A 57671-nucleotide genomic window follows, 5' to 3' on the forward strand; every position below is an offset into this window, starting at 1 on the left:
AATACGAATGATTATTTAGGTAAAGGTTTATCCGGAGCTAAATTAATCATTAAAAAACCTGCAAAAGCAACTTTTGTAGCTGAGAAGAATATCATTGTTGGAAACGTTTGTTTATTTGGTGCAATCGAGGGAGAGGCTTATATCAATGGTATAGCCGGAGAGCGATTTGCAGTACGTAATTCTGGAGCGATTGCTGTAGTGGAAGGTGTTGGAGATCACGGTTGTGAGTACATGACCGGAGGTAAAGTTGTAGTATTGGGTAGCACTGGTCGTAACTTTGCTGCGGGTATGAGTGGTGGTATCGCTTATATCTATGATCCTGAACACAAGTTTAAAAACGGATTGTGTAATACGGAAACTATCGAATTTGAAACGGTTGAAGGCGATGATGCTGACGACTTGAAAAATTTGATCCAAAGACACGTTCTGTACACGAACAGTACAAGAGGAACAGCATTATTAAATGACTGGGCAGGAAGCTTGGATAATTTTGTAAAAGTAATGCCTACAGAGTACAAAAAAGCGTTGAAACGTCTGGAAACAGAAGAACAAATGGTAGAAGAATTAACAGCATAATACAATGGGAAAAGTAACAGGTTTTAAAGAATTCGAAAGACAAGACGAATCATATATAGAAGTTAAAGAACGTGTAACGAATTATAATGAATTTACGATTCCTTTGAGTGAAGCTGAAATTACTACTCAGGGTTCTCGTTGCATGGATTGTGGTATTCCTTTTTGTCACAGTGGTTGTCCTCTTGGGAATTTGATCCCGGATTTCAATCACATGGTATACCAGGAAGAATGGCAAAAAGCCTCATGGATTTTGCATTCAACCAATAACTTTCCTGAATTTACAGGACGTTTGTGTCCGGCACCATGCGAAAAAGCATGTGTATTAGGACTTATTGAAGAGCCAATCGCTATTGAAAATATAGAGAAAAATATTGTGGAGCGTGCTTTCAAAGAAGGATGGATCAAGCCACAGCCGCCAAAAGTAAGAACTGGTAAAACAGTTGCGGTGGTAGGATCAGGTCCTGCAGGTTTAGCAGCAGCTCAGCAATTAAACAGAGCAGGTCACACTGTTACTGTTTTTGAAAGAGACAATGCAATTGGAGGTTTATTACGTTATGGAATTCCAAATTTCAAATTAGAAAAAGGAATTATTGACAGACGTGTAGCTATTTTAGAGGCAGAAGGAATTACCTTTAAAGTAAATACAAATGTTGGTGTAAACTATTCAGTTGAAGATTTAAAAGCATTCGATTCTATTGTACTTTGTGGAGGTGCTACAGAAAGAAGAGGTTTGCCTACTCCTGGAGCTGATGCTGATGGTGTAGTTCAGGCAATGGATTTCTTAACGCAGCAGACTAAAGTGGTTTTTGGAGAAACAATCGAAAATCAGGTATTGGCGACCGGAAAAGATGTAATCGTAATTGGTGGTGGAGATACAGGTTCTGACTGTGTGGGAACATCAAACCGTCACGGTGCAAAATCGGTAACGAATTTTGAGATTATGCCAAAACCACCGGTTGGCAGAAGTGCTTCAACTCCTTGGCCTTACTGGCCATTGCAGTTAAAAACATCTACTTCACACAAAGAAGGTTGCGAAAGAGACTGGTTAATCAATACAAAAGAATTTATCAAAGATGCAAATGGCAAATTAATAGCCTTGAAAACCGTAAAAGTAGAGTGGAAAATGGTTCCTGGGCAGCGTCCGGAATTGATTGAAGTTGAAGGTTCTGAACAAGTATGGCCTTGCGACTTAGCTTTACTGGCACTTGGTTTTACAGGCCCGGAAAAAACTTTAAGCAGTCAGTTAGGATTGGAAGTTGATTTTAGAAGCAACTATAAAGCAAATAATTATCAAACAAACGTGCCTAATATATTTACTGCGGGAGATATGCGAAGAGGACAATCTTTGATTGTTTGGGCAATTTCTGAAGGTAGAGAAGCTGCTCGTCAGGTTGATATCTACTTAATGGGTAAATCTGATTTACCTACTAAAGAAGGAGGAGATTTACCTGGAGTATAATAATTATATCAATAAAATTATAAACGGCTGTCTATATTGACAGCCGTTTTGCTTTTTTTATATATAATTTATAATAAATTTTGAAAATGTTTAAGATTTAAACAAAATCTATGTAAAGTTTAAAAAACAAACAATTTGTTATAATTTGTTATTTTTCTACAATTTATTTGTAGTGTATTAAAAGTGTAATACATTTGTTCAAAATAGTTTAATAATGCAAGCAAAAGATTTACTGCAGTTAGCAGACCAATTTGGAAGTCCATTGTATGTTTACGATGCCGAAAAAATCCAATCTCAGTACAACAGATTAACGAAAGCTTTCTCTAAGGTAGAAAACTTAAGAGTTAATTATGCCATGAAGGCATTGTCTAACATTGCGATTCTTCAGTTATTAAAGAACATGGGGTCTGGCTTAGATACGGTATCGATTCAGGAAGTTCAGTTAGGACTTCATGCTGGCTATGATCCTGACAAAATTTTCTTTACACCAAATGGCGTTTCTCTTGAAGAAATCGAAGAAGTTGCCGCAATGGGTGTACAAATTAATATTGATAATTTATCAATTTTAGAGCAATTCGGGACAAAACATCCGCATATTCCGGTATGTATCCGTATCAATCCGCACGTAATGGCGGGTGGAAATGCTAATATTTCTGTTGGACACATTGATAGTAAATTCGGAATTTCGGTACATCAGATTCCGCATATATTACGAATTGTCGAAAATACAAAAATGAGTATTGTTGGGATTCACATGCACACGGGATCTGATATTTTAGATATCGAAGTATTCTTGTATGCTGCTGAAATCTTGTTTGATACAGCTAAACATTTCAAAGATTTACAATTCTTAGATTTCGGAAGCGGATTCAAAGTACCTTACAAAAAAGACGATATAGAAACAGACATCGAAGAATTAGGTAAAAAATTATCTAAAAGATTCAACGCTTTCTGTTCAGAATACGGTAGAGATTTAACATTGATTTTTGAACCGGGAAAATTCCTGGTGAGCGAAGCAGGTCATTTCTTAGTAAAAGTAAACGTAGTAAAACAAACAACATCGACAGTATTTGCCGGAGTTGACAGTGGTTTCAACCATTTGATTCGTCCAATGTTATACGGATCATCACACCATATCGAAAACATCTCCAACCCGAAAGGAAAAGAGCGTTTTTACTCAGTGGTAGGATACATTTGCGAAACCGATACTTTTGCAAACAACCGCAGAATCCCTGAAATTACCGAAGGTGATATTTTAGCGTTCAGAAACGCAGGAGCATATTGCTTCTCAATGTCATCCAACTATAATTCAAGATACAAACCAGCTGAGGTTTTATGGAAAGACGGTCAGGGAATCCTGATTCGCCAACATGAAACTTTCGAAGATTTGCTTAAAAATCAAATTCCGTTGCCAGTAGAAGCAACAGTTTAAAAATAAAAAAAAAGAGAATGTCAATGTTGAAAGTCCCGTTTCTTATGAAGCGGGATTTTTTTGTTTTTAGATTTTTAGATTGTTGGATTTTTAGATTATTCGAAAAACAATTGTCAGGCTGAGCGGAGTCGAAGCTTCAGCCCAATCTTGTCATCCTGACGGAGGAAGGATCTCCGCAAGTAGCTCCGCAGCGAGAATCAATCTTTGTCGAGTTTCTTGCTAAGATTTCTCCTTACGTCGAAATGACAAGATTGTGGATAATAGCGACTTTTAATTAAAAGGAAAAATGATAATAAATATTATATTTGAAACAATAAACTAATCCAACTTATTTAGTCTAAAATCTGAAAACAAAAGGCTGATATTTATAAAGTGCGCTTACATTAATTTTTAATTTACCTTCATGAATACCTTCGAAACAGTTTACAATTTTTCATCTGGAGATGGGTTTTCAAGATTTGCCGTATTACTTTTTCCGATCGGCTTTTTTTTATTTTCCAAGCTTAGAATTACACCTAAAATTGAAGAAAAAGAAACGGAAGATTTTTTTTTAGATAATCTGGAAAGTGAAAAGAGTATTGCATTTATAATAAAATACTTTTTATTAATTTTATTTGTAATGTTATTAATATTGTTTAGTATTAAATATTGCAAAACATACTTTTTATACAAAGACTCTAAAATCATAACACAAGGATTTGTAAATAATTTTCATCCAATGCCATCGGGTGGTCACGATAGCGAAAGATTTACGGTTAATGGAGTGGAATTCAAGTTTTCTGATTTTGACATTTCCGATTTTGGATATAATAATGCAAAATCACACGGAGGAGCTATCGACGAAAATAAATATGTGAGAATTAGTTATATTAAAGTCAAAGGTTCAAATCAAATTTTAAAACTGGAAGTGAGAAAATAAAAAATATGAAATCAAATATTATAATCATTGTTGTAATCTTAACGCTAGTTTTTGCATGCACCAAAAAGGAAGAGACCAAAGCTAATGTTACATCTGAAAACTCCGGAACTGTTTTTAGGGAAAAATTGTTTAATCAAAAATTAATGGATAGTTTAGAGAATCGTGCCCTATTTAATGGTGATACGCTAGCATATAATGAATTAAAAGGGATTTATTATATTGGTGAACAAAAAGTTACAGGATTGCTTTATTATTCATTAATTATGTCTAATAAATATAATTATAAAAGAGCTTCCTTTGATGTATATGATATTCTAACAAATGATAAAAAAGTTTTGGATGATAAAACAAAAAAAATGGCAAATGATTATTTAGAAAAAAGTAAGTAATGTGAGTAAAAATGCTAAAGTCCTGTTTCCGAAAGGTGAATGGGATTTTTTTTCGCATGTCCCTCAGGGGGTGCTTTTAACTACATTTTTTATTAGTGAAAAGTAATTAGTTTTTTATAGGTATTTTTTTATATTTTTAGAAAAAAATAAAGGCCAAAAAAGGATCATCCTAAGGCTTTATTTGCTGTAAAGACAAAAAATAAAATTATAAAATGGAAATTTTTAAAGAAATTAGTTTAGAAGAAGCTATTAAATTGATAGAGACAGGCGAGTCTGTACTGAATGATGAAATTATTGATGAGTTAAAAGCTTTTTATGAAGTTGCAGGTAAAATTATTTTGTATTCAGGAGAAACTAATTTAGAAAACTTGCTGGTAGGGAATGATATTGTTCTTGTTAATGGTAATCTGAATGTTGCAGAAATAATTGAAGATTGTGAAAAAGTAGATTCGTCACTTTTGATAGTTTTAGGAAATGTAAATTGTAAAAGTTTAATTACGCTTTCAAGTATGTCAATCAGTGGTGATCTAAATGTTGAAAATGTGATTTTAGGAGATTCTCTTTGTGACTATGTTTTAAATGTTGGCGGAAATATTGTGACCAAAACAATTTTGGATTATGGGCATTGTATTATCTCGGAGAAGACAATTACTGCAACGGATGTTTTTTCATTTAATGCAGTTGAGGATCAAGACGGAAGTATCGAACCAAATTTGGAACGTGAGGATTTAGTAGATGAGATTATCGATTTTGATGAAGATGAAAAAATGGAAAACTTAAGCAAAACCGTAGCTTACATAAAAAGAGGCGGCCAAATTTTCAGAATATCCTAAATTGGAAAAAAGTTATTTTGAATATAAAAAATCAATTTCATGAAAAACGGCTTCTTTGCTTTACTATGTTGTTTTCAATTTTCATTCTCGCAAAATACGGAACATCTGGATAAAGTTTTAAAACAACTTAAGTTTAAAAAAAGCGAAATAGATCTGGAACATTTTGCTCAAAAAGTATTGCCGTATGATAAACAGAAAAGTGTATTGGTGATTCCTAAATTTGCTTCTGAAGTTTCGGACGATTACTTTGTATTAGATGCTTATGTTATTGTGATTGACAATGTGACCGGAAAAATAATCTCTAAATTTGTTGAACCAAATGCATGGACATCAGACGCTATAAGGTTAACGGATATTTCAGTTGATACTGGTTTGTATCTTTTAAATAAAACTACAAGAGCATTTGGAGTCAGGGTGTCTTATACAGGAAGCAGCAGACCCAATCCTTTTAGTGAAACTAATTTGTCATTATATATTATGGATAAAAGTTCCGTGAAACCAGTACTCAAAAATTATACAATCTCACAGTCTCGTGGAGAATGGGATACTAATTGTGCAGGAGAATTTGAGGACAGCAATTCAACTTTTGAGATTGATAAAATGCAAAACCATAATTTTAATGCTATTATAGTAAAAACTAAAAATGTTGCTACTGTAAATACACCTACAACTGATGATTGTGTTGCTAAAGAAACTATTACAAAAAATACTTCAAAATTAATTTTTAATGGCAAGGAATATAAAGAAATGAGATAGCCGAGGAGGATTCTGAAATTATTTTTAATATACCCCATTTTAAACCTGTTATTAAAAATTAATTTTCTGATTCAGCATTTAGCTACTATTTAGTCAGGAAATAAAGGCGAAGTAAAATAGAATTCTCAATGCAAACTAAAACAATGCTAAATGGTTTACTTGTAAATTAAAGGTTTTGTATAAAAGGAACCCCATTTACTCAAATAAAATATTATTTTAGCTTGTATAAATCAATAGCTGTTAAGCTGTAATAATTCAAAAAAATAAACCCCAAAGCCATGAAAATTACGATTTCCCTGTCAGTATTATTTTTGCTGTTTACTACTCATTCATTCAGTCAGACTATTGCTGATTTAAAACTGAAAAACAAAGAAATTCCCAAAGGATACTCTTTAAGCGATGGAAACAACTGTGTTTCTGTTCAGGCATGCACTTTTTACAACGATATTGAAACGTACAGCAATATTGTGGGAAAGGTAAAAAGCAAAGCAATGCAAAGTTTTAAAAGCAGACCCGATACCGGTTCTATTATGTATTTTGAATTTGAGCATGTATTTAAAGGAGAGCGTTTTCTGCAAGGATTGTTATGGGGAAAAGCCGGTCAGCCCACAGATGAACATCCGGAAGAATATGTTGTAAAAGGAAAATTTCTCATCATTTGGAGTTTTCATCCCGACAGCCCGGTCAGAGAAAAATCAGAAGCAAAAATTGAGGGGATTTTGCCGTAAGTAGTATTTTCAGTTCATGAACTTTATCATTAAGCACAAAAAAATGAAAGCACATATTCGAATCCTAATTTATTCAGTTCTATTTCTTTTATATCTCATCTCAACTTCATTATTATTACTGTTGAGTGAAAAATTAGGAGTTACTGCATATATAACTTTAGGCTGCGGTTTTACTGCTCTTAATATAGTTTATTCTTTTATTGTTTTAAAATGGATTCCTTTATTAAATGTAGCCTGTTCTATTGTAATTGCTTTTTTGTCATTGTTCCTGGCTTTAAGGTTTGGGGAATTAGAGTTGTTTCCGAATAATGATCCTTATGGTATTATAACTTCAATAATAGCTAATGCTGTTTTTTCAATTGTTTTTTGGGAAGCAGTATTTCAATTAAAAAAGAAAACGTCTGTATCGAAAGCATTATTATAAAAAAATGAAAATAATAATTACAATAATTTTAGGTGTATTTATTTGTTTTGGATGTGAACGAAATCCAAAACAAATAAATAACAACAATAAAAGCAATACCACGATAAATACTGAAAACAATATTAAAGTCTCAAAAAAAAATAGTAATAACGAAAAGAGAAGCATAGAACAACTTAACCTGATTCCTATTGATACAGTAGACTCAAAAAGTGAAAACATTTATAAGAAATACGGTATCGAATTTAGTGGCAATTGTTATACTTGTGATTTGGCAGAAATTGCTATAACGGAGCAGACATTAAAATTAACCAATGTGTGTGATGTAAATCTAAATCGGGAATTTGAAATTATAAAAATCACAAATGCTAAAAGTGAAATTGAAATTAAAACCCAACAAAGTGACTTTATATTTACAGAAATTGACAAAACACCCATTTACGAATTGAAAATTACCGGGAAAGAGATTAATGCCGAAAACTTACGGATTTCTAAATATTATACGCTGAAGAAATTACTGAAGAAGTTTGAACAACATGATTGTGGGGATTTTGAAGGATAAAAATGAATATTGCTAAATGGTGGATTATATTTAGTACAGTTTAATCGTTGTTTTTCGAAGAAAATAATAAGTGAGTTTTTTTATCTTTTGAAAACAAGATCTCTAACTTAGCCCCGATCGAGCCGGTATCCTTTTACGGCGGGGTTCGCCGTAAAAGATTTAGGCGAGAGCGAGACAGGAGGTTATTCTGAAAATGAATGATGCTGCTCATTAAAATAAAAAATTGAAAGGCATAGTTGTTGAAAGTTAAAAAAGATATATTTACACCTTCAAAATGATACTTATGCAAAAAAATACTCTACTGGTTTCTATCTTATTTTTAGTTTTTTCATGTGGCGTAAAAACAACCCAATCGCTTATTAGTGACGGTAATTATGATGAGGCTATTAATCGTGCTGTTGAGGCATTAAAATCTAACAAAGATTCTAAAGGAAAACAAGATTATGTTTACTTACTTGAAGAAGCTTTTGCAAAAGCAAAAGACAGGGATTTGAGGAATCTTGAAATGATGGAAAAAGAAAAAAATCCTGCCAGTCTTGAGCTTATCTATAATACTTATTTACAGCTTAATAATCGTCAGGAAAAAATTAGACCCATATTACCGCTTAAGTTATTGAAGCATGGAAAAAATGCTCAATTTCTTTTTGATAACTACTCAGATCAGATTGTAAACAGTAAAAATGCATTATCTAAATATTTATATGAAAATGCACAAGCGCTCTTAAAATCTTCTAATAAACTTAATTACAGAAAAGCGTATGATGATTTAGTTTATATCGAAAGCATAAATCCGAATTATAAAAATGCAAAAAAATTAATGGATGATGCTCAATTCAAAGGAACTGATTTTGTAAATGTTTACGCTACCAACGAAACAAATATGGTGATTCCGACGCAATTACAAAATGATTTATTAGATCTCAGCACTTATGGACTTAACGATAAATGGACAGTTTATCACAATGTCAGACAAAAAAAAGTGAGTTACGATTACGGTCTGATTTTAAATTTCAGGGAAATTCACATCTCACCGGAGCAGATTAAAGAAAAGGAATTCGTTCAGGAAAAAGAAATTAAGGATGGTGTTAAAACGCTATTAGATAGTAGAGGCAGACCTGTTAAAGATAGTTTGGGGCGTCCGATAAAAGTAGATAATTTTAAAAAGATTAAAATCAGAATTTTCGAATTCAGACAATATAAAGCATGTCAGGTGACTGCTAAGGTAGAGTATGTTGATTTTAAAACCAATCAGTTATTACAATCATTTCCTTTGGCAAGTGAATCTGTTTTTGAAAACGTTTATTCGACTTATCGTGGTGACAGAAACGCATGTGATGAAAAATACTTAAGTAACTTCAATAACCGTGCAGTACCTTTTCCTAACAATGAGGAAATGGTTTTTGATACCGGTCAGGACCTTAAAGCTAAATTTAAAAACATTATTGTCCGAAACAAGTTCAGATAAATTAGAAATCTTTATAATCCCATTTGCCACAAATAAATGGGATTTTTTTTGAATAATAAAAAAGGATCAAAAAAAATAATTCAACTTTTATTGATGTTGTAATTAAGCACGAAAAATTATCAGATTTAGAAATGATTATAGAAATGGGCTTAAAAGAAGGCTTTACAATTGCAATGGAAGGGCTGGACGAAATTTTTACTTTGGAATAAAAGTTTTAAAATTATAGTAACACGAAAAAAATGCGCATTTTATTTGCGCATTTTTTATAAGAATATTAAAGTTTATTTTGATTATTTACCTTTAGAGAATCACGGTATGATATTACATCCGGCAGTTTCAAATTCTTTTTGATTTTTCACCCTCAAACGCAATAATAAAATTAGAATTAACATTTTTTTGTTTTTTCAAAATTACGACAATAGGTTCTCTATGGTTTTTAGCTGTAGGCAAAAATCTGTGTGATGATTTCTGTTTAGGTGGAGATTAAAAAATATAATTGGAAAAATATAGGTTTAACAAATACGAATAATTTAGATACATAATAATGTTTAGAAATTCTTAACGCATTTTTAACAATTTTCATACTACATAATTTACTTTCAATTGTTAACTTAAGGATATCTAAACCCCGACAATGATTACAAAAAAAATTGATGCGTTTATTATTCTTTTCCTTATATGCCTAACTTCATTTTCTCAGGAAAGATTTACTTTAAGTGGTACCATTACCGATTTTAGTAATAATGAAACTCTTATAGGGGTTCATATCTATATTCCAGCTTTGAAAGTTGGAACTTATACTAACAAATATGGATTTTATTCACTTACACTTCCTACTGGAGAACATCAATTGAGAATAAACCATTTTGGATATCAGGAAGTTGAAAAAACAATATTATTAGAGGAAAATACAAAAGACAATTTAGCCTTAAACGAAAACAGTGAAGAGCTTCAGGAAGTTCTAATTAAGGAGGTGAGATATAAAACCAATATTAAATCACCTGAAATGAGCGTTAATAAACTGTCTATTTCTGACATCAAAAAAATGCCTGTAGTTTTGGGTGAAGTTGATGTTTTAAAATCTATTTTACTATTGCCGGGAGTAACAAATGCAGGAGAGGGTGCTTCAGGTTTTAATGTCAGGGGAGGCGGTGCCGATCAGAATTTAATTTTATTAGATGAAGCGACTATATTTAATTCTTCCCATGTTTTTGGATTTTTTTCTGTTTTTAATCCGGACGCTGTTAAAAATCTGAAGTTATACAAAGGAGGGATTCCGGCCCGATATGGAGGGAGGGTTTCTTCGGTTTTGGATATTTATCAGAAAGATGGAAATAGTAAAGAGTTTCATGTAAATGGCGGAGTTGGACTAATTTCAAGCCGTATTCTTGCAGAAGGCCCGATAGTAAAAAACAAAGGTTCTTTTTTGATAGGAGGAAGAGCATCTTATGCACATTTGTTTCTAAAATTATCAGAGGATCAAAAAGGCAACGCTGCCTATTTTTATGATCTAAATACCAAATTGAGTTATAAACTAAGCGAGAATAACAGTTTGTTTTTATCAGGTTATTTTGGGCGTGACGTTTTTAAACTGAATGAAATTTTCATGAATACTTATGGTAACTCTATATTGAACTTACGTTGGAGTCACTTATATTCCGATAAATTATTTGCAAATTTATCGTTGATCTACAGTGATTATTATTATGGACTTGATTTAAATTTTGTAGGTTTCAAATGGAATTCCGGCATTAAAAACTATACTGTTAAATACGATTTTGAAAACTTTATTTCAGATAAATTCAAATTAACTTATGGTTTAAACGGAATCTATTACGAATTTAACCCTGGAATAATTAAGTCCTTAAGTGATGAATTTACAATCAATCCTGAGCAATTAGATAAAAAATATGCACTTGCAATATCCCCTTATATTGGTTCAGAAAGTCAGCTTTCAAAAAGAATTACAGTTTACTGTGGCTTAAGATTTAGTATGTTTTATCGTCTGGGAGCTTCGACAATTAATTTGTATGAAAACAATAATGCAGTTGTCTTCAATTCGGATATGCAGATTTATGAAAAAGGGACACCAATAAGTACTGAATACTACAAAAAGAACAAGGTTATTGAAAGTTATAACAACCTTGAGCTCCGGTTTTCAATTTCTTTTCAGCTGAATGATGATGCCGCATTAAAAGCGAATTACAACAGAATGGCACAATATCTCCAGTTAGTTTCCAATACTTCATCTCCGACACCTCTTGATGTCTGGATGCCAAGCGACAATTATATCAAGCCTCAAATTGCAGATCAGGTTGCTGTAGGTTATTTTAGAAATTTTAATGGCGGGGCTTATTCACTTGAAACAGAGATTTATTATAAAAAAGTTAAAAACAGGCTGGATTATATCGATGGAGCTAATCTGATTGGAAATGATGCAATTGAACAAGTAATTTTAAATGGAAGAATGCGGGCCTATGGCTTAGAAATCATGTTTAAGAAGAATGAAGGCAAACTTAACGGCTGGATTTCTTACACACTTTCAAAATCAGAACAACAAACTCCCGGCAGAACTCCCGAAGAAACAGGAATCAATAATGGTCAATGGTATAATTCTGCTTATGATAAATTACATAATGTAGCTATTACGTCTGCTTATAATTTAAATGCAAAATGGACATTTGGAGCTAATTTTGTTTTACAGTCCGGCCAGCCAGTTAGCTACCCAAACAGTCAGTATGAATATTTAGGAATAACTGTTCCCAGTTATGGATTGCGAAATGAAAACCGATTACCTGCTTATCATCATTTAGATGTTTCGGCTACATTGACACCCACAAATAATAAAAACAGAAAATGGAAAGGCGAATGGGTTTTTAGTATATATAATTTGTATAACAGACAAAATGCTGCTTCAATTAATTTCCGTCAAAATGCAGATACTGGTTATAATGAAGCAGTAAGAACATCTATCTTCGGAATTGTACCAGCGGTTAGTTATAATTTTAAGTTTTAAAATCATTTTCTGTAAAAAGAAAAAATATAAAGTATGAAAAAAGTAATTTTGTTTTTGGTGTTTTTTATGTCTGTATTCTTTACAAGCTGTGAAGAAGTAGTTGAGGTTGATTTAGATACTGCTTCTCCAAAATTAGTAATAGAAGCAGCTATCAATTGGAGAAAAGGAACTTCCGGAGCCCAGCAAACTATTAAGCTGACAACTACAACAGGTTATTTTCAAGATGAGATTCCAATAGTTTCAGGAGCAGTTGTTTATGTTAAAAATAATGCTAACCAGCAATTTAATTTTACAGAAGTACCAAATTCCGGAAGATATGTCTGTAATAATTTTAGGCCGGTAATTAGCGAGACCTATACCTTGACAGTAATTGCTAAAGGGGATACTTATACAGCTAGTGAAACGCTAAAATCTGTAACTCCAATAACAACTGTTACACAATATGATGCAGGTGCTCTTGCCGGTATTGTAGTTAGAGCTTTTTATAATGACCCGGCAGATGTAGATAATTATTATTTATACAAATATGTATATTCAAATAAAATTACCTCGACTTATTATGCTGATGAAGATAAGTTTTATCAGGGTAACGAATTTTTTAGTGTTTCTGATGACGAGGATTTGAAAGCCGGAGACGAAATTGAAATAACACATTATGGAATTTCAAAGCAATATTACAATTACATGAATATATTAGTAAGCATTGCAGGTAGTAATGTTGGAGGGCCTTTTCAAACTCCGCCCGCAACAGTGAGAGGTAATATTATCAATACAACCGATAAAAGTAATTTTCCGTTAGGTTATTTTTCACTTAGTGAAATAGTTTCAAGAAAATATACTGTTAAATAAGTTAGTTAAAAATGGAAGCAAGAATTGAAATACTAACTGAGAAAAAACTCATTGGTAAACACATCACAATGTCATTTGTCGAAAATAAAACATTTCAGTTATGGAGCAGTTTTATGCCGGATCGAAAAGAAATCAAGACTTCAATTGATTCTAATTTGTATTCGATTGAAGTTTTCTCAGCTGGATATTTTAATAATTTTGATGCTAAAAGAACTTTTAAGAAATGGGCAGCCATGGAAGTTTTGGATTTTAATGAAATTCCATCAGGTATGGAAACTTTGATAATTCCGGACGGACTATATGCCGTTTTCGTTCATGAAGGTCCTGCAATAGAAGGGGATAAGACTTATCGTTTCATTTTTACACAATGGATGCCGGCTTCCGGTTTCAAAGTTGATGACAGACCTCATTTTGCTGTAATGTCTGAAAATTATCAAAGAGATAATCCAAATTCAGAAGAAATCTGGATCCCTATAAAAAAATAAAGTTTAAAGTTATGCTGATAGAAGTGCTAAGATTACTTTTTAATCGTGATCTCAATAAATTAAAAGCCGAAATTGAATTATATGAAACCGATAGTCAGCTTTGGCTAATCGATAAAAATATTTCTAATTCTGCAGGGAATCTTTGCCTGCATTTAATTGGAAATCTAAATACTTACATAGGAGCCGAACTGGGAAAAACGGGTTATGTTAGAGATCGTCCGTTAGAATTTTCCTTAAAAAATGTTTCAAAAGAAGAATTGATCAGTAAAATTGACCAGACTATCTTAGTTATAAATAATGCTCTTGATTCCGTAAACGAAGCCGATTTAGAAAGTATTTATACGCAAATTGTTTTCGAGAAAGAAATGACAACTGGTTTCTTTTTGGTACACCTTTCTACACATTTAGCCTATCATTTAGGACAAATTAATTATCATCGACGGTTAATTATTTAAGACTACAGATTATAAAACTTAAAATTACATTCTCAAAAATCAGAATCTAAAATTGTTAATCAACATTCAAAAATCTCTTTCTTTTGTACATTTGCATTTCATTCAAAAATAATAATCCAGCATGTCATCACATCATATTGTTCGCGACGATCAGGAACCCGCATTAATTATCGCCAACGGAGCTGCTTGCAATGCTGAATTATTAGGGCAACTGCTCGAATGGTCCCCGCTCGTTATTGTACTCGATTCGGCCATTGAACGTGTTGTAGATTTAGGTATAAAAGTAGATGTGCTTTTGGGAGATTTCGATCGTGGTTTTGATCCTGAAATCTACAAAACTTCACAATTTCCAATAGAAATTGTTCATACACCTGACCAAAACAAGACCGATTTAGAGAAAGCTTTTGATTACCTGATCGATAGAAAAATCCCGGCTGTAAATGTGGTCTGGGCCACCGGAAAACGTGCAGATCATACCATTACAAACCTAACCAATATTGTTCGTTACCGTGATTTGCTTAAAATTGTAATTCTGGACGATCATTCTAAAATATTTCTATTGCCAAATAAATTTGAAAAATGGTACACAGAAAAAACACCAATTTCCTTGATTCCTATTGGTGTTGTGAGCGGTATTTATTCAACTAATTTAGAGTATTCGCTACAAAATGACACTCTGACAATGGGGTATAGAACAGGAAGCAGCAATTCAGTTGCAAAAGACGGGATTGTTACGATTACCCACAAAAACGGTGATTTATTGCTGATGGAATGCATGGATTAGTCATTGAATTTTGAAATTGACATTGTCGTTTGAATTTGATGAATCTATTTACTTTGTATCTTTGCCACTTAGAACTATTGAAAAAATAAAATGCGAATTGATATTATTACGATTTTGCCGGAATTATTAAAGAGCCCTTTTGAGGCTTCGATTATGAAACGTGCCATAGACAAAGGTCTGGTTGAAGTTTATTTTCATAATTTACGTGACTATACAACCAATAAACAGAAAAGCGTAGATGATTATCCTTTTGGAGGAGGAGCCGGAATGGTAATGACTGTTCAGCCCATTGACGCCTGTATCACGCATTTGAAAAGTGAGCGTGAATATGATGAAATTATCTATATGTCGCCTGACGGTGAAACTTTGAACCAGAAAATGGCTAATACAATGTCGATGTATGAAAATATTATTATTCTATGCGGGCATTATAAAGGCGTTGACCAACGTGTTCGGGATCACTTTATAACCAAAGAAATTTCAATTGGTGACTATGTTTTATCAGGGGGAGAATTGGGAGCCTTGGTTTTATCCGATGCTTTGATCAGATTGATTCCTGGTGTTTTAAGTGATGAAACTTCAGCATTAACAGACAGTTTTCAGGATAATTTACTTTCAGGACCTATATATACAAGGCCTGCAGATTATAAAGGATGGAAAGTTCCTGATGTTTTAACCAGTGGACATTTTGCCAAAATTGACAAATGGCGTGAGGATATGGCGTACGAACATACAAAAAACAGACGCCCGGATTTATTAGAATAGTCTTAAAGTTTTTAAAGTCGAAAGTCATAAAATAGACAATATAGCATCTTCATTTTTAGATCAATAAGACTTTATGGCTTTCAATTTTATGGCTTAAAAAATAATTTACAATTTACAATTTATAATTCATAATTATTTTCTACATTTGCACCCGAATTAGACCAACCTCTGGCGAGATCCGTGAATGTTGTTCTAATATAAAAACAATAATTTAAATTATCATGGCAGATTTATTAAAATTCGTTCAGGACGAATTCGTTGCTAGAAAAGATTTCCCTGTTTTTGGAGCTGGAGATACTATCACAGTTTTCTACGAAATTAAAGAGGGTGAAAAAACAAGAACTCAGTTTTTTAAAGGAGTTGTTATTCAAAGAAGAGGTTCTGGTAACACAGAAACTTTTACTATTCGTAAAATGTCTGGTGCTGTTGGTGTAGAGCGTATCTTCCCGGTAAACTTGCCAGCTTTGCAAAAAATTGAAATCAACAAGAAAGGTGCTGTACGTAGAGCTAGAATTTTCTACTTCAGAGAACTTACTGGTAAAAAAGCTAAGATTAGAGATAAAAGAAGATAATCATTTATCTATTTGTTATAAAAAACTCGTTTCAAGTAAGTTGAAACGAGTTTTTTTTTTGGAACTTATTTTTTAAATATAAAAACTATAATTTTTTGCAGCAAAAATCATTGATTTAATAATTTAAAGACTTCGAAATGGCAATCTGTTAATTTCAGGATTTCTCTGGAAAACTAAACCGTTTTCGCACTGTTTTTACTATATTTGCTCCGCTCATTTTGAGCCGACTATACCTTGAAAATTGCTGATTCCGGCAATACGATTATAAAAAAAAAAAAAATGACACAGAATTCAAAAATTTTTTACACCTTAACTGATGAGGCGCCATTGTTAGCGACTTATTCTTTACTGCCTATTGTTCAGGCTTTTACTGCTACTGCTGGTATTGCTATTGAAACTAGAGATATTTCGCTGGCAGGTAGAATTTTATCTAATTTTCCTGAATCATTAACAGATGCTCAAAAAACAGGAGATGCTTTAGCTGAACTTGGTCAATTGGCGACTCAGCCTGAGGCTAACATTATCAAATTGCCAAACGTTTCTGCATCTGTTCCGCAATTAAAAGCGGCTATTGCAGAATTGCAGTCTCATGGATATAATGTGCCAAATTTTCCGGAAGATCCTCAAAATGATGCTGAAAAGGAAGTTAAAGCAAAATATGCTAAAGTATTGGGTTCTGCTGTAAACCCGGTTTTGCGTGAAGGAAACTCTGATCGTAGAGCTCCAAGAGCAGTTAAAAACTTTGCAAAGGCAAATCCACATTCAATGGGGGCATGGTCTGCTGACTCAAAAACTAAAGTTGCTTCCATGACAGGCGGTGATTTTTACGGAAGTGAAAAATCTCTTACTGTTGCTGAAGCTAATGATGTAAAAATTGAATTCGTTTCAAAAGATGGTACAACTACTGTTCTTAAAGCAAGCACTCCGCTAAAAGCAGGTGAAATAATTGACAGCTCTGTTTTAAGTGTAAATAAATTAAAAGCTTTTGCTACTGAAGCTATTGCTGAAGCTAAAAAAGAAGGTGTTTTGCTTTCTGTACACTTAAAAGCTACAATGATGAAAGTTTCAGATCCAATTATCTTTGGCGCTATCGTTGAAGTTTATTTTGCGGATCTTTTTAAAAAATATGAATCTTTATTCGCTGAATTAAATGTTGATACCAGAAATGGTTTAGGTGATATCTATGCAAAAATTGCAGGAAGACCTGAACAAGCTGAAGTTGAAACTGCAATTAATCAGGCAATTGAAAACGGACCAGCTTTGGCAATGGTTAATTCTGATAAAGGAATTACAAACTTACATGTTCCGTCAGACGTAATTGTTGATGCTTCTATGCCGGCAATGATTCGTACATCTGGACAAATGTGGAACAAAGAAGGAAAAGCACAAGACACAATCGCTGTTATCCCGGACCGTTGTTATGCAGGAGTTTATACAGCTACAATTGATTTCTGTAAAAAACACGGGGCTTTTGATCCAAAAACGATGGGAAGTGTTCCTAATGTAGGTTTAATGGCTCAAAAAGCTGAAGAATATGGTTCTCACGACAAAACTTTCCAAATTGCTGCAGATGGAGTTGTTCGTGTTGTAGATAATAAAGGAAATGTTTTAATGGAGCAAAACGTTGAAACAAATGATATCTTTAGAATGTGTCAGGCAAAAGATGCTCCTATTCAGGACTGGGTTAAACTAGCCGTAAACAGAGCTCGTTTATCTGATACTCCTGCTGTTTTCTGGTTAGACGAAAACAGAGCGCATGACAGAGAATTGATAGTTAAAGTTGAAAAATATTTAAAAGATTACGATACGACAAACTTAGATATCCGTATTTTAAACCCGATTGCTGCAACTGAATTTACATTAGACAGAATCATCAAAGGTTTAGATACAATTTCTGTAACTGGAAATGTTTTACGTGATTACTTAACAGATTTATTTCCAATTTTAGAATTAGGTACTTCTGCAAAAATGTTGTCTATCGTTCCTTTAATGAATGGTGGAGGATTGTTTGAAACCGGCGCCGGAGGATCTGCTCCTAAACACGTTGAGCAATTTACAGAAGAAGGATACTTACGTTGGGATTCACTTGGAGAGTTTTTAGCTCTTGGGGCTTCATTAGAACACTTAGGACAAACTTTAGATAATTCTAAAGCTATCGTTTTATCTGAAACTTTAGACCAGGCTAATGATAAATTCCTGGCAAATGATAAATCTCCAGCTCGTAAAGTAGGTCAGATTGACAACCGTGGATCTCACTTCTATTTAGCATTCTACTGGGCTCAGGCTTTGGCTGCTCAGACAAAAGATACTGAATTAAAATCGATCTTCACTCCAATTGCTGCTGAATTTGAAGCTAACGAAGCTAAAATCGATGCAGAATTAATTGGTGCTCAGGGAAAACCTCAGGATATTGGCGGTTACTATCAGCCAACTCCTGAATTAGTGAGTAAGGCAATGCGTCCAAGCGAAACTTTTAATGCTATTATCGCTAAAATTGCATAATTTAAAAGAGCAATTTTTATTTTATACAAGAAAAGACAATCAGAGATGGTTGTCTTTTTTTTATGTCTACTGTGGATTAAATAAGTTTATCTGCTTTAAAATACATATATAAGTAAGCGAACATTCATTTATATTCAATATATTTGTGCTTATTAAAACAGAAAAATGCGAACAAGAGATCCAAATAAAGAAGATGCTGTAAAACAAAAAGCTATTGAAATGCTCGTAAAATATGGCATTGAAGGCTTTGGGATGAATCGATTGGCAAAAGAAAGCGGTGTTTCTGTAGCGACATTATACATTTACTATTCGGATAAAGAAGATTTGATAAAGAAAATTGGGACAGAAATTGGACAAACCTTTTTTAGTGAAATGGTAAAAGATTTCTCCTCAACCATGTCTTTTAAGGAAGGTCTGCGTAAACAGTGGGAAAACAGGGCGCGTTTTGCTTTAAAAAATCCTTTAAAAGTTGCTTGTTGGGAAGCTTTAAGCCATTCTAGTTATCGGGATGATATTTTAGAAGAAAGCCTTGCGAATTTTAAAAAAACAATGTGGAGTTTTATTGAAAATGCATTAGAAAGAAAGGAACTGCTGCCGATTTCTATTGAAGTATTCTGGAGTGTGGCTTATGGTCCTCTATATGCTTTACTTCGTTTTGAAAATGAAGGGAAAAGTTTTGGAGATACACCTTTTAAACTCACAGAAGAAAAAATGGATGAAGCATTTGAATTAGTAATAAAAGCACTGACACCTTAATAATCTCCAAATATGAAAAATATACAAAACATATTAGTATTTGCAACCAATATTAGAACGGTTAATGACAAACAACTAATGAGTTGTACACTCAATGAAAATTCTGAAATTCATCAATGGAATATAGATCAGGAAGATATTGATTGCGTTTTACGAGTTGTAAGTGAAACATTATCAGAAGAACAAATAATCAATATTGTTAACAGACATAATTTCAATTGTAGACCATTAGACTAAACTAAAAATGAAAGAACAAAACCAGTCAGTGCCTTTTACCAGTTATCAAAAATTTGCAGTTTTTATACTGGCAATTACTCAGTTTACAGTAATTCTCGATTTTATGGTAATGTCACCGTTAGGAGATATACTTATGAAAGATCTGGATATAAAACCTGCACGTTTTGGCTTAGTGGTTTCTGCTTATGCTTTCAGTGCAGGAATTTCTGGACTTCTTACAGCAGGTTTTGCGGATAAATTCGACCGAAAAAAATTATTGCTATTCTTTTATATTGGTTTTATTGTAGGCACAATTCTATGTGGAATTGTCACTTCTTATGCTTTGCTTGTAGCAGCCAGAATCGTTACGGGTTTATTTGGAGGTGTTATTGGTTCAATCTCTATGGCAATTGTTGCAGATTTATTTACGCTTCAACAACGTGGACGTGTTATGGGGTTTATACAGATGGGTTTTGGGGCAAGTCAAATTTTAGGAATCCCAATTGGATTATATCTTGCTAATGAATGGGGCTGGCATGCTCCGTTTTTATGGGTTGCAGGTATGGCAGCAATCGTGGTAACTCTGATTGGAATTAAATTACAGCCAATAAATAAACATCTTTTGATTCAAAAAGATAAATCAGCTTTTACGCATTTAATTCATACCCTTACCAAAAAGAACTATAGAATCGGATTTACTGCTACTGCCTTACTCTCTGTTGGTGGTTTTATGCTAATGCCTTTTGGTAGTGCTTTTGCCATCAATAATTTGCATATTACACAATATGAGTTACCTATTTTATTCATGATTGCCGGATTATCTACATTAGTAATTATGCCTATTATAGGAAAATTAAGTGACAGTATAGACAAATTCAAAATATTTGCCTTCGCATCTATCTGGACAATCGTTACTGTTGCTCTTTATACCAATCTTAGTGTTACACCACTTTGGTTAGTAGCTATTTTTAATGTATTGATGATGGGTGGAGTAATGAGTCGTATGATACCTTCAACGGCTTTGGTTACTGCGATACCTGTTGTAGAAGACAGAGGTGCTTTTATGAGTATCAATTCTTCTTTACAACAAATAGCAGGAGGAATTGCGGCAGTCTTCGCAGGAATGATTGTTGTTCAAAAAGATAAATTAAGCCCACTGGAACATTATGACACTTTAGGTTTCATCATTATCGGAATTTCGATTTTATCCATACTGCTTATGTTTCGTGTGAGTAAACTGATTAAAAAGAACGCACAAGAAAATGCAGAAAATTTTCCTGTGATTCATGAAGTTTAAGTTTTAATAAAACCGCTTAACATTTAATTGTTTATAAAAAAGACAGCTATTTTTAGACTGTCTTTTTTATAATTGAAATTGTATTGTCTATCCCAGCCAGCCATCACGGTCCAAACTTCGATATTGAATTGCTTCAGCAATGTGCGATGAGACTATTTGAGGGGCAGTATCTAAATCTGCAATGGTTCTGGCAACTTTCAAAATCCGGTCATAAGCTCGTGCTGAAAGATTCAAACGTTCCATGGCAGTCTTCAATAACTCTTTTGATTGTGTGTCAAGAGCGCAATACTCCCGAATTAATTTACTGCTCATCTGTGCATTATAATGAATGTTAGCCATTTTTTCAAATCGGATGGACTGTAATTCACGTGCTGCCGTAACTCTTTCCCTAATGGAAACACTACTTTCTGCTTTTTTGTCATCGGATAATTTTTCGAACGGTACGGGTGTAACTTCAATATGAATATCAATTCGGTCTAGTAAAGGACCTGAAATTTTACTCATATACCGTTGCATTTCATGTGGAGAGGAAGTATTTGGCATTGACGGGTCGTTAAAAAAACCGCTCGGACTCGGATTCATACTTGCCACCAGCATAAAAGAGGAAGGGTAGGTAACTGTAAATTTAGCTCTTGAAATCGTAACTTCTCTGTCTTCCAAAGGCTGACGCATCACCTCTAAAACATCTCTTTTAAATTCCGGCAATTCATCTAAAAATAAAACTCCGTTATGTGCCATTGAGATTTCTCCAGGCTGGGGATAGCTTCCACCGCCTACAAGGGCAACATTAGAAATAGTATGATGAGGACTTCGAAATGGTCTTTGATTCATTAACCCAACTTCTTTTAATTTACCTGCAACACTATGAATCTTTGTAGTTTCTAACGCTTCTCTTAAGGTCATTGGAGGTAAAATACTAGGTAAACGCTTTGCTAACATTGTTTTTCCTGCACCGGGTGGACCAATCAAAATGATGTTATGTCCTCCGGCCGCAGCAATTTCCATACAGCGTTTTATACTTTCCTGTCCGCGAACATCAGAAAAATCAAACTCAGGAAAATCTAAGGTCTTATGAAATTCTGCACGGGTATCAATAATTGTGGGTTCTAAAGTTCCTTTTCCTTCAAAGAAATCAATGACTTCCTGAACATTTTCAACTCCGTAAACATCTAGTCCGGCAACTATCGCCGCTTCTTTCACATTTTGTTTTGGAAGAAAAAATCCTTTATAGCCTTCTTCTTTAGCTTTAATAGCAATGGAGAGCGCCCCATTTATGGATTGTAAACCTCCATCCAATGAAAGTTCTCCCATAATAATGTAGCGGTCAATTTCAGGTGCTTTTATCTGTTCTGAAGCTATTAAAATTCCAATTGCAAGAGTCAAATCATAAGCAGAGCCTTCCTTGCGCAAGTCAGCAGGAGCCATATTTATGGTTATTTTTTTGCCTGGCAGGTTATATCCGTTATTTTTAAGAGCTGCAGCTATACGATAACTACTTTCTTTTATGGCATTATCAGGTAAACCTACTAAGTGGTAACCAATTCCTTTATCTATATTCACTTCTACTGTTATGGTAGTAGCTTCGACTCCAAAAACAGCGCTTCCAAAAACTTTAATCAGCATACTTTAATATCTTAATTTGTAAATATTTATTTACTTCAGCAAATAAACAAATATTTTAATAATTAAAGTATTACAATTAAAAATTTTTGTTTTAAATTTATTCAAATTGTAAGCCAATCTGATTTTTTACTTCTTCAACGATGCTGCTTAAATCTAAACTATTTTGATGCGACCAAAGGTTACTTTCAATTTGATTGTTTTTAATGCAGACATGACATTCAATTGCTTCATGTGCATACCCTTTTCCAATATTTGAAATTCTGAATTTTTCTTCCTCTTCATTTTCAATAATGGAGTATCCTTCTGTCATGAACCATGGAGAATCAATGTCAATTCTTCCTTGAGTACCGCTAATGGTAGCTTTCATATCAGAAGCAGAAACTAAACCGGCGTGTAAAACTGACTGAGCAGACTGATATTGTAAAATCATAGTAGTCTGTAAATCGACTCCAGTTGTATGATAAGTTGATTTTGCTAAAATTTCTTCTGGAATTCCGAGTATAACATAGGAAAGGAATAATGGATAAACGCCAATGTCATAAAGAGCTCCGCCGCCTAATTTTTTCTCTGTCAGTCGGACTCCTAACTCACTGTTATAATAAGCAAAATCAGCCTTAAGATATTTAACCGATCCAATTTTACCACTTTCTACTTTTGACAGCAGTTCCCGAATTGATGGAATAAATCGAGTCCAAAAAGCTTCCATAAAAAATTTATTGTATTTTTTTGAAGCTTCAATCATTAGAACAGCGTCATGATAGGATAACGATAAAGGCTTTTCGCATAAAACGTGTTTCCCGTTTTGCATTGCCCGAATTGATAATTCGGCATGAGAGTTATGAGGAGTTGCGATATAAATAATATCCACCTGATCGTCTGAGAAAAGTTCATCGTAGGAACCATAAAACTTATCGCAATCATGATTTTTTGCAAATTCATTTGCTTTCGTAATATCTCTCGAGGCTACAGCAATTAATTCAGCTTCCTCTATTAATTTTAAATCAGTTGCAAACTGATTGGCTATATTTCCTAAGCCAATAATTCCCCATCTTATTTTGTTTCTTTTTTTCATATTATTTTGAAAATGATTTAAATTTTAGTCAGATATAAAAGTCTTCTACTTTAAAGGTAAGATTCTGTTCAAATAGAAAAAATTAAACTTGTAGGAATACATATATTTTATATTTTTATAACAAATTATATCTTATACATGAAAAAAAATATATTACTGCTTTTGTTTAGTTTGTTTTTAACAAAAACATTTGCCCAAGATTACTTTCCTGTTAATGAAAGTGTGCATAATAAAAACAATAATTATATAGCTTTTATTAATGCTTCTATTTATGTTACACCTACACAAAAAATTGAAAAAGGGACTTTCCTTATTCAGGATGGTAAAGTAATTGCCGTAGGAAATAATGTGAAAATTCCAAAAAATGCGATTACAATCAATCTCGAGGGCAAGACTATTTATCCTTCATTTATTGATATTTATACTAGTTTTGGAATTGAAAAACCGAGAAGAAATTTAACTCCGGGAAGAGAAGAACTGTCATATGATACTAAAAAAACCGGACATTACTGGAATGAGAGTATACTATCAGAACTAAACGGATATGAAACTTTTAAATACGATCAGCCAAAAGCCGAAGAACTTTTAAAAGCAGGTTTTGGAGTTGTAGGAACTCATATACATGACGGGGTTGCCCAAGGAACAGGGCTTTTGGTTGCTTTAAATAATACAGACGGCAAAAATCAAATCATTTCGAATAAAATAACAAATCACTTTTCTTTTAACAGAAGTGCCTTAACAAATCAGGCTTATCCTAGTTCTTTAATGGGATCTATGGCCTTGCTTCGTCAAATGTATTTTGATTTGGACTGGTACAAAAAAGGAAATTCAGACACGAAAGATTTATCATTGGAAGCTCTAAATGCAAACGAAAAACTGATACAGATTTTTGCGTCAGAAGACAAATTAAATAGCTTAAGAGCTTCTAAAATTGCAAAAGAATTTGGCTTAAACTATATTTTAAAAGGGAGTGGAAATGAATTTGAAAGAATTGAAGAAATCAAAAAAACCAATTCAAAATTCATTATTCCGATCAATTTTCCTGAAGCTTATGATGTATCGAATCCCTATTTATCCAATCAGATAGAATTGGCAGATATGCGTTTTTGGAATCAGGCTCCAACCAATCTAAAAGTGCTTTCTGATAACGGTATTTTATTTGCATTAACAACTGATAAATTGAAAAAAACAGAAGATTTTAGGACCAATCTTCTAAAAGCAATCAAATATGGCTTTGATAAAACAAAAGCTTTGGAGGCATTGACTACTGTTCCGGCAGTACTTTTAGGAAAAAGTAACGAAATTGGAAGTTTGAAAACAGGGAGTTTTGCCAATTTTATAATTACTTCGGGAGAAATTTTTGATGAAAAAACCATTTTATACGAAAACTGGGTTCAGGGTAATAAATATATAATTAACGATGTAAATTTAAAAGATATTCGTGGCAACTACAATCTGACAATTGGAAATGAAACTTTAAAATGGAAAATTGACGGAACGGCAGAAGCACCAAAATCTGAAATTATTACTAGCGATGCTAAAAAAGTAAAAAATACTTTTTCTGTTTCAAAAAACTGGATTTCACTTTTGATAAAATCAAATGATACTATAAAATCAAATTTCAGCCGTTTAACAGGATTTGTAGAAAATACTAATAATTTCTCTGGAAAAGCTGAATTGTATAATGGCAATCAGGTAAATTGGACAGTTGTAAAAACCTCTCCTTTTGTTGCTGTAAAAGATACTGTCAAGCCTGAGAAACCCAATCCAATTATACCTACAACTTTTCCGAATGTTGCTTTTGGAAATACCGAAGAATTAACTGCACAAACTTTATTGTTTAAAAATGCAACCGTTTGGACAAACGAAAAAGACGGAATTTTAACTGAAGCGGATGTTTTGATTAAGAACGGAAAAATTGTTTCGATCGGAAAAAATCTTACGGATGCTTCCGCAACAATTATTGATGCAAAAGGAAAACATCTTACCAGCGGAATTATTGATGAGCATTCTCATATTGCTATTTCAAAAGGTGTAAATGAAATTGGTCATAATTCGACTGCTGAAGTTACTATCGAAGATGTAGTAAATTCTGAAGATATTAATATTTACAGGGATTTAGCAGGAGGTGTAACTATATCACAATTATTACATGGTTCAGCGAATCCGATTGGCGGACGCTCCGCTATTGTAAAATGGAAATGGGGACAATCTCCTGATGAAATGCTTTATAAGAACCAGCCTAAATTTATCAAGTTTGCGTTAGGGGAAAACGTTAAGCAATCCAATTGGGGAAATATCAATCCAACCCGTTTTCCACAGACCAGAATGGGAGTTGAACAAGTTTTTACAGACTATTTTCAACGTGCGAGAGAATATGATGAAAGCTGGAAAAGATTCAATGCGAATCCTAAAAAAGAGAAAGCGCCAAGAGTCGATCTGGAGCTACAGACCTTAGCTGAAATTCTGAACAAAAAACGTTTCATAACCTGTCACTCGTATGTAGAGTCAGAAATATTGATGCTGATGAATGTTGCAGATAAATTCAACTTTAACGTTAATACTTTTACCCACATTCTCGAAGGATATAAAGTTGCTGATAAGATGAAAGAACATGGTGTCGGGGCTTCAACTTTCTCAGACTGGTGGGCTTATAAATTTGAAGTAAATGATGCTATTCCCTTCAACGGACCTATTATGCATAATGAAGGATTAGTGGTTGCCTATAATTCAGATGATGCAGAAATGTCAAGAAGACTAAATCAGGAAGCTGCAAAAGCTGTAAAATACGGAAACATTCCTGAAGAAGAAGCCTGGAAATTTGTAACTCTTAATCCTGCAAAACTATTACATATTGATGATAAAGTAGGAAGTATTAAAGTTGGCAAAGATGCTGATTTAGTGCTTTGGAGTGATAATCCTTTATCTGTTTACGCTAAAGCAGAAAAAACAATTATCGAAGGGGTGGTTTATTACGATATCGAAAAAGATCTTGAGAAGCAAGCGGCCATTACAAGAGAAAGAAATCAGTTGATTGGGCAAATGCTACAGGAAAAAAATAAAGGTATGAGTACGCAGGATCCAACAAAAAAAGAGAAAAAAGAATATCACTGTGACACTTTGGAGCAATACTAAAGAGTTTAAAAAGATTTTCAAATAAAAAATTAATAATAATTATGATACTTAAAAACGGATATATATTGCTGTTAGCTTTTTTTTCAATAATAGAAACCAAAGCACAGCAAGTTCCAGCACCTAAACAGACAAAGTCGGTCCTGATACTGAATGCGACAGCACATCTGGGAAACGGGACGACAATCGAAAACAGCGCCATTGGTTTTAAGGATGGTAAACTCACATTAGTTGCTGATGCTTCAACAATCAGACTTGCAGATAATGCTTATGAAAGCATTATAGATGCAACTGGAAAACACGTATATCCGGGATTCATAGCTCCAAATTCTACATTAGGATTAGTAGAAATTGATGCGGTAAAATCATCTGATGATCAGGAAGAAATTGGAAGTGTAAATCCAAATGTACGAAGTATCATTGCCTATAATTCAACTTCAAAAGTTACTGAGACTGTTCGTCCAAATGGAATTTTGATTGCTCAGATAGTGCCTCGTGGAGGAAGGATTTCAGGAACATCTTCAATCGTTCAGCTTGATGCCTGGACGTGGCAGGATGCTTTGATAAAAGAAAACGATGGTATTCATTTGAATTTCCCTTCAGGATTCAAAAGAACCGGCAGTTGGTTTGAGCCGGGTATAATTGAACCTAACAAAGATTACTCAACTCAGGTAAATGAAATTAATACTTTTTTTATTAACTCTAAAGCCTATTTAGGAGACTCATCAAAAGAAAGAAATTTAATTTTCGAATCAACTAAAGGTCTTTTTGATGGTACTCAGACTTTGTTTATCCATGCTGATGAAGAAAAGCAAATTATTGATGCTATCCAGTCAGCTAAAGATAACGGAATAAAGAAAATAGTCATTGTGGGAGGTTTTGAAGCTTACAAAACAGCTGATTTATTACAAAAAAATAATATTGGAGTACTTTTAAGACGTGTACATGATATGCCTACAAGTGATGAGCAGGATATCAGACTGCCTTTTAAAGTGGCCAAAATTTTAACTGATAAAGGTATTGTTGTAGGTCTTGAAAACAGCGGAGACAATGAACGCATGAATACACGTAATTTACCGTTTTTGGCAGGAACTTGTGTTGCTTATGGCTTAGATAAGGAAAAAGCATTACAGCTAATAACTTTTAATACTGCTAAATTACTAGGTATTGATGCATTTTGCGGATCTTTAGAAACAGGAAAAGATGCCACATTATTTATTTCAGAAGGTGATGCACTGGATATGAGAACGAATAAATTAACTACTGCTTTTATTCAGGGAAGAGCAATTAGTTTAGAAACGCATCAGACAAAATTGTATAAAAAGTATAAAGAAAAATACAATCAAAAATAATATCATTTTCTTTTAAGAGAGCACCAATTGTAATAATCATTTGGTGCTTTTTTTTATTATAATCTAATTGAATTTAGAAAAACACTCATAAAATAGTCGTGGATTCGTTTAAAATCGAAATTAGTACTATTTTTTTGTAGTAATATATAGCGTTAAAAAGTTTTTGTTATTATGACTGTATTAATTAATCATAAATTTTAAGTATGTTTTAACAAATAGGTGTAAAACAAAGGGGGGTAAAATGAAAAATTAACAAAAATTAAGCATTGAGTACTATTTTTAATGGGGGTATTGAATGATTTTATATTTTTATCAAAATTTTTAAAACTAAATAACTATGCGAAAAATTATTTTAAGTGTGATACTGATCACAATTCTGTTACTATCTATTTTTTCTATTTCATTTGTTACTGAATCAAAAACACTAGGTGCACACGTTGTTGAACTAAAAATGGACACAGGTGATACTGCATGGATGATTGTTGCAACTGCTCTTGTGTTGTTAATGACTCCAGGATTAGGCTTCTTCTACGGAGGTATGGTAGGTAAGAAAAATGTAATTAGTACTATGTTACAGAGTTTCATGGCAATGGTAATTGTTACGATTCTATGGGTAGTTATTGCATTCGGATTATGCTTTGGACCATCAATAGGCGGATTTATAGGAGATCCTACTTCGAATATTTTCTTTCAAGGCGTAAGTGCAAATACAGCATGGGAATTAGCACCAACAATTCCTTTTCTTCTTTTTGCTTTATTTCAGGCAAAATTTGCGATTATTACACCAGCTTTAATAACAGGAGCATTTGCAGAGCGTGTACGTTTCTGGGCTTATTTGTTGTTCATGGTTTTATTTATAATATTTATTTATGCCCCATTATGTCACATGACTTGGCATCCTGATGGATTGTTCTTCAAATGGGGAGTTTTAGATTTCGCAGGAGGAACAGTAGTACACATGAGTGCTGGTTGGGCTGCTTTAGCCGGAGCTATGTTCTTAGGAAAACGTAAAGTACAAAAAGTTAACCCTGCCAGAATCACTTATGTATTATTAGGTACAGGTTTATTATGGTTCGGATGGTTTGGTTTCAATGCTGGTTCTGCTGTTGGAGCAGGAAGTCTTGCTGCACAAGCTTTAGGAACAACAACTGTTGCTGCTGCTGCTGCTGCTATGGCATGGGTTTTCCTTGATAAGATTTTAGGACACAAATTATCTGCAATGGGAGCATGTATTGGTGCAGTTGTAGGTTTGGTAGCAATCACACCAGCTGCTGGTTTTGTAAGTATCCCTCACGCTTTAGCAATTGGTATCATTGCAAGTGTTATCAGTAATCTTGTTGTGAGCAAATTCCCTAAAGGAAAAATTGACGATGCTCTTGACGTTTTTGCTTGTCACGGTGTTGGTGGAATGGTAGGAATGTTGTTAACAGGAGTATTTGCTTCTAACTCTGTAAATTCAATTGTTGGTAAGAATCAAGGATTAATTTTTGGTGATGCTACTTTATTCTTAACACAATTAAAAGCTTTAGTAATTGTTTCAATCTTTGCTTTTGTAGCTTCATATGTATTATTCTTCATCGTTAATAAAATTACTCCACTAAGAGTTACTGAAGAAAAAGAAGAATTAGGATTAGATATTTCTCAACACGGAGAATACTTATAAGAAGTTAATTTTCAATTAACCAATATAAAAATGCCCTCTAAGATTAAGCTTAGAGGGCATTTTGTTTGAATTAATTTCAACCTTTAATTAAATTTTGGTTAGCTTTTCTATTTAGAAAGTAATGAATTTACAAAGAGAAAAAACAAACGAGGCAAAATAATAAATCGAAAAGAAAATAAAATTACCCATGATTTAAATATTTCTATCCGGAACCTTCATGCATCCTTTTTTTCTTCGTGTTTTACATTGTCTTTGTTATGCCAATAAACCAAATGCACCACTAATAATTAAATCTAAAACTCAGTAAATTTCATTTTATTACTTGAAATTTGAAATCCCTTCTTTTAGCCAAACCAAATACTCTTCAACATCAACATAACTAATTGTAGGTTTAGAGCTGTTTAGATTATTTCCTTCTAAATCAGTAATAACATATAAAGGCTGTGTATTGGTTTTGTATTTTGAAATCATAAATTCAGTCCATTTATCTCCAACCGTTTCAATTTTATCTCCCGAAGCTGTTACAAATTGTTTGTCTGCCGGTAATTCTCTTTTATCATCCACATATAAAGAAATTAAAACTACATCATTTTTTAAGATGGGTAAAACTCTTTCATCAGACCAGACATTATTTTCCATTTTTCTGCAATTTACACAGGCATATCCTGTAAAATCTAGCATAATGGGTTTGTTGATTGATTTTGCATACGCAAGACCATCTTCATAATCATGAAAAACTACAATTCCATGTGGTCCTAATTCGGCTCCTTTTGGCAGGCCTTTTTCAGATGTAGTTGTATTGCCGCTTCCTGAACTCCCTACTCCAAAAGGACTTTCACTATATTGTGGCGGCGGCGGAAAAGCACTAATTAATTTCAAAGGAGCTCCCCAAAGACCAGGGATTAAATAAGCTGTAAATACCAGCGTAATTATACCTAAATATAATCTTCCAACAGAAATATGCTGCAAAGGACTATCATGAGGTAATGTAATTTTTCCAAATAAATATAATGTCAGGGCTGCAAAAATAGCAATCCAAATGGCTATAAAAACTTCTCTTTCCAGAAAATGCAATTGTAAAACCAAATCAGCATTTGATAAAAATTTAAAAGCCAAAGCTAATTCTAAAAATCCAAGAACAACTTTTACGGTATTTAACCAGCCTCCTGATTTTGGCAATGAATTCAACCATCCCGGAAACATTGCAAATAACATAAACGGAAGAGCTAATGCAGATGAGAATCCCAACATTCCAACAACCGGAGCGATTCCACCATTAGAGGCCGCTTCGACCAATAAGGTTCCGACAATTGGTCCGGTACATGAAAATGAAACGATAGCCAAAGCCAAAGCCATAAATAATATGCCAATTATACCGCCTTTATCTGCCTGCTGATCTGCTTTATTTGCCCATGAATTTGGAAGCATAATTTCAAACGCTCCTAAAAAAGAAGTAGCAAAAATAATTAGTATCACAAAGAAAATCAGGTTAAACCAAACATCTGTTGACAATGCATTTAAAGCATCTGCTCCAAATATCTTTGTTACAATTAATCCTAAAATTACATAAATAGCAATTATAGAAAGCCCGTAAATAATAGCATTACGAATTCCTTTTGCTCTGCTTTTGCTTTGTTTGGTAAAAAAACTTACCGTCATTGGTATCATAGGAAAAACACAAGGCGTAAGCAAAGCTGCAAATCCGGATATAAAAGCAATAAAAAAGATAGACCATAAGCTTCTTGCCGGAGCAGGCTTTTGTAAATCGTCTACGACTTTTGCCGTTGCATTATCTATTTTTTCTAATTTAATTACTTTAGAGTCTGCTTCTTTTTTAACTACTGTGTCAACAACTAAACCTTCTTTTTTGGTTTCGTCCTTTTTAGCTTCTGTTACAGCCGGAACTGTCTCCATTTTAAAAGTTGCCGGAATAGCTATTGAGAATTTTTTATTCGAATTGATGCAAACCTCTTTACAAACCTGAAAATCAAATTCAACTTCAACGGTTTTTAAATTAGGATTTATTACCTTGATTTCCTGTTCTATATGGGCTTTTCCTTCAAAATAGGTCTCGTTTACTTCAAAAATATCGTTAAACGATGTTTTAGTTTTTCCTTCTTTGGCTTTACCAACTAAATTATAATTTCCTTTTTGGTTTTTAAAAGCAATTTCTAAAGCTAACGGACCGCCTTCCGGAGTAAATTGCGAATACATATGCCAGTCTTTCTCTATAATTCCGTCAAAAATTAAAACGAAATTAGTTTCAGATTTTTTCTCGATTTTAGAAGTCCATTTTACAGGTTCTAAAATCTGGGCATTACTGTTTGCAAAAGCAAAAAAGAAAAACAGTAAAAATAAAATGGATTTACTCCAGAAACTTTTTGGCGTTATAGCCTGACGAGATTGATTAAAGTTCATTATTGCAGTTCTATTTTAAGTATTTTTTTATAGGTGTTTTCTATTTTAAATCGTTCATCCTGCCTTATTCCAATAACCCATACAATTTGATTATTTGAACATAAAAGCCATGTGTTTTCTTTATCAATCAGAGATAACTTCTCATCTTTAAAGAGTTTGCTGATTTTTTTCGATTTTCCATTCATTCCAAAAGGCTGAAAAGAATCGCCTTCTTTCCATTTTCGTAAAATCAGCGGGTACTGAATTTTTTCAGCATCTACAAATATAACTTTATTTGAATCTATAGTTATGTGACTAACGTTACAAAGACTCAACTTTAAGGGAAAATTAACTTCCTGATCATTTTCATTGATTTGAAATTCTTCTATTTCCTGCATTTCAACAATCGGACTCAAAATCAAAGTTTCTCTGTTTTTCAATAATCGAAACTCTGTCGAAAACACTTGTTTTCCTGATTGTCCGTCTACCAGGTCATAAATATCATTCCATGCCAGAAATCCAAATTCGTTCAGCCATTGATACAAATACGATCTGTAATTAGGTAGTTTTTTAAGTTGTTTTAAATCGAAATGAATTTCATCTCCGGATTCTTTTGCTACCTGCTGATAAATCATAATGGAAGCATCTTCTGCCATTTCGTTAGATTCCTGCAAATAAGATTGTGTTTTTTGGAAAGCCTTCAGGAAATTAGGATTGATTTCTTTTAAAACCGGAACAAGATCATGGCGAATCTTGTTTCGTAGATATTTATTCGAATCATTGCTGCTGTCTTCGCGCCATTCGATAATATTATCTTTGGCATAATTCAGGATCTCTTCTCTGGAAAAAGGCAAAAGCGGACGGATAATTTTATCATTTTGCTCAGGAATACCAACAAGGCCGTCCAATCCGGTACCACGGCTCAGATTAATAATAAAAGTTTCCAGATTGTCATCAGCATGATGAGCAGTCAGGATATAATCGAATTTATGAGTTTCCAATAGTTCATAAAACCAGCTGTATCGCAGTTCACGGGCTGCTATCTGGGTAGAAAGTTTGTAGTCTTTTGCAAAAGCTTCGGTATCAAACTGGGTTGTAAAAATGGAGATATTATTTTCTTCACAGTAATTGCGAATGAAATCCTGATCACCAAAACTTTCTAATCCGCGAAGCTGAAAATTACAATGCAAAACGGCAATTTCATATTCTGATTGCTGAAACAAATGCAGTAAAACCATACTGTCTAATCCGGCACTAACAGCAAGAAAGAGCTTTTTATTTTCCAAAAAAGGAAATCTCGCCGAAATATGATTTTTAAATTTTGAAAACATCTGAGAAATTAAAAGATGAATATTTTTAAGAACTGCAAAATTAAGGCTTTTAAGAATAGCCAATTATAAAAAAAAATCAATTGAAAATTTAGAGTTTAAGAAAGCTGATCCTGCAATTTTTTAATATCATCACGCAATTTGGCAGCCTGCAAAAAGTCTAATTCTTTCGCTGCTTTTTCCATCGATTTACGCTTTTCGCGTATTAATTTCTCTAATTCAGATTTTGATAAATAGGCAGTTTCAGGTTCGGCAGCTGCAGGTAAAGTGTGTCCCAATTCATATTCGACCAAAGGATTTTTAGTAAAAGCACTTTCAATTTTTTTGTTTAATGCCTGTGGTGTTAAGCCGTTTTCTGTATTGAAATTAATTTGTTTGGTCCTACGGTAATTGGTTTCATCAATCGTTTTTTGCATACTGGCTGTAATTTTATCAGCATACATAATTGCTTTTCCGTTTATATTTCTGGCTGCACGACCAATAGTCTGGGTTAAAGATCTGTGATTACGAAGAAAACCTTCTTTATCTGCGTCTAAAATAGCGACTAATGAAACCTCGGGTAAATCTAACCCTTCACGAAGCAAATTTACTCCAATCAATACGTCAAAAATACCTTTTCGTAAGTCCTGCATGATTTCGATACGTTCTAATGTATCCACTTCTGAATGAATATAACGGCAGCGAACACCAACTTTAGTTAGATATTTTGCTAATTCTTCTGCCATTCTTTTGGTCAGGGTAGTTACCAAAACCCTTTCATCCAATTCGCAACGTACCTGAATTTCTTCAATTAAGTCATCTATTTGATTTAAACTCGGTCTGACTTCAATAGTTGGATCCAGTAATCCGGTTGGACGAATAATCTGTTCTACATAAATACCATCTGATTTTTGCAATTCGTAATCGGCCGGAGTGGCAGAAACATAAACTACCTGATTTTGCATAGCTTCGAATTCTTCAAATTTCAAAGGTCGGTTATCCATTGCTGCAGGAAGACGGAAACCATATTCTACCAGATTTTCTTTTCGGCTTCGGTCGCCTCCGTACATGGCGTGAACCTGCGAAACCGTTACGTGACTTTCGTCAATTACCATTAAATAATCACTTGGAAAATAGTCCAACAGACAGAAAGGCCTTGTTCCGGCTTCTCTTCCGTCAAGGTAGCGGGAATAATTCTCAATTCCGGAACAATACCCTAATTCCCGAATCATTTCCAGATCGAAATTGGTTCTTTCTTCCAGACGTTTGGCTTCCAAATGTTTGCCTATTTCTTTAAAATAATCAACCTGTTTTACCAAATCCTGCTGAATCTCCCAAATAGCACCCTGTAATACATCTGGAGAAGTCACGAACATGTTGGCCGGATAAATCGTCAGCCTTTTAAATTTTTCTATTACCTGTGAGGTCTTTACATCAAACGATTCAATTTCTTCAATTTCATCTCCAAAAAAGTGAATTCGATAGGCGTCATCGGCATAACTCGGGTATACTTCTACAATATCGCCTTTGATTCGGAAAGTTCCGGGATTAAAATCGGCTTCTGTTCTGGCGTATAAACTTTGTACAAGACTGTGCAATAATTTAGTTCTCGAAATAACCTGATCTCTCGTGATTTCAATAACATTTTTTTGAAATTCCACAGGGTTTCCAATACCGTACAAGCAAGAAACCGAAGCCACTACTAAAATATCCCTGCGTCCTGAAAGTAATGAAGAAGTCGTGCTCAAACGCATTTTTTCAAGCTCTTCATTGATAGATAAATCTTTTTCGATAAAAACACCTGTTACAGGCATAAAAGCTTCCGGCTGGTAATAATCGTAGTAAGAAACAAAATATTCTACGGCATTATTAGGGAAAAACTGTTTGAATTCAGAGTATAACTGTGCAGCTAAAGTTTTGTTATGTGCCAAAACCAAGGTTGGTTTCTGTACTTCCTGAATCACATTGGCCATTGTAAATGTTTTACCTGACCCCGTTACACCTAATAAAGTTTGATATTTTTCACCATCAACAATACCTTGTGAAAGTTTTTGGATTGCCTGAGGCTGATCTCCTTTTGGACTATATTCTGAAGAAACTTGAAAATTCATTTTTGACAGATGAAATTAGTTTTGTAAAGATACAAAGTTTGAATTCTATAAAATATATTACCAAAAGAATTAAAATTGCGATTATTCTAAAAAATCAACAATAACATCATCGACAATTTTTGATTGGTCAATAGTCAAAAAATGTCCGGCATCCTTTATTATTTTAGTCTTGCTGTTTGGTAAACATTCTTTTGCTTTTACAAGACTCTGTTCAGAATTAATAACGTCCTGATCGCCTATAATAACTAAAACAGGGTTTTGTATGGATTTTAATTCGTCATTAGAAAAAGGGGTCATTTTTAACATACTTGAATTGGAACTGGCATATTTATTAGCCAGATAAAATTGTCTTTTGTATACCGGGCTTATTTTTTCAGGATGTGTAGAGAACGTTTTTAATGTGTTTAGGAATTTCTTTTCGCTTGGAAAAATCTTTAAAAATAAAGCAGAAGATGTTTTTCCAAGCTTGTCGATAAATTTAAAAGTTTGAGCCGGACTAAGTAAAACTATTTTATTAATTGAATTTGTTTTTTGAGCAGCCAATAAAGTAGCGATCCAGCCTCCTCGTGATGCTGCGACTATATTAAAGTTTTTTAATTTATAGTGATTAAAAATTTCATTATAAAACAATACGATTTCTTCTTTTGAAAGCGGCTTGCCCATCAAGGTTGATTTTCCGGGTTCCATTATAAAATCGATAGCATGGATGAGGTTGTTTTTTGTTAATGCTTTTATGTTTGGATACCACATAGTAGAACTGGCATCCATTCCGTGAAGTAATACCAAATCTTTTCCATTTTTAGGCCCTGCTAATATAACATGAGCGATTCCGAAACTTGTTTTGATATTTTCTTCTGTATAGGGAACATCCCAAAGTTTTAAAGCTTTGTTATAGGAGTTTAAATAGTTCTGTTTTTCTTTTTTTGTCTGAAAAACGTATTCTTCAAATTTTGCTTTTTTAGTAGATGCGCATCCAAAAACCAAAAAGAAAATCATAAATTTAAGGAGTATTCTTGTCATAATAGTAAAATTCAATTTACTATTAAAGGTACCTATAAATGGTTCAATGAGAGTATCAAAATTTTTATTTAAACTATCATAATTACAATTTTTTATAGAAATTGTAATTTTAAATCTTCCATGCCATTTGTTCTGATTCACTTAAAAAACTCCAGGCTACAATTCGGCTTGTTTTTTGCCCCTGAGCCATATCAATCGTTCTTATAGATGCGGCATTCACTTTATTTAGCGTTTTGTAAATGCTCGAAAGATTTTCTCTTTTAGAAACCAAAGTAGTAAACCATTGGCATTGCATGGCATATTTGGCACTTTCGTGAATCATTTGAGTGATGAAACCAATCTCCCCGCCATTGCACCATAACTCAGCATTTTGGCCTCCAAAATTTAAAACAGGGTTTGTTGTTTTCTTTTCTTTTGGATTTAAATTTGAAACTTTACGTACTGTACTTTGTTTGGCATCAAGAGCTGAAGCATGAAAAGGCGGATTACACATCGTAAAAGTAAATCGGTCCTCAGGTATGATAATATTTTTGAAAATGAAACGGGACTCGGTTTGTTGCTGTAAACTGATTGACTCAATTAATTTAGGGTTTCCTTCGATAATCTTACTGCAATTTTGTATCGCTTTTTCATCGATATCTGTCCCAACAAAATTCCAATCGTAAATCGCATTTCCTAAAATAGGGTAAATACAGTTTGCTCCGGTCCCTATGTCCAAGCCTAAAACGTATGATCCTACAGGAATATTTCCGTTATTAGTTTCAGCCAATAAATCAGCTAAATAATGAATGTAATCAGTCCTTCCCGGAATTGGAGGACAAAGATAATTTTTAGGAATATCCCAATTTTGAATGCCGTAATATGTTTGCAGCAATGCTTTGTTCAGTATTTTTACGGCATCAGGATTACTGAAATCGACCGTTTCAATTCCATGAATGTTTTTGGCAACATATGTTTTTAACTCCGGACAATTTGAAATAAGAAGTTCGAAATCATATCGTGAACGATGAAGATTTCGCGGATGTAAATTGTTTTTTTCAGAGTTGTCTGTTACAGTCATTTTATTAATTTGAAGCAAAGGTAATCATTCCTTTTTGTATAAAATATTTTATAAACCACAGTCATTATGTTAGTATACATTATTACTGTTTTGGTTTTGTAAATAAAGTTTTAACCGGAAAGCATTTTTTTTTCTTTGTTATAAGAAAAATTCTATAAAATTATTACGATTTTAGATTTTGATTATTTATTTTTGGCGCCATAAGCCCCAATTTATATATGAAAAAAGTTACACTTCTGATTATTATACTTTTGTGTTCATGCATTGCACAAAGTGAAAATGAATATTTCGACCAGATTGAAAAAAATGATGTTAAATTAACAAAACCTGTTGAAGGTGAATGGTTGTTTACCCATAAAGAAAAAGGACAGAGTTTTGAGCAATTCATAAATTCGAAACATATTGTTCCAACCAATGAATCCAATATTATTTATATCAGACCAATCGGTCATTTTAATTCTCTGCAAAACAAGCAAATAGAATTACTTCGGGAATATCTTGAAATTTACTTTCAATTAAAAACAAAAACATTAGAAACTGTTTCAAATGATGTAATTCCTGAGTCTGCACAAAGAGTTGGACATGAAAATAACCAACAGTTTTTAGCAGGGTATATTTTAGACAATGTTTTAAAAAAAGACAAACCTTTAAACAGAATTGCTCTGATGGGTCTGACAGAAGTTGATTTATACCCCAAGCCGGAATGGAATTTTGTTTTTGGATTAGCATCTTATCGGGATAAGGTTGGTGTAAGTTCGATTTACAGACTACAGGACGGAAAACTGACTACTGATAATTTTAATCTCTGTTTGTCTCGACTGTTGAAAATAGGCTCTCATGAAATAGGTCATATGTTTGGTTTGCATCATTGTATTACTGCAGACTGTGTAATGAATGGAACCAATAGTATGAGTGAAACAGACAAAAGTTCTATAAGATTATGTTCCGTTTGCCAGAGAAAACTAAATTCGGGTATAAAGTACGATAATATTAAAAGACTAACAGATTTAGAAAGATATTTTGAAAAGAATCATTTGGCTGAAGAACTTCTGTTAATAAAAAAAGATATTGCTGTCATTCAGTAAAATACTCTTGCAGCAATCATTTTAAGCTATTTGTGTTTATTATATTTACAAATCAAACAGTTTGGAAATATTTGTTTAAAGAATTAAAATGTCAATTAAAAAAATAAAAATCTTTGCCATAACAGGAAGTACAAGAAAGAATTCGAGTAATTTTAAAATTCTGAAATTTATTTCGGAGAATATAAACGATCAGTTTGAGATTGAAATATTTGAAGATTTAGAAGGAATTCCACATTTCAATCCGGATTTGGATGATGAGTTTCCTCCTGAAAAGGTTATTTTTTTCAGAAACAAAATCATCAGGGCAGACGGAGTGTTGATTTGTACTCCTGAATACGTATTTAGTTTGCCCGGAAGTTTAAAAAATGCTCTGGAATGGTGTGTTTCTACCACCATTTTTTCAAATAAAAAGACAGGATTAATAACTGCATCAGCATCCGGTGAAATGGCACATCAACAGCTTTTGTTAATAATGAAAACATTAGAAGCCAAATTCGAAGAACATAACCAGCTTTTAATTCAGGGTATTCGCGGTAAAATTGATGAAGCAGGCATGGTCATTAATTCACAAACTTTAGAAGTACTTGCGCTTTTTATAAAAGATTTTGAGAATCAATTTTAAAATTGAATAGTGTAAAAACATTCCCAACGAAATATTAACTCATCTAAATGCTTTATTTTTGCATAATAAATGAAATAAATAAATAACTATGGAAAGTTCTGTTACAAGTAATGAATTCCTTTTCGGAGAAGAAATTCAGTGGGAAGTAGTTGGAGAAGGTGTCAAACGTAAAATTCTGGCATTCGACAGCCGCGTTATGCTGGTTAATGTATATTTTGAAACAGGCGCTGTTGGAGCTTTACACGAGCATTATCATACGCAGGTAACCTACGTTGCAAAAGGCAAATTTGATGTTACGATAAACGGAGTGACAAAATTATTGAAAGAAGGGGATAGTTTTTATATTCCACCCCATGCCATTCATGGTGTTTTGTGCGTTGAAGAAGGAATGCTGACAGATGTTTTTAGTCCGATGCGTGAAGATTTCATGAAGTACTAAATCGGCATAATCCATAAAATATAGAGTTGATTTGATTGAAATTTTAAAAAAATTATACATTTTTTAAAATTTTACTACAGATTAGATTGGTATTTTTGCAGCATGAATTTATCTAAAACGAATGTCCTGTTTATGGCAGTTTGCACTGGTCTTATAGTTGCAAATCTGTATTACTGCCAGCCTTTAATTGTCTTAATTGCCAACGAATTTAAAATCCCCCAAGCCAGTGCGGGAACCATAACGTATCTTACACAGGCAGGTTATGCCATCGGATTGTTTTTTATGGTTCCGCTGGGAGATAAAATCGAACGTAAAAGGCAAATTTTAATGACCACTTTTGCCTCAGTTATTGCATTAATCATTGCAGCTACGGCAAAAAGCTTTCTTATTTTACAAATTGCGTCTTTACTTATCGGAATTACGTCTATAGTACCGCAGCTTATTTTACCTCTCGCAGCATCATTAAGCAGTCACGAACAAAGAGGAAAAGTTATAGGGACTATTATGAGCGGTCTTTTGGTCGGAATTTTACTTTCGCGAACTTTAAGCGGTTTTATTGGAGAAATTTTAGGGTGGAGATCGATGTTTTATATTGCTGCCGCAATTTGTCTTTTAATCTTTTTTGTCATTCAGAATAAATTTCCAGTCAATAAACCTCAATTTCAGGGAACTTATGGACAATTAATTCAGTCTTTATTTACACTTATAAAAACACAGCCAATTTTGCGTGAAGCAACTTTAATCAATGTATTTAGTTTTGCCCAGTTTGGCGCTTTCTGGACAACAATGGTTTTATTGCTTTCTGGACAACCTTTCAATTTTAACAGTGCTACAATTGGTTTATTCGGAATTGTTGGAGCTTCAGGAGCCTTGGCAGCACCGTTAGTTGGGAAAATGGGCGATAAGGGAAATTCAAGAGTTGCGGTTGGTTACGGTTGTCTGTTGATATTGATTAGTTTTTTGGTGTTCTATTTCTCAATTGAAAGCGTTATCGGAATTGCGATTGGAATTGTATTTATTGACATAGGAATTCAGGGGGTACATATTTCTAATCAAACCCGTGTGTATTCCTTACTTCCGGAAGCCAGAAACAGATTGAATACCGTTTTTATGTCATTTAGTTTTTTAGGAACAGCTGCCGGATCAGCTTATGGATTGTTACTATGGAAATTAGGAGGTTGGCATGCTGTAACAATTGGCTGTGTAGCTTTATCAATATTGGCATTTACTGTTTACGGTCTTACTTATAAATCAAAATCTAAAAAAATAGAAAGCACAAATTGATATAAAATTAATTTGTAAATTTGCGTTCAATTAAAAAATAACAACAATGGAAAACGGAATATACGCTAAATTCAATACTGGTAAAGGTTCGATTTTAGTAAAATTAGCACACGAATTAGCACCAGGAACTGTAGGGAATTTTGTAGCTCTTGCAGAAGGAAATATGGAAAATAAAGTAAAACCTCAGGGACAAAAATTCTATGATGGTTTAACATTTCACAGAGTTATTCCTGATTTTATGATTCAGGGTGGTTGTCCAAAAGGAACTGGGACAGGAGATCCGGGATACAAATTTGATGATGAGTTTCACCCAAGTTTAAAACACGATCGTCCTGGAGTTTTGGCAATGGCAAATTCAGGACCTGCAAGTAACGGTTCTCAGTTTTATATTACTCACGTTCCTACTTCATGGTTAGATAATAAACATACTGTTTTTGGTCACGTTATCGAAGGTCAGGATGTGGTTGATGCAGTTGCTCAAGGTGATAATCTGGATGCTGTAGAAATCATCAGAGTGGGTGAAGAAGCTCAAAAATGGAATGCAATTGAAGCTTTTATTGAATTAAAAGGAGCTCGTTTAAAAAGAGATGCTGCTTTAAAAGCTGAATCTGAAGCAAAAATGGAACAATTAGCTGCTGGTTTTGATAAAACAGAAAGTGGTTTACGTTACAAAATGATTCAAAAAGGAGAGGGAAAAAAAGCTGAGGCTGGAAAAACAGTTTCTGTTCACTATGAAGGTTCTTTAGAAAACGGAAAAGTTTTTGATTCTTCTTACCCAAGAAAAAAACCAATCGAGTTCAGATTAGGCCAGGGTCAGGTGATCGAAGGATGGGATGAAGGTATCGCTTTATTACAGGTAGGAGACAAAGCTCGTTTTGTAATCCCGTCTGATTTGGCATACGGTCCATCAGGTGCAGGAGGAGTGATTCCGCCACATGCAACTTTGATTTTTGACGTTGAATTAATGGATGTTAAATAAGAATTTATAAAGCAATTTAGTATTGTTTTAAATAGTAATCCCATTCGATAGCCGAATGGGATTTTTTTTATATTTACTTCAAATAAAAACAAATCCAAAGCAATGAAATCAAAAATTTTAACTTTAGCTGTATTGATCTTACTAGTTTCGTGTGGAGCCCCAAAAGCAGCTGTTGCTCCGCCTAGTCCCGCAGTTACTGAAACCGTGAAGGCAACCGAATTAACACCTGAACTTGCAGAGGGTAAAAGCTTATATGAAAATAGTTGTGCCAGATGTCACAAACTATACGAGCCAAAGAAGTTTACTCAGGAAAAATGGAAGCCAATTTTGGAGAGAATGCAGAAAAAAGCAAAGTTAGACGATGTTAAAATGGCTTCTGTCACAAATTACATTCATTCACAATTATAGAAATTTATATTTTATAAATGACAGAAAAACTATTCAGTAATTTTTATTGAATAGTTTTTTTTTGCATATAAAAAAACACCTTCAAAGAATGAGGTGTTTAAAAATTAAGAATTAGCTAAATCTGAATTGTCAACTGCAATTATTTTTAAAGTTTTTAATCCTGCCGGTAACTCCCAGTCAACCTGGTCGTTTTCTTTAAATCCAATAATGGCAACACTCAAAGGGGCAAGTATAGAAATTTTGTTCTGTTTAATGTCAGCCATTGATGGCAGAACAATTTGAATTTTCATTTGTTTTTCAGCCTTTACATCTTCAATCATAACATAAGAATTGATTCTGATAACTGAATGATCTAATTCATTTTCTTTTATAATTTTTGCTCGGTCTAATTCCTGCGAGAGTTGTCCAATTTCTTTAGCATTTGTCGAATTTTTACTTTTTAATATCAATTCCCGTAAGAAATGATAATCTGTTTTACAGAAAATAGGTGTTGGTTTCATATTCTATTGATTAAATGTTTGATAAAGTTGTCCGATTCCACATTAACTAATTGCCAAATTGAAATTTAAAATTTGGTCATTTTTAAATTTCTGTATAAAAGTTATTAATTTGAAAGAAGAAAATCTGTCAAATAAATTTATGTTGGAAACTGGTGAAATCCTCCGTCTTAAAGAAGAAATGAAATAGACGGAGGCCTAATTGATAAAGGCCTTACTATGTGAAATTAATACAGTCGCAAGTGGTTTTCTATTGAAAGAAAACAACAAAGTACAGGCTGTAAAAAATAGAGTAATCACAATGGTATAATTTATTTTGATTTGCTAAGATAGTTAAACTTTTAAATGGTTGTACTGATTATTTCCATTTAATATTACAGCCTATGCTAGGCTTTTGTATGTCGTTTAAAGATCGGTTGTAGATTAAGGCGTCAATTGCACTTCGCAGATCGCTTCCGCTTAACGGGATTCCGTTTCCTGGTCTTGAATCATCTAATTGACCACGATAAAATAAACGGTCTTGGTTATCAAATAAATAAAAATCAGGTGTACAGGCTGCATCATACCCTTTGGCCACTTCCTGGGTTTCATCAAATAAATACGGAAAATCTATTTTGTTCTCAAAAGCAAATTCAGTCATCATTTCTGGTGAATCCTGCGGAAATTTTTCAATATCATTACTTGAAATAGCAATAATACCAACTCCCTGAACGCGATAATCATTGGCAATCATGACAATTTCTTTTATTACATGAAGCACAAAAGGGCAGTGGTTACACATAAAAATGACCAGAGTACCTTTTGATCCTTTTAAATCTTCAAAAGAATATTCATTATTTGAATTGGTGTCTTTTAAATTGAAGTTTGGGGCAATAGTACCAAGCGGAATCATATTTGAAGGAGTTCGTGCCATTTTCTACAGAATTAGTTATTCAAAAATAACTTTTATTCTGTAAAAGAAAGTCGACAACTATAAATATATCCAAAGATTTTAGAGAAGTAAACTCTTTGGATATAAATTTAAATTTTTATGAATTTAAAAAGTCAAGTAAATCTTGATTTAATTTGTCTTTTTCGGTGTAAAATAGTCCGTGTGGTGCACCTTCATAAACTATAAAAGTATTGTTAGCAATGGCTGCAGCAGTTTTTTCTGAACTCAATTCGATTGGAACATTTTTGTCATCATCTCCATGAATAATTAAAGTAGGAACTTTAATGGTTTGAAGTTCATCTCTAAAATCTGTATTTGATAATGATTCAGCACATTTTAGTGTTGCTCTTGGGGATGCTAATGAACATAAATTTCTGTAATATTCCAGCAAAGGAGTACTTAAGGGTTTGTTGATTATAGTAACTCCAAAAAAGGTTTTGCCAAAATTTTCAAGAAATCCTATTCTATCCTCTCTGATTGCAGCTGCAGTTGCTTCCCCTTTTTCTTTTGGACGTCCTTCAGGATTATCTTCTGTTTTGGCTAAAAAAGGAATAATGGATGAAATTAAGGCTGCTTTTGTAACACCTTTTCCGCCATGACGGCTAAAATAACGTACTACTTCACCACCTCCCATAGAAAAACCGACAAGTGTGGCATTTTCTAATTGAAGCTGTTCAATAATTTCACTTAAATCGTCTGTTAAAGTATCGTAATCATAACCATCCCAAGGCTGTGATGATTTACCAAAACCACGTCGGTCATAAGCAATTACCCTAAAGTTATTCTGAACCAAAAATTGAATTTGGTATTCCCACATTTCATTAGAAAGAGGCCATCCATGAATTAAAATTACTGGTTTTCCTTTTCCGTAATCTCTCACATACAGTTTTACATTTTTAGCAGTTTCAATATATTTATCCGTGTTTTGCAGCTGAATATCAAAATCTGAATCCCTAAGAGATGTATTGGTGTTTATTAGACTATTTTCCATTTTTTATAATTTTTTGTGTTAGCTTAATAATTTGATTTGTAAAATTAAAAGGACTGTAAAAAAAAGGGTTATAGAATTAGTAGTAACAATTACAAAATTAATACGTTTGCAAATAATCAATTAAAAAGAATGGATTTAAGCTGGAACGAATTTGAAAGAACCGATATGCGTGTCGGAACCATAATCGAAATAAACGATTTTCCTGAAGCAAGAAAACCGGCCTACCAGCTTACTATCGATTTTGGTGCAGAAATTGGCATTCGAAAATCATCAGCACAAATTACTAAGCGATATCAAAAAGAAGATTTGATTAACAGGCAAATTGTAGCTGTGGTAAATTTTCCTAAAAAGCAAATAGGCAAATTTATGAGTGAATGTCTTGTTCTTGGTGCTGTAGGCGAGGAGGGGGACGTAATCTTACTAGCTCCCGATTTTAAAATAGAAAATGGATTGCGAATTGGCTGAGTTTTTAATTAAACACCGGAAAACATAGCTCAAAAAATAAAATCATTTTATATTTTTGAATACAATTTAATACATGGAGTTCGGGGTTTAGGTAAGTAAACTCCAAGTTTGCGTGCTAGTCAACCTGATGAAAAATATTTTAGGTATTCGTTTTTTATCTTTCCTCTCTTTCATGTGTTCTTCAATTCGCAACTTATCAACTGCTAATTGTTTTCTGAAAACCTCGAGCATTGTCAAATAGTCTTGTTTTGAAAAATTGAGTTCCTCTAATTTGTTAAACCAGACTATTGTAGAACCAACTTTCTCAGCTTCCCACTCTTTTGTTTTATCAATACCAACTCGTTTCCATTGTATAAAGTCTCCGCAATTTATGATTTCTGCAACTATTAGTGTGCAAGAAAAGTCATTGTCATCAGGGCACATCAAAATTGGACAAATTGTTGTTTCATTTTCATTCGGTAATATTCGTTTCCAAACAACTGCTTTTTCATCTTCACGTTCCATCCAATACACAAGCGTCGGAATAAGGCCTTTGAACATTTCGTTTGGATAAATTTCGTCAAGCTTTTCATCCAGCCAATTGTCATCAATTCGAAAATTTATGAAGTCCCAATAATCTTCATAATCGCTTTTGTCCTGTCTTGCTTCTATCTTGTTCATTGCGTTGTTTTTTAGATAACATCTTTGGACTCTTTTTTTAGTTTTGAATCTATGTTTTCTATGAGTTGAAATAAAATTTTTAGCTATTAATTTGATCAATCAACTTCTGCAAAATTAATTGCCCTTCTTCCCAATATTTTAAATCAGAATCAGAGTTAATGTGTCCTTGCTGTCCCACATTTACAAAGTCGCTGCCCCACATTTTTGCAAAATACTGTTTTCTCTCAAAAGAAGCATAAGGATCATTTTCGCTTGCAACTACAATTGAAGGAAAAGGCAATTGATAAAGTGGCATTGGTGAAAAATTTCTAATAATATCCGGGGTGTGTTCAGGCGAATCAACATCTGCGGGAGCAACCAATAATGCTCCGATTATATTTTTATTAAAATTGCTTTCTGCCCAATGTAAAACCAAAGAAACTGCCAGACTATGTGCTACTAAAATGGTCGGGTTTTCAATTTTTGAAACTTCTTCATTTAAGCGTTTAATCCAGTCTTCCCGAACTGGTTCATCCCAATTGTCCTGAATTAAACGAATAGAATTTTTAAATTTTTCATGCCAAAAGGTTTGCCAGTGTTTATCTCCGGAGTTTCCGAGTCCTGGTAAAATCAATAATTGTGTTTCCATTGCCGTGGATTTATTTAAGATATTATTTTTTCTTTTCTTTTTAATTCGTTTACTTTATTGCACTGTTATGATATTGAATATTCGTTTTGGTTTTATGTTCTGATTTTTAGGCAAAAGAAGAAATTTCAATAATAAAAAGACTATTTTTTAAGAATATAAATTATTCAACTTTAAAATCACCTTCGAGACCGTTCTCTGCATTTGATGCTACCCAGAATTTGAAATCTCCAGATTCTGTTTTGAATTCCATTTTATCATTATAAAACGCAAGATCTGAAACTGGAATAGAGAATTGTATGGTTCTAGATTCTTTTGGTTTTAATTCGATTTGTAAAAAGTCTTTAAGCTCTCTAACAGGCCTTACAATGCTGCCTGTAATATCACGTACATACAATTGAACTGTTTCTGTTCCTGTTTTGTTTCCGATGTTTGTAATATCGGCAGATACAGTTAGTCTATCATTGTTTTTGAGATTCGATTTTTCGATTTTCAAATTGGTATATGAAAAATTGGTATAACTCAAACCAAATCCAAAAGGAAATTGTGGTTCATAACCTGCATCAAGATAATGTGAATTATTCCCTAATGAACTTTGCCATGCTTCGACCGGAATGTCCTGAATTGCTACAAAAGTTTTAGGGTCTGCAGGTCTTCCTGTGTTTGGGTGATTATAATAGATAGGGATCTGTCCTACTTCTTTTGGCCAGGTTACCGGTAATTTTCCTGATGGGTTTGTCAATCCCTGCAATAGGTCAGAAATTGCAGGACCAGCCATCGTACCAGGATGCCAAGCCATAATAACAGCGTTTACTTTTGGCAGCACGGCTCCTAAAGTGATAGGTCTTCCAGCCATTAATATTAATATGATTGGTTTTCCTGTTTTATGTAATTCGGCTATTAATTTTTCCTGCAGGCCGGGTAAATTAATATTGGCTCTTGAATGCGCTTCTCCGGAAAGAATAGCTTCTTCTCCTGCAAAAAATAAAATTACATCTGATTTTTTAGCTTCTTCAATTGCTGATTCAAATCCTTCTTCGGATAATGAACGGCTATGCGAAAGTCCTGATGCGTAAAATACATTATTTTGTCCGAAACTATTCTGTAATGCTTTTAGTGGAGTTTGGGAGTCTTCCTTATTTCCATCAAAAGTCCATGTTCCTAATTGTTCACGGGGTGCGTCTGCTAATGGGCCTATAACCGCTACTTTTTGATTGGATTTTAAGGGCAAAATTTCATTTTCATTTTTTAATAAAACACAGCTTTTACTGGCAGCTGTTCTGGCCTTTTGTAAAGCCTCTGCATTTAATAATGAAAATTTTTCACGGTCTTTAAAATAAGGGTTTTCAAAAACCCCGGCTCTCAATTTTATTCTAAGAATATTACGAACCATTTCGTCTAATTGCTTTTCAGAAATTTTCTTTTCAGAAATTAAGTTTTTTAAGTGATGTGCATACGATAAACTGGTCATTTCCATGTCCAGTCCGGCTGATGCAGATTTAAGTGCTGCCTCTTTTTCATCGGAGGCATAACCATGAGGAATCATTTCAGTAACCGAATTCCAGTCACTCACAACAAAACCATCATATTTCCATTCTTCGCGTAAAATTTTCTGGAGTAAAAAACGGTTCCCCGAAGCCGGAATTCCATTAAGGTCATTAAAAGAACTCATAAAAGTTGCAGCTCCTGATTTTGCTGCAGCTTCAAAAGGTTTTAAATATACATTTCGAAGTAAGGATTCTGAGATGCTTACAGTATTGTAATCCCTTCCTCCCTCAGCGGCCCCATACGCTGCAAAATGTTTTGCACACGCCAGAATTTGCCCGGGAACAGAAGGATTATTGCCTTGAAAACCTTTTATGTAAGCAACTCCCAATCTCGATGCTAATAAAGGGTTTTCACCCGGAGATTCTGCTATCCTTCCCCATCGTGCATCTCTGGCAATATCAACCATTGGAGCGTATGTCCAGTTTATGCATCTTGAATAGGACTCATTAGCTGCGATTTTTGATGTTTTTTCAACCAATGACATATCCCAGGAAGCTGCTAATCCTAACGGAATCGGGAAAATAGTTTTATATCCGTGAATGACATCCCTGCCAAACAAGAGAGGAATATGTGTTGGACTTTCTTCTACTGCAATTTTTTGTATTTCAAGAACAAGATTAGGCTCTGTCAGATTTAGAATCGCTCCAACCAGTCCCAGCCGAACTTCATTTTTTAATTCTTCAGATAATCCTTTGCTTCGGCTAGAGGTTCCTTTCAGGCATAATTGACCAATTTTTTGTTCCAAAGTCATATTTTTGATGACCTTGTCTATTTTTGTCTCAATATTTAAATCTGATTTTTGGCTGTACGATATTGAACTTACCCAGAGAGAAAATAATAAACAATAAAGTAGTTTTGCGGTTAATGTTTTCAAGGTGAGATGTTTTTGATTTAAATATATAAAAAAAGTCCAAAATGCAGAACAAATTGGACTCGTACTTTTTAAAAAGTTATATTGGACTAAATATCGTCAAAATCAATATCTGTAAAACTCGATCTTTGCCCTTCAGGTTTATCAGAGCTGTATTCTTTTTTGAAATCTTTTTGGTGTCTTTCAGATATTACTTCTTCGCCTTTGTGGTTCAAAACATATGAAGTCATTTCTTCCAGTATTTCGGCAAAAGCACTAAAATCTTCTTTATATAAGTAAATTTTGTGTTTTTTAAAATGAAAAGAACCGTCTTCTTCAGTAAATTTTTTGCTTTCGGTAATTGTAATATAATAATCGTCAGCTTTTGTTGCTCTCACATCAAAGAAATAAGTTCTTCTTCCGGCGCGTAATACTTTAGAAAAAATCTCTTCTTTTTCTAACATGTCATTTTCTCTCATAATACGTTCTATCATTTTTTGGAATTAATAGTAATCAAAAATCATAAAAAATTATCTATTACGCAACAATTAAAGTAATTCTTTTTCTGAAAGTTGTTTTAAATATAACGATGCATAATAGCCCTCTTGATTTATTAATTGATTATGAGAACCTTGTTGTATGATTTTGCCATCTTCCAGAATGATTATTTTGTCAGCATTTTTGGCTGAAGAGACACGATGGCTAACTATAATGGTGGTTTTGTCTTTACAAATTTCAAATAAATTGTTCAAAATCGTTTCTTCGGTTTCAGTATCAACTGCAGAAAGACAGTCGTCAAAGAGCAAAATAGCAGGGTCTTTAATAATGGCACGTGCAATAGAAACACGCTGCTTTTGTCCGCCGGAAAGTGTAATACCTCTTTCTCCTAAAATAGTGTCGTATTGTTTATTGAAAGCTGTGATATTATCGTGAACCACAGCATTTTTTGCAGCTTCAATTACTTCTTCATCAGTTGCATTTTGATTGCCAAATTTGATATTGTTTTTAATGGTGTCCGAAAATAAAAAGGCATCCTGAGGTACAATCCCGATGTTGTTTCGTAAATCATTTAAATTTAAAGTCTTGATTTTATTACCATCAATCGTAATTTTTCCTTCGGTAACATCGTACAAACGTGAAATTAAGGATAAGATAGTGGATTTTCCGGAACCGGTTTTTCCTAAAATCGCCAATGTTTCTCCATTTTTGACAGAGAAAGTTACATTTTTTAAAGCTTTTATATTAGTATCCTGATAAGTGAAACTTACATTTTCAAAAGTAATTGAACCCTGAATATCTGACGAATTAGGATTGTTGTTTTTGATTTCAGGCTCAATTTTTAAAAACTCATTTAGACGTTTTTGAGAAGCTTCTGCCTCCTGAACCATTGATGAAACCCATCCTAAAGAAGCAACAGGCCAGGTCAGCATATTGACATATAAAATAAATTCGGCAATAGTTCCGATATTCGGAATTGTTCCGTTGATGTACATAATACCTCCAAAATAAATTACCACCAGATTACTGATTCCGATAAGAGCAATCATTAATGGACCAAACAAAGACTGAACTCTCGCAAGGCTTAAACTTTTGCTTTTGCTTTCGTCAGACAGAGCAATCATATTGTTCTGGTGCTGATTTTCTAATGAATATGCCTTAATAACCCGGATGCCTGAAAATATTTCCTGAGTAAAACTCGAAACTTTCGATAAATACTGCTGAAAAGTAGTACTGCGTTTATTGATTTCAGAACTCAGCTTAAAAATACAATACGACAGAAGAGGTAGGGGGAGAAGTGTATATAAAGTCAATAACGGAGAAACATTATACATATATAGTATAACAATAGTAAAACGTATAAATGTGTTGATTGTATACATAACAGCAGGTCCAACATACATACGAACTTTTGAAACGTCTTCGCTGATACGGTTCATTAAATCTCCTGTTCGGTTTTGTTTGTAGAAATTTTGAGAGAGGTTCTGATATTGACTGAAAACCTCATTTTTTAGATCAAATTCAATATGACGCGACATTACAATTAAGGTCTGGCGCATTAAAAAAGTTAAAAATCCTGCAACAATTGCACTTCCTATGATTAACAGAACGTTATGTATTAAATCCTGTTTATAATATCCGATAATAATCGAAGATTGCCGATCACTTTCAGATAATTTTAAGAATTTTTCAATAGTATCAAAAGACTGACTCACCAGTTTTGGAGTAAATAAGAAAAATATTTGTGCGATTATAGTGATTAAAATTCCAAAAGAAAAACTGTATTTGTACTTAATGAAATATTTGTTTAAATAGCTTAATTCTTTCATTTTTTTAAGAAATGTGATGTTGTATTGGTTTAAATTTTTGAATTATTATGAATTAAAAGTATAATAAATTGCAATTTAATCAAAACAATTATATTGTAAAATTATTAATTTAAAGTTTAAAAATTAGCACATGTGTATTTTTTATGTATGTTTGAGATGTCTTTTTGACGAATTCATAATTTTAACTAAATAATACTAGCGCTATGGATGCAACTTTCGCAACTGGAAAGGAACTTCAAAAAATGGATCCTGTTTTTGGTCAGTTATCTTTTAACGATCACGAACAAATTGTATTTTGCAATGACAAAGATACAGGTTTAAAAGCAATTATTGGTATTCATAATTCGGTTATGGGACCAGCTTTGGGAGGTACCAGAATGTGGAATTACAACACTGAATGGGAAGCTCTAAATGATGTTTTGCGTCTTTCAAGAGGAATGACTTATAAATCTGCGATTACCGGACTTAATATTGGCGGAGGTAAAGCGGTTATTATTGGTGATGCTAAAACGCAGAAAACGCCTGAACTAATGCGTAAGTTTGGTGAGTTTGTTCATTCTCTAAGCGGAAGATATATTACAGCTGAAGATGTTGGAATGGAAACAAAAGACATGGACACTGTTAGAGATGTAACACCTTATGTTACGGGTATTTCTGAAGAAAGAGGCGGATCAGGAAATCCTTCACCTGTTACAGCTTACGGAGTTTATTTAGGGATGAAAGCAGCTGCTAAAAGTCAGTTTGGTTCTGATGTTTTAGCCGGTAAAAAAGTTTTGGTTCAGGGAATCGGACACGTAGGTGAAACTTTAGTTGAATATTTAACAAAAGAAGGAGCGCAGGTAACAGTTACTGATATAAATGAAGAAAAATTATATCAGGTTGCTCAAAAATATAACGCATCTATTTATACAGGCGAAGATTTATATACTGCTGATGTTGATATCTATGCACCATGCGCAATGGGAGCAACAATCAATGATGCTACGATAGAAAAAATTAAAGCAAAAGTAATTGCCGGTGCAGCAAACAATCAGTTGGCAGATGAAAATGTTCACGGTGCTAGATTGCAGGAAAGAGGGATTTTATATGCTCCGGATTTCTTAATCAATGCTGGCGGAATCATCAATGTTTATGCCGAATTGGCGCATTATGGAAAAGCAGAAATCATGAGCAAAACCGAAAATATCTATAATACAACTTTAGAAATTATCGACTTTGCAGCCAAAAACGGTTTAACAACCCATAAAGCAGCGCTCACAATTGCTCAAAACCGTATCGATCAAAGAAAAATCGAAAACAGTAAAAAATAATTTTAAACAATAGTTTGATTCTCTGTCTCAGTTTTTAGTTTCAGTTTGCTATAGCAGCTGTTACTGGAAACTGGGATTTTTTTTAGGCTGAAACTTAATTGGTTTCTCAGGGCTTTTTTTATCGAATTAAATTTTAATTTAAACTCTTTAATTCTTATTTTTGCAGACTAATTTTTAAAAGTTCTTACAAGGTGGTAAATAGAAGACACTTACGCGTTAAAGTCATGCAATCCATTTATGCAATGCATCAAAGCGGTTCTGATAATCTGGAAAAAGAAGAAAAATTTCTTTTTTACAGCATCGATAATATTCAGGATTTATATCTTATAATGCTTTCTTCATTGATTGAAATTTGCAAAAAAGAATCCGTTTTTTTACATCTTTCCAGCAAAAAACACCTTGCCACTGCGGCAGAACGTAATCCGAACGAAAAATTTATCAAAAACAAAATTTTTCAGCTTCTTGCCGAAAGCAATTCTCTTAGCATTGCTTTAGAAAATCGTAAAATCAACAACTGGTCTTTAAACGACGATTATATCATTTTGCTTTTAAATGATATTAAAGCAAGCGATTTGTATGTAAAATACATGAGCAACAATGTAAATACTTTTGAAGAAGACAGACAATTTGTAATCGATTTGTTTTCAGAAGTCATTGTTCCGAATGAAAAATTGTATGAATATCTGGAAGATGATAAATTAACGTGGGTAGATGATATTCCGGTTGTAAATACGCATATTATTAAACAATTAAAGGCAATTAAAACAGAAGATCCTGATGATTTCAGAGTGCCAAAATTGTATAAAGATGTTGAAGATAAAGACTTTGCAAAGGATTTGTTTAGACGTACCGTTTTAAATGAATCAGTTTTAGCAAAAGAATACGATGATAAAACGCCAAACTGGGATAGCGAAAGAATTGCAGAAATCGATACCATTATCCTGAAAATGGCAATTTGTGAATTTTTGAAATTTCCTTCAATTCCGGTAAAAGTAACGCTGAATGAATATTTAGAAATTGCAAAAGAGTATTCTACACCAAAAAGCAGTATTTTTATCAACGGAATTTTAGATAATCTTGTAAAAGAGCTTACCGCTAATAAAAAAATGATTAAGGTTGGAAGAGGATTGATGTAATTTTTAAATAAATTCCAAAATCAAATAACAAATTCCAATGTCACTCTGAGCGGAGTCGAATAGCAAAAAAATATTAAATATAAATCAAAAATAAATTTAAATTATGGGAGGACAATTAGGTCAATTTGCGCCATTTCTTTTAATGTTTGTGGTAATCTATTTCTTCATGATCAGACCACAGCAAAAAAGAGCAAAAAACGAAAAAGAATTTGAAAGCAGCCTAAAAGTAGGTGACAAAATAATTACTAAAAGTGGTTTTCACGGTAAAGTTGTTGAACTTGCAGAAACTACTGTTGTTATTGAAACAATGTCAGGAAAATTAAAATTAGAGCGTTCTGCTATTTCAATGGAAATGAGTGCTGCTTTGAATGCTAAAAAAGCGTAAGTTTTTTTAAATTCCAAAAAATATTAAATCCCAAATTCCAATTTTAAAACTGGAGTTTGGGATTTTTTGTGTTTAGACAGTTTTTATATTTTCATATTTATTTGAGAAATAGCAAAAATAAGCATAGGTTAAAAAATAGAAACAGTTAACTAAAAAACCATAATTGTATTTTGAAGGTAACTCAAAATTAACAACGATAACAATTGATGCTATTAGAATGACTAACCAGAACAATATAAAAAAAACAGTTTTTCCTTTTGTATAGTTTATTGCTTTCGTATTACTAAAAAATAATAATACTATATAATTGTAGCCCCACCCAATTAGTAAGTTAATGAAATCTAATCCATTATAATAAAGTAAGATTGGAAAGAAACAAAGCGATATACATATAAACATTATTATGGGTATCTTTTTTTCTTTTTTCTTTTCGTCATGGTATAAAAATAAAGGAAAATTTAAGAGCAAAAGAAAAAACGAACCCCATAAATTTACCAATATTGTTGTTTCGGGGCTAAAATCTGTAAAAAACAAATAGAGGTTATAGGCCGCCCAAATTAGATTTATAATTACTGGAATAATGTTTATTTCGCTTGTTGGTTTTGCTAATTTTACATTTTTATGATATTTACTTTTTTGTGGGTTGATTATAGTTATAACAATTTCTCTTTTCTCCCAGGCTTTGGAAAAAAGTTGGTAAAGAATAAAAGAAACAAATAGAATAGGTAAATATGTAAAAAGAGATTCGAACATGTTAAAAAATTTATTAAAAACCTACAGAAAATGACTATGGAGGCGTTGGATTTTTTGTAACCCATTTTAAAGTTTCAATTTCTATTTGATATAAAGGCTCATAATCATATTTTTTTATTTTGCTTGATATGTGTGATATTCTTTCTTCAGTATTCATAGTATTTTCTATTTTTTCTTGAGAGTTGCAATTCACAAGAAAAAATAGAAATAAAAAACTTAATTTATTGATGATTTTCATTTAACGTATGATTTCTAATTCCTTTGAATCTTTAGGGATATGAAGATATAAATCAAGAGCTATTATCTTTTTATTTCCTTCATTATCTGTCTTTTCATATAAAAAAATGGATTTCCCTTTATTTTCAATGTCGCTTCTTTCGATGCTAATTATTTTATTATTACCGTGAATTGGCAGTTTATATTTACTTAAAGGGATGAAGGTATTTTTGAATTTTCCTTTATTGGCATTCATAGCATTTTGATATTTCTTAATAACATCTGGTTTTAGATATTCTGATTGATACCATTCTATGTCGGCTTTCAAATATTTAGTTTTTACGTAGTCAAAATTTTCATCTTTGTAATTGTTAATTAGATTTTCGCAGAATTTTAAAACTTTTTCACGTAAGACCTCTTGATCCATTTTACTAAGATCTTCACTTTCAGACCATCCTTTTAGTTCGTAAGGGATAGTTGCTGTAAAGTTAAATTCATTGATTATTGTATTTTGCAGAGTATAGTCAATAGGCTTTTCATAGTCTAAATCTCCATTATTATTTAATTTATATTGAGGAAGTTCATATCTCATGACACTTATAGGTTCTTCTAAATTACCGTTCTTATCCCATGCTGTTTTTTCAATTTCAAAGTTAAGTTTTGGATTTTTAGTAAAAAAAGGCGAGGGGGTTTGTTTGTCTTTGTATGATGGGTATATTTTTATTTGTAATTGTTGTATACCACTTCTTAGAATGGAATAGTTAATTGGAAACCAAAGAGTACCAGAATCACTATTAATTTTTTTTGCGACAGGAAGATCATTAACAGTTATTTCATAATTAAGATTAGTTTCTATTTTTATTCTATAAATTGGCTGATAATCAAAGTATTTTACTTTGTCAGCTATAAACGATAGTCTTTGTTCTGTGGTCATTGTTTTTTCTGTTTTTTCTTGTGAGTTGCAATTCACAAGAAAAAATAGAAATAAAAAACTTAATTTATTGATGATTTTCATTTAGCGTATGATTTCCAATTCTTTTGAACCCTTTGGAATGTGTAAAAATAGATTAGTCCATTCGATAACCTTTGCTCCCGAATTATTGATGTGTTGATATGAAAACATTGAATTTCCTCTATTTGGACCTGATGTACTTTCTAAAGCAACTACTGTATTGTTGCAATAATATGATAATTTGTAATTCTTTAAAGGAAGTATTTCCAAATTATTAAAATTAGTTTCATATAATGCCTTTTGGTATGTAGTTCTTGTGTTTTCAGAAAAATATTGTGCTTGATACCATTCTGTATCTGCTTTAAGATAAAGAGTATTAAAATAATCGAAATCCTTATCTTTAAAAGCATCAATAGTTTTGTAATAATATTGAGTCACTTTTTCCATTAATACTTTTTTGTCTATTTTGCTTAAATCTTCACTTTCAGACCATCCTTTTAATTCATAAGGCACTTTTGCTTGAAAAGTAAAATTTTTAGTTAACTGATTTTGCTGACTATAATCAATAGGTTGACTATAATCAGGTTCGTCATCACTATCCATTTTATACATAGGGAGTTCATACTTTAAGATGGTTTCAGGTTTTTCTAAGTGACCATTTTTATTCCATGATGTTTGTTCTATTTCTAAAGAAAAGAAATCCTTATTGGTTAGATGTTCATTTTGAATGTTTTGAGAATTATAACTTGGATATATTTTTATTTGTAAAGTTTGAATGCCACTTTTTAAAATAGCTGAATTAATATTGAAACCTATTTTACCACTCATTTTATCGAAATAAGTATATACAGGAAAATCATTTACTAATATCTGATAGCAATTTTGTGTTTTAACTTTTATTTGATACAAGGGTTCATAATCATATTTTTTTATTTTGCTTGATATATATGTTAATCTTTCTTCAGTGGTCATTTTGTTTTCTTTTTTTTCTTGAGAGTTACAACTTATTAAACAGATACTTAATATTAATGTTAGAATTAATTTTTTCATTTATTTTTGTCTTTATAATTATATTATAGGTAATTTCCAACCAGTTTCCCATTCGTAAGGGTCAAGTATGATGATTTTTCCTTCTGCCGTGTAATGAAAACCGTCTTCTTTCTTCATTGTTTCTAAAGTTTTTTTTCCGCCATTTTTGCCATTAGTTCCGACTCCAGCATTTATAATTGCTTCT

The 57671-nt window shown here is 33.0% G+C and carries 54 protein-coding genes (2 of these 54 only partly in view); 35 read left to right on the plus strand and 19 right to left on the minus strand.

Annotation, left to right across the window (positions count from 1 at the left end; translation table 11 throughout):
• The 22 genes from gltB to BXU10_RS13765 form a co-directional block, all read left to right on the plus strand.
• Positions 1–576 carry the 3' portion of a glutamate synthase large subunit gene (gene gltB, locus BXU10_RS13650; protein WP_078227781.1) on the plus strand. Its footprint begins 3939 nt before the window's first position, so only the last 576 of its 4515 coding nucleotides appear in the window; its start codon lies off the left edge, out of view; the stop codon is at positions 574–576.
• A gap of 4 nt (positions 577–580) precedes the next feature.
• On the plus strand, positions 581–2035 hold the full coding sequence (locus tag BXU10_RS13655) for a glutamate synthase subunit beta (RefSeq protein ID WP_078227782.1): 1455 nt from the start codon (positions 581–583) through the stop codon (positions 2033–2035).
• A 214-nt stretch (positions 2036–2249) separates the two neighbouring features.
• Positions 2250–3467 (plus strand): diaminopimelate decarboxylase, encoded by a 1218-nt coding sequence (lysA, locus tag BXU10_RS13660; protein ID WP_078227783.1) that lies wholly within the window; start codon positions 2250–2252, stop codon positions 3465–3467.
• Between the two features lie 403 nt (positions 3468–3870).
• Positions 3871–4386 carry a hypothetical protein gene (locus tag BXU10_RS13665; protein ID WP_078227784.1) on the plus strand — a complete coding sequence of 172 codons (516 nt, stop codon included), beginning with the start codon at positions 3871–3873 and terminating at the stop codon, positions 4384–4386.
• 5 nt (positions 4387–4391) lie between these two features.
• On the plus strand, positions 4392–4775 hold the full coding sequence (locus BXU10_RS13670; RefSeq protein ID WP_078227785.1) for a hypothetical protein: 384 nt from the start codon (positions 4392–4394) through the stop codon (positions 4773–4775).
• Positions 4776–4987: 212 nt separating this feature from the next.
• On the plus strand, positions 4988–5608 hold the full coding sequence (locus BXU10_RS13675; RefSeq protein WP_078227786.1) for a hypothetical protein: 621 nt from the start codon (positions 4988–4990) through the stop codon (positions 5606–5608).
• A 39-nt stretch (positions 5609–5647) separates the two neighbouring features.
• Entirely contained in the window at positions 5648–6364 is a 717-nt protein-coding gene (locus BXU10_RS13680; protein ID WP_078227787.1) for a hypothetical protein, read from the plus strand.
• Positions 6365–6642: 278 nt separating this feature from the next.
• Complete coding sequence (locus BXU10_RS13685) at positions 6643–7092, plus strand: hypothetical protein (RefSeq protein ID WP_031453721.1); 450 nt, start codon at positions 6643–6645, stop codon at positions 7090–7092.
• A gap of 43 nt (positions 7093–7135) precedes the next feature.
• Positions 7136–7516 carry a hypothetical protein gene (locus BXU10_RS13690; protein ID WP_078228000.1) on the plus strand — a complete coding sequence of 127 codons (381 nt, stop codon included), beginning with the start codon at positions 7136–7138 and terminating at the stop codon, positions 7514–7516.
• A 4-nt stretch (positions 7517–7520) separates the two neighbouring features.
• A complete protein-coding gene (locus BXU10_RS13695; protein ID WP_078227788.1) occupies positions 7521–8075 on the plus strand; it encodes a hypothetical protein in 555 nt (184 codons plus the stop codon).
• A 283-nt stretch (positions 8076–8358) separates the two neighbouring features.
• The gene (locus BXU10_RS13700; RefSeq protein WP_078227789.1) at positions 8359–9540 is read left to right on the plus strand and encodes a hypothetical protein; all 1182 of its coding nucleotides are present in this window, start codon (positions 8359–8361) and stop codon (positions 9538–9540) included.
• A gap of 634 nt (positions 9541–10174) precedes the next feature.
• A complete protein-coding gene (locus tag BXU10_RS13715) occupies positions 10175–12556 on the plus strand; it encodes a TonB-dependent receptor (RefSeq protein WP_078227791.1) in 2382 nt (793 codons plus the stop codon).
• Positions 12557–12589: 33 nt separating this feature from the next.
• Positions 12590–13405, plus strand: coding sequence for a DUF4249 domain-containing protein (locus BXU10_RS13720; protein ID WP_078227792.1), 816 nt, complete (start codon positions 12590–12592; stop codon positions 13403–13405).
• 11 nt (positions 13406–13416) lie between these two features.
• Entirely contained in the window at positions 13417–13890 is a 474-nt protein-coding gene (locus BXU10_RS13725) for a GyrI-like domain-containing protein (RefSeq protein WP_078227793.1), read from the plus strand.
• A gap of 11 nt (positions 13891–13901) precedes the next feature.
• Positions 13902–14345: a DinB family protein gene (locus tag BXU10_RS13730; RefSeq protein ID WP_078227794.1), complete on the plus strand. Its 444-nt coding sequence runs from the start codon at positions 13902–13904 to the stop codon at positions 14343–14345.
• A gap of 121 nt (positions 14346–14466) precedes the next feature.
• On the plus strand, positions 14467–15129 hold the full coding sequence (locus BXU10_RS13735) for a thiamine diphosphokinase (RefSeq protein ID WP_031453729.1): 663 nt from the start codon (positions 14467–14469) through the stop codon (positions 15127–15129).
• A gap of 90 nt (positions 15130–15219) precedes the next feature.
• On the plus strand, positions 15220–15894 hold the full coding sequence (gene trmD, locus BXU10_RS13740; RefSeq protein WP_078227795.1) for a tRNA (guanosine(37)-N1)-methyltransferase TrmD: 675 nt from the start codon (positions 15220–15222) through the stop codon (positions 15892–15894).
• 221 nt (positions 15895–16115) lie between these two features.
• Positions 16116–16466 carry a 50S ribosomal protein L19 gene (gene rplS / locus BXU10_RS13745; RefSeq protein ID WP_031453731.1) on the plus strand — a complete coding sequence of 117 codons (351 nt, stop codon included), beginning with the start codon at positions 16116–16118 and terminating at the stop codon, positions 16464–16466.
• Positions 16467–16745: 279 nt separating this feature from the next.
• The gene (locus tag BXU10_RS13750) at positions 16746–18968 is read left to right on the plus strand and encodes an NADP-dependent isocitrate dehydrogenase (RefSeq protein WP_078228001.1); all 2223 of its coding nucleotides are present in this window, start codon (positions 16746–16748) and stop codon (positions 18966–18968) included.
• A gap of 165 nt (positions 18969–19133) precedes the next feature.
• The gene (locus BXU10_RS13755) at positions 19134–19724 is read left to right on the plus strand and encodes a TetR/AcrR family transcriptional regulator (RefSeq protein WP_078227796.1); all 591 of its coding nucleotides are present in this window, start codon (positions 19134–19136) and stop codon (positions 19722–19724) included.
• Positions 19725–19736: 12 nt separating this feature from the next.
• On the plus strand, positions 19737–19961 hold the full coding sequence (locus tag BXU10_RS13760; protein ID WP_078227797.1) for a hypothetical protein: 225 nt from the start codon (positions 19737–19739) through the stop codon (positions 19959–19961).
• Between the two features lie 7 nt (positions 19962–19968).
• Positions 19969–21237 (plus strand): MFS transporter, encoded by a 1269-nt coding sequence (locus tag BXU10_RS13765; protein WP_078227798.1) that lies wholly within the window; start codon positions 19969–19971, stop codon positions 21235–21237.
• 87 nt (positions 21238–21324) lie between these two features.
• Here BXU10_RS13765 and BXU10_RS13770 read toward each other — a convergent pair whose 3' ends face one another.
• Together BXU10_RS13770 and BXU10_RS13775 are read right to left on the minus strand one after the other, a co-directional pair.
• A complete protein-coding gene (locus tag BXU10_RS13770) occupies positions 21325–22860 on the minus strand; it encodes a YifB family Mg chelatase-like AAA ATPase (protein ID WP_031453736.1) in 1536 nt (511 codons plus the stop codon).
• Between the two features lie 97 nt (positions 22861–22957).
• Positions 22958–23932 carry a Gfo/Idh/MocA family protein gene (locus BXU10_RS13775; protein ID WP_078227799.1) on the minus strand — a complete coding sequence of 325 codons (975 nt, stop codon included), beginning with the start codon at positions 23930–23932 and terminating at the stop codon, positions 22958–22960.
• Between the two features lie 138 nt (positions 23933–24070).
• Between BXU10_RS13775 and BXU10_RS13780 the strand changes: the two genes are divergently transcribed.
• The 3 genes from BXU10_RS13780 (at position 24071) to BXU10_RS13790 (ending at position 30079) form a co-directional block, all read left to right on the plus strand.
• Positions 24071–27067, plus strand: a complete 2997-nt coding sequence (locus BXU10_RS13780; protein WP_078227800.1) for an amidohydrolase family protein — start codon at positions 24071–24073, stop codon at positions 27065–27067.
• 41 nt (positions 27068–27108) lie between these two features.
• Positions 27109–28416 (plus strand): amidohydrolase family protein, encoded by a 1308-nt coding sequence (locus tag BXU10_RS13785; RefSeq protein ID WP_078227801.1) that lies wholly within the window; start codon positions 27109–27111, stop codon positions 28414–28416.
• Between the two features lie 337 nt (positions 28417–28753).
• The gene (locus tag BXU10_RS13790; RefSeq protein WP_078227802.1) at positions 28754–30079 is read left to right on the plus strand and encodes an ammonium transporter; all 1326 of its coding nucleotides are present in this window, start codon (positions 28754–28756) and stop codon (positions 30077–30079) included.
• A 318-nt stretch (positions 30080–30397) separates the two neighbouring features.
• Here the strand turns inward: BXU10_RS13790 and BXU10_RS13795 are convergent, their stop codons facing one another.
• The 5 genes from BXU10_RS13795 to rlmF all read right to left on the minus strand — a co-directional run bounded on the left by BXU10_RS13795 (position 30398) and on the right by rlmF (position 37974).
• Positions 30398–32497, minus strand: coding sequence for a cytochrome c biogenesis protein CcdA (locus tag BXU10_RS13795; protein WP_078227803.1), 2100 nt, complete (start codon positions 32495–32497; stop codon positions 30398–30400).
• Positions 32497–33807 (minus strand): tRNA lysidine(34) synthetase TilS, encoded by a 1311-nt coding sequence (gene tilS, locus BXU10_RS13800; RefSeq protein WP_078228002.1) that lies wholly within the window; start codon positions 33805–33807, stop codon positions 32497–32499. The genes BXU10_RS13795 and tilS overlap by 1 nt, the downstream gene beginning before the upstream one ends.
• A gap of 95 nt (positions 33808–33902) precedes the next feature.
• Positions 33903–35894, minus strand: coding sequence for an excinuclease ABC subunit UvrB (gene uvrB / locus BXU10_RS13805; protein ID WP_031453743.1), 1992 nt, complete (start codon positions 35892–35894; stop codon positions 33903–33905).
• An 81-nt stretch (positions 35895–35975) separates the two neighbouring features.
• Entirely contained in the window at positions 35976–36914 is a 939-nt protein-coding gene (locus BXU10_RS13810; RefSeq protein ID WP_078228003.1) for an alpha/beta fold hydrolase, read from the minus strand.
• 109 nt (positions 36915–37023) lie between these two features.
• Positions 37024–37974 carry a 23S rRNA (adenine(1618)-N(6))-methyltransferase RlmF gene (rlmF, locus tag BXU10_RS13815; protein ID WP_078227804.1) on the minus strand — a complete coding sequence of 317 codons (951 nt, stop codon included), beginning with the start codon at positions 37972–37974 and terminating at the stop codon, positions 37024–37026.
• 218 nt (positions 37975–38192) lie between these two features.
• Here rlmF and BXU10_RS13820 point away from each other — a divergent pair, with 218 nt between their 5' ends.
• The 6 genes from BXU10_RS13820 to BXU10_RS13845 all read left to right on the plus strand — a co-directional run bounded on the left by BXU10_RS13820 (position 38193) and on the right by BXU10_RS13845 (position 42791).
• Complete coding sequence (locus BXU10_RS13820) at positions 38193–39059, plus strand: archaemetzincin (protein ID WP_078227805.1); 867 nt, start codon at positions 38193–38195, stop codon at positions 39057–39059.
• A gap of 88 nt (positions 39060–39147) precedes the next feature.
• Positions 39148–39681, plus strand: a complete 534-nt coding sequence (locus tag BXU10_RS13825) for an NADPH-dependent FMN reductase (RefSeq protein WP_078227806.1) — start codon at positions 39148–39150, stop codon at positions 39679–39681.
• Between the two features lie 88 nt (positions 39682–39769).
• On the plus strand, positions 39770–40120 hold the full coding sequence (locus BXU10_RS13830; RefSeq protein WP_078227807.1) for a cupin domain-containing protein: 351 nt from the start codon (positions 39770–39772) through the stop codon (positions 40118–40120).
• 132 nt (positions 40121–40252) lie between these two features.
• Positions 40253–41404 carry an MFS transporter gene (locus tag BXU10_RS13835; protein ID WP_223255440.1) on the plus strand — a complete coding sequence of 384 codons (1152 nt, stop codon included), beginning with the start codon at positions 40253–40255 and terminating at the stop codon, positions 41402–41404.
• 46 nt (positions 41405–41450) lie between these two features.
• Positions 41451–42383: a peptidylprolyl isomerase gene (locus tag BXU10_RS13840; protein ID WP_031453750.1), complete on the plus strand. Its 933-nt coding sequence runs from the start codon at positions 41451–41453 to the stop codon at positions 42381–42383.
• 102 nt (positions 42384–42485) lie between these two features.
• On the plus strand, positions 42486–42791 hold the full coding sequence (locus BXU10_RS13845) for a cytochrome C (protein WP_078227809.1): 306 nt from the start codon (positions 42486–42488) through the stop codon (positions 42789–42791).
• A 104-nt stretch (positions 42792–42895) separates the two neighbouring features.
• Here BXU10_RS13845 and BXU10_RS13850 read toward each other — a convergent pair whose 3' ends face one another.
• From BXU10_RS13850 to BXU10_RS13860, 3 genes are all read right to left on the minus strand, one after another.
• The gene (locus tag BXU10_RS13850) at positions 42896–43291 is read right to left on the minus strand and encodes a GreA/GreB family elongation factor (protein WP_078227810.1); all 396 of its coding nucleotides are present in this window, start codon (positions 43289–43291) and stop codon (positions 42896–42898) included.
• Positions 43292–43646: 355 nt separating this feature from the next.
• Positions 43647–44201, minus strand: a complete 555-nt coding sequence (locus BXU10_RS13855) for a thioredoxin family protein (RefSeq protein ID WP_078227811.1) — start codon at positions 44199–44201, stop codon at positions 43647–43649.
• A gap of 115 nt (positions 44202–44316) precedes the next feature.
• Positions 44317–45210, minus strand: coding sequence for an alpha/beta fold hydrolase (locus BXU10_RS13860; protein ID WP_078227812.1), 894 nt, complete (start codon positions 45208–45210; stop codon positions 44317–44319).
• Positions 45211–45339: 129 nt separating this feature from the next.
• Between BXU10_RS13860 and BXU10_RS13865 the strand changes: the two genes are divergently transcribed.
• The gene (locus tag BXU10_RS13865; protein ID WP_078227813.1) at positions 45340–45675 is read left to right on the plus strand and encodes a tRNA-binding protein; all 336 of its coding nucleotides are present in this window, start codon (positions 45340–45342) and stop codon (positions 45673–45675) included.
• Positions 45676–45762: 87 nt separating this feature from the next.
• On the opposite strand, the gene BXU10_RS13870 is transcribed toward BXU10_RS13865, so the two are convergent.
• The 5 genes from BXU10_RS13870 to BXU10_RS13890 all read right to left on the minus strand — a co-directional run bounded on the left by BXU10_RS13870 (position 45763) and on the right by BXU10_RS13890 (position 51685).
• Positions 45763–46335 (minus strand): hypothetical protein, encoded by a 573-nt coding sequence (locus tag BXU10_RS13870; protein WP_223255441.1) that lies wholly within the window; start codon positions 46333–46335, stop codon positions 45763–45765.
• 79 nt (positions 46336–46414) lie between these two features.
• Entirely contained in the window at positions 46415–46963 is a 549-nt protein-coding gene (locus BXU10_RS13875) for an alpha/beta hydrolase (protein WP_078227814.1), read from the minus strand.
• A gap of 160 nt (positions 46964–47123) precedes the next feature.
• Positions 47124–49382 (minus strand): glycoside hydrolase family 3 N-terminal domain-containing protein, encoded by a 2259-nt coding sequence (locus BXU10_RS13880; RefSeq protein WP_078227815.1) that lies wholly within the window; start codon positions 49380–49382, stop codon positions 47124–47126.
• Between the two features lie 86 nt (positions 49383–49468).
• Positions 49469–49837, minus strand: a complete 369-nt coding sequence (locus tag BXU10_RS13885; RefSeq protein WP_078227816.1) for a PUR family DNA/RNA-binding protein — start codon at positions 49835–49837, stop codon at positions 49469–49471.
• A 69-nt stretch (positions 49838–49906) separates the two neighbouring features.
• On the minus strand, positions 49907–51685 hold the full coding sequence (locus tag BXU10_RS13890; RefSeq protein WP_078227817.1) for an ABC transporter ATP-binding protein: 1779 nt from the start codon (positions 51683–51685) through the stop codon (positions 49907–49909).
• A gap of 203 nt (positions 51686–51888) precedes the next feature.
• On the opposite strand from BXU10_RS13890, the gene BXU10_RS13895 reads away from it, so the two are divergent.
• The 3 genes from BXU10_RS13895 (at position 51889) to yajC (ending at position 54516) form a co-directional block, all read left to right on the plus strand.
• Complete coding sequence (locus BXU10_RS13895) at positions 51889–52995, plus strand: Glu/Leu/Phe/Val dehydrogenase (RefSeq protein WP_031453760.1); 1107 nt, start codon at positions 51889–51891, stop codon at positions 52993–52995.
• 224 nt (positions 52996–53219) lie between these two features.
• Positions 53220–54131, plus strand: coding sequence for a transcription antitermination factor NusB (gene nusB / locus BXU10_RS13900; protein ID WP_078227818.1), 912 nt, complete (start codon positions 53220–53222; stop codon positions 54129–54131).
• 103 nt (positions 54132–54234) lie between these two features.
• Positions 54235–54516 carry a preprotein translocase subunit YajC gene (gene yajC, locus BXU10_RS13905; RefSeq protein WP_078227819.1) on the plus strand — a complete coding sequence of 94 codons (282 nt, stop codon included), beginning with the start codon at positions 54235–54237 and terminating at the stop codon, positions 54514–54516.
• 787 nt (positions 54517–55303) lie between these two features.
• Here the strand turns inward: yajC and BXU10_RS13915 are convergent.
• The 4 genes in view from BXU10_RS13915 to BXU10_RS13930 are tightly spaced (at most 18 nt apart) and all read right to left on the minus strand, a layout consistent with a single transcriptional unit that may run on beyond the window.
• Positions 55304–55507, minus strand: a complete 204-nt coding sequence (locus BXU10_RS13915) for a hypothetical protein (protein WP_078227821.1) — start codon at positions 55505–55507, stop codon at positions 55304–55306.
• Complete coding sequence (locus tag BXU10_RS13920) at positions 55508–56500, minus strand: hypothetical protein (protein WP_078227822.1); 993 nt, start codon at positions 56498–56500, stop codon at positions 55508–55510.
• Positions 56501–57487: a hypothetical protein gene (locus BXU10_RS13925; RefSeq protein WP_078227823.1), complete on the minus strand. Its 987-nt coding sequence runs from the start codon at positions 57485–57487 to the stop codon at positions 56501–56503. It lies immediately after the preceding gene.
• A gap of 18 nt (positions 57488–57505) precedes the next feature.
• Positions 57506–57671, minus strand: the 3' portion of a protein-coding gene (locus BXU10_RS13930; protein ID WP_078227824.1) for a hypothetical protein. Its footprint extends 2810 nt past the window's final position; only the last 166 of its 2976 coding nucleotides appear in the window; its start codon lies off the right edge, out of view; the stop codon is at positions 57506–57508.

Origin of the sequence: Flavobacterium sp. LM4 (genome assembly GCF_002017935.1) — a bacterium.
In the GTDB taxonomy this organism is placed as follows: Bacteria; Bacteroidota; Bacteroidia; order Flavobacteriales; family Flavobacteriaceae; genus Flavobacterium; species Flavobacterium chungangense.

Coding starts and splice junctions, on each gene's coding strand:
- BXU10_RS13655 (WP_078227782.1), top strand. CDS start 581: ATGGGAAAAGTAACAGGTTTTAAAGAATTCGAAAGACAAGACGAATCA.
- lysA (WP_078227783.1), top strand. CDS start 2,250: ATGCAAGCAAAAGATTTACTGCAGTTAGCAGACCAATTTGGAAGTCCA.
- BXU10_RS13665 (WP_078227784.1), top strand. CDS start 3,871: ATGAATACCTTCGAAACAGTTTACAATTTTTCATCTGGAGATGGGTTT.
- BXU10_RS13670 (WP_078227785.1), top strand. CDS start 4,392: ATGAAATCAAATATTATAATCATTGTTGTAATCTTAACGCTAGTTTTT.
- BXU10_RS13675 (WP_078227786.1), top strand. CDS start 4,988: ATGGAAATTTTTAAAGAAATTAGTTTAGAAGAAGCTATTAAATTGATA.
- BXU10_RS13680 (WP_078227787.1), top strand. CDS start 5,648: ATGAAAAACGGCTTCTTTGCTTTACTATGTTGTTTTCAATTTTCATTC.
- BXU10_RS13685 (WP_031453721.1), top strand. CDS start 6,643: ATGAAAATTACGATTTCCCTGTCAGTATTATTTTTGCTGTTTACTACT.
- BXU10_RS13690 (WP_078228000.1), top strand. CDS start 7,136: ATGAAAGCACATATTCGAATCCTAATTTATTCAGTTCTATTTCTTTTA.
- BXU10_RS13695 (WP_078227788.1), top strand. CDS start 7,521: ATGAAAATAATAATTACAATAATTTTAGGTGTATTTATTTGTTTTGGA.
- BXU10_RS13700 (WP_078227789.1), top strand. CDS start 8,359: ATGCAAAAAAATACTCTACTGGTTTCTATCTTATTTTTAGTTTTTTCA.
- BXU10_RS13715 (WP_078227791.1), top strand. CDS start 10,175: ATGATTACAAAAAAAATTGATGCGTTTATTATTCTTTTCCTTATATGC.
- BXU10_RS13720 (WP_078227792.1), top strand. CDS start 12,590: ATGAAAAAAGTAATTTTGTTTTTGGTGTTTTTTATGTCTGTATTCTTT.
- BXU10_RS13725 (WP_078227793.1), top strand. CDS start 13,417: ATGGAAGCAAGAATTGAAATACTAACTGAGAAAAAACTCATTGGTAAA.
- BXU10_RS13730 (WP_078227794.1), top strand. CDS start 13,902: ATGCTGATAGAAGTGCTAAGATTACTTTTTAATCGTGATCTCAATAAA.
- BXU10_RS13735 (WP_031453729.1), top strand. CDS start 14,467: ATGTCATCACATCATATTGTTCGCGACGATCAGGAACCCGCATTAATT.
- trmD (WP_078227795.1), top strand. CDS start 15,220: ATGCGAATTGATATTATTACGATTTTGCCGGAATTATTAAAGAGCCCT.
- rplS (WP_031453731.1), top strand. CDS start 16,116: ATGGCAGATTTATTAAAATTCGTTCAGGACGAATTCGTTGCTAGAAAA.
- BXU10_RS13750 (WP_078228001.1), top strand. CDS start 16,746: ATGACACAGAATTCAAAAATTTTTTACACCTTAACTGATGAGGCGCCA.
- BXU10_RS13755 (WP_078227796.1), top strand. CDS start 19,134: ATGCGAACAAGAGATCCAAATAAAGAAGATGCTGTAAAACAAAAAGCT.
- BXU10_RS13760 (WP_078227797.1), top strand. CDS start 19,737: ATGAAAAATATACAAAACATATTAGTATTTGCAACCAATATTAGAACG.
- BXU10_RS13765 (WP_078227798.1), top strand. CDS start 19,969: ATGAAAGAACAAAACCAGTCAGTGCCTTTTACCAGTTATCAAAAATTT.
- BXU10_RS13770 (WP_031453736.1), bottom strand. CDS start 22,860: ATGCTGATTAAAGTTTTTGGAAGCGCTGTTTTTGGAGTCGAAGCTACT.
- BXU10_RS13775 (WP_078227799.1), bottom strand. CDS start 23,932: ATGAAAAAAAGAAACAAAATAAGATGGGGAATTATTGGCTTAGGAAAT.
- BXU10_RS13780 (WP_078227800.1), top strand. CDS start 24,071: ATGAAAAAAAATATATTACTGCTTTTGTTTAGTTTGTTTTTAACAAAA.
- BXU10_RS13785 (WP_078227801.1), top strand. CDS start 27,109: ATGATACTTAAAAACGGATATATATTGCTGTTAGCTTTTTTTTCAATA.
- BXU10_RS13790 (WP_078227802.1), top strand. CDS start 28,754: ATGCGAAAAATTATTTTAAGTGTGATACTGATCACAATTCTGTTACTA.
- BXU10_RS13795 (WP_078227803.1), bottom strand. CDS start 32,497: ATGAACTTTAATCAATCTCGTCAGGCTATAACGCCAAAAAGTTTCTGG.
- tilS (WP_078228002.1), bottom strand. CDS start 33,807: ATGTTTTCAAAATTTAAAAATCATATTTCGGCGAGATTTCCTTTTTTG.
- uvrB (WP_031453743.1), bottom strand. CDS start 35,894: ATGAATTTTCAAGTTTCTTCAGAATATAGTCCAAAAGGAGATCAGCCT.
- BXU10_RS13810 (WP_078228003.1), bottom strand. CDS start 36,914: ATGACAAGAATACTCCTTAAATTTATGATTTTCTTTTTGGTTTTTGGA.
- rlmF (WP_078227804.1), bottom strand. CDS start 37,974: ATGACTGTAACAGACAACTCTGAAAAAAACAATTTACATCCGCGAAAT.
- BXU10_RS13820 (WP_078227805.1), top strand. CDS start 38,193: ATGAAAAAAGTTACACTTCTGATTATTATACTTTTGTGTTCATGCATT.
- BXU10_RS13825 (WP_078227806.1), top strand. CDS start 39,148: ATGTCAATTAAAAAAATAAAAATCTTTGCCATAACAGGAAGTACAAGA.
- BXU10_RS13830 (WP_078227807.1), top strand. CDS start 39,770: ATGGAAAGTTCTGTTACAAGTAATGAATTCCTTTTCGGAGAAGAAATT.
- BXU10_RS13835 (WP_223255440.1), top strand. CDS start 40,253: ATGGCAGTTTGCACTGGTCTTATAGTTGCAAATCTGTATTACTGCCAG.
- BXU10_RS13840 (WP_031453750.1), top strand. CDS start 41,451: ATGGAAAACGGAATATACGCTAAATTCAATACTGGTAAAGGTTCGATT.
- BXU10_RS13845 (WP_078227809.1), top strand. CDS start 42,486: ATGAAATCAAAAATTTTAACTTTAGCTGTATTGATCTTACTAGTTTCG.
- BXU10_RS13850 (WP_078227810.1), bottom strand. CDS start 43,291: ATGAAACCAACACCTATTTTCTGTAAAACAGATTATCATTTCTTACGG.
- BXU10_RS13855 (WP_078227811.1), bottom strand. CDS start 44,201: ATGGCACGAACTCCTTCAAATATGATTCCGCTTGGTACTATTGCCCCA.
- BXU10_RS13860 (WP_078227812.1), bottom strand. CDS start 45,210: ATGGAAAATAGTCTAATAAACACCAATACATCTCTTAGGGATTCAGAT.
- BXU10_RS13865 (WP_078227813.1), top strand. CDS start 45,340: ATGGATTTAAGCTGGAACGAATTTGAAAGAACCGATATGCGTGTCGGA.
- BXU10_RS13870 (WP_223255441.1), bottom strand. CDS start 46,335: ATGAACAAGATAGAAGCAAGACAGGACAAAAGCGATTATGAAGATTAT.
- BXU10_RS13875 (WP_078227814.1), bottom strand. CDS start 46,963: ATGGAAACACAATTATTGATTTTACCAGGACTCGGAAACTCCGGAGAT.
- BXU10_RS13885 (WP_078227816.1), bottom strand. CDS start 49,837: ATGAGAGAAAATGACATGTTAGAAAAAGAAGAGATTTTTTCTAAAGTA.
- BXU10_RS13890 (WP_078227817.1), bottom strand. CDS start 51,685: ATGAAAGAATTAAGCTATTTAAACAAATATTTCATTAAGTACAAATAC.
- BXU10_RS13895 (WP_031453760.1), top strand. CDS start 51,889: ATGGATGCAACTTTCGCAACTGGAAAGGAACTTCAAAAAATGGATCCT.
- nusB (WP_078227818.1), top strand. CDS start 53,220: ATGCAATCCATTTATGCAATGCATCAAAGCGGTTCTGATAATCTGGAA.
- yajC (WP_078227819.1), top strand. CDS start 54,235: ATGGGAGGACAATTAGGTCAATTTGCGCCATTTCTTTTAATGTTTGTG.
- BXU10_RS13915 (WP_078227821.1), bottom strand. CDS start 55,507: ATGAAAATCATCAATAAATTAAGTTTTTTATTTCTATTTTTTCTTGTG.
- BXU10_RS13920 (WP_078227822.1), bottom strand. CDS start 56,500: ATGAAAATCATCAATAAATTAAGTTTTTTATTTCTATTTTTTCTTGTG.
- BXU10_RS13925 (WP_078227823.1), bottom strand. CDS start 57,487: ATGAAAAAATTAATTCTAACATTAATATTAAGTATCTGTTTAATAAGT.